We start from the raw sequence: 57,671 nt of genomic DNA, 5'->3' as shown, positions 1-57,671 counted from the left end.
ACTGATATGCAAACGCATTCCACTTTTCTTCCGCCTGAGCGCACATTAATGGGGCCTGGTCCTTCAGACGTAAACCCTCGTATTCTTAACGCTATTGCTAGGCCAACTGTTGGTCATCTAGATCCGCTATTTATCGAGCTTATGGATGCTACCAAACAGCTGCTTCAATACGCATTTAAAACTGAAAACGCATTAACAATGCCTATTTCAGCCCCGGGATCCGCCGGGATGGAAGCCTGCTTTGTTAACCTTGTGGAGCCAGGTGATAAAGTATTGGTGTGCATCAACGGCGTGTTCGGCAACCGTATGGTTGAAAATGTTGAACGATGTGGCGGTCAAGCTATCGTGATTAAAAACGATTGGGGCAAGCAAACCGATTTGAACGCGGTAGAAGATGCACTTAAAAAAGAGGCCGATATTAAAGTGCTGGCTTTCGTACATGCAGAAACCTCAACCGGTGTGAGAAACGATGCAAAACGGTTATGTGAACTTGCAAAACAATACGACTGTTTATCGATAGTCGATGCCGTAACCTCTTTAGGCGGTATTGAGCTAGACGTAGACGGGTGGGGCATTGATGCCATTTATTCGGGGTCACAAAAGTGCTTAAGCTGTGTACCAGGAATTTCACCCGTATCGTTCAGCGACCGTGCAGTGCATGTTATTCAAAACCGCAAAACCAAAGTGCAAAGCTGGTTTTTAGACATGAACTTAATTGTGGGGTATTGGGGGAAAGGGGCTAAGCGTGCTTATCACCATACTGCACCGGTAAACAGTATGTATGCATTTTATGAAGCCCTACTTATTTTAAAAGAAGAAGGCTTAGAAAACGCATGGCAACGCCATCAAACTGGGCATAACGAGCTGGTGGCTGGACTCGAAGGCTTAGGTCTTTCACTTGCCGTAGATGCTGAATATCGCCTACCTCAACTCAATGTAGTGAACATTCCAGACGGTGTTAATGACGCTGAAGTTCGCGCAAGACTACTTAACGATTTCAATTTAGAAATTGGTGCTGGTTTGGGTGAGTTTGCTGGTAAAGTATGGCGCATTGGATTAATGGGCTATGCGTGTAAACCACGCAATATCGATCATTGCCTTACATCGTTACAAAAAGTACTAAAATAAAAAATACAGATTAGGGCATAAGTTTACGACACATCAAAAGTGGGCCATCGGGCCCACTTTTTATTATCGCCATTGGGTAAGCCTATAAAGCAAAAAAAGTTAAACGCTTTTTATTAAAACTGACGTATCAGTTAACTCGCCTGTTTTATGAATGATTTAGTTGCGGTTCATAATACGTTCACTTACCGTTACTTATGATTTGCCTGAACTAATGATAATAAACACGGAGTTTTTAATGAATTCAATCAGTAAACTAGCGATGCCTCTTAAACGTACTGCCGCAGGCAAGCGCTTATCACCGATGATATTATTAACGGGCATTGTTGCCACAATGCTTAGTACGGCATCAATGGCTCAGCCTCAGCAACAACTTATCCATGTTCAAGGCACAGGCGCAATGTCAGTCACGCCTAATGCATATTCAGTTACCTTTGTTATTGAAGAACAAGGCGAAACTGTTGGTAAGCTTAACACGACCCTTGCTTCCGATTTACGCGCTATTGTTAGCTTTCTGCTAGAGCAGGGTATTGAGCGCAATAACATTCAATCTATGCAAGTTCGTTTAACCCCACGCTATGTGAACAGTCCTAATGGTCGAGTACAAGAAGGATTTACGTTAAGTCGCGAAATATCAGTGACTGATTCTAATATCGAAAACTATGATAAAGTGTTAGACGGTGTACTAGGTCGTGGCGTTGATCGCATTCAACAGTTCTCGTTTGTTAGTACAACGCAAACCAACGCATACCAAACTGCATTAGTTGCAGCGGTGAAGGATGCAAAGGCAAGAGCGGCACTTTTGGCGAAGGAATTAGGCGTTGAAGTGGGCGAAGTAGTTGCAATCTCTGAATCTGGTGGCAATATGCCCGTTCCAGTTATGCGTGCAGATGCGTTTGCCAAAGAAATGTCGGTTTCTTTACCAGGGCAAGAAACGGTTGAAGCGCGCATAAACGTTAGTTTCACTATCATTCAATAGCAGGGTAACCGTTTGAAAGAAGAACAATACGCCCAGTTAATAAGCCAGGCGAAAAGCCTGGTTGCTGGTGAGCACGATGTCATTGCCAACATGGCAAATATCAGTGCACTACTTTTTAACCATCTCGATAAGGTAAATTGGGCTGGTTTTTATTTTTATAAAGAAGCGCAGTTAGTGTTGGGTCCTTTTCAAGGACAACCCGCTTGCATCCGTATTCCTATGGGGAAGGGGGTGTGTGGTACTGCCGCTGAAACCCGCACTGTACAGCGTATCGCAGATGTTCACGCCTTCTCTGGCCACATTGCCTGTGATGCCGCTTCAAACTCCGAAATCGTCATTCCTCTTGTAGTAAATGGCGAACTAATTGGTGTTTTAGATATCGATAGCCCAGAATTTTCTCGTTTCGACGAGCAAGATGAGCTTGGGTTGTGTAAAATAGCCGATATACTTATTGAATCTCAGCAATCGTTATGAAATACAACGTTGACATCCATGTAGTACTATCTACTTATGAAGATATGGAAGACAATCACGATGACCCTGATGAAGCGTCAGAACGATTGAATTTCGTACTTCACGCAATTTATGATAGAGCCGATGAAGATATTGAAACCCATCGGCTTGAACAATTATTGCAACACGGTTGGGAGTCTTGGCAACAAGATAAACATTTATTAGAAATTGATGATGACGAATTACTCGATTGGGTTGACCACGCGCTGGCAACTTGGGATGATGAGAGTAATGAAGAAATCTCTTGAATAATTTAGAAAGTTTAATGGAATCACCAGAAAAGTTTACTAGCAGTAAGGAAGTTATCGCTTTCCTTTCCGAGACCTTCCCTAAATGCTTTAGTATTGAAGGCGAAGCCCTACCACTTAAGATCGGCATCTTTCAAGATTTAGCCCAGCGTTTAGAAAGCGAAGAACGAGTGAGTAAAACATTACTCCGCTCTACACTTCGTCACTATACAAATAGCTGGCGTTATCTCTACAGCATCAAAGAAGGCGCTAACCGTGTCGACTTAGATGGTGTTGAAGGGGAAACCATTGAGAAAGAGCATGCCGATCATGCACAGAAGCAGCTAGAAGAAAGCAAAGCGAAAGCCGCTGAAAAGCGCAAAGCTAAGCAAGCTCAGCAGCCTCAAAAGAAAGAAAAACGTCAATTTGCACGTCCGAGATCTTCTGGTTCTACACCTGCAGGCAGCAACAAAGAAGGCCAGCAGGGAACTAAACCGAAAATTCAGAGACCAACTAAGACACCACCGGCTAAATTGACTGATGCCGATATGCAACAAGGTACAAACGTAACGGTTAAATTAGGTAAAACACCTATGCCAGCCGTTATTACCGAAATTGCTAAAGACGGTATTCATGTTCAGTTAGACTCAGGTATGGTGGTAAAAGTAAATGCAGATGCTTTACGTTTGGCACGCTCCAAGAGGTCGTAAATATGAAAGATATCCTTCGAATTTCCATTGCTAGTGCATTTCTTACCGTTGGGGTAGGCGCTGGTGCAGTCACCACAACCCCAGATGTTGAAGAGCTACCCGTTCTTCAACAAGAGACACAGCATAGTGTTGCTGCTAAACGCGTAAGTGCGTTATTTACTCGCGCTCACTATAAAGAAATTTCGTTGGATGATGTGTTATCAGCACGAATCTATCAGCGCTTCATTGAATCTTTAGATCACAACAAGCAAGTCCTTTTATTGTCTGATGTGGTGGGTTTCGAAAAATATCGAAATGCTTTTGATGATGCGTTGAGTAAAGGTAACCTTTCTGTTGCGTACGACATGTACAATGTAAGCGCACAACGCCGTATTGAGCGTTATGAGTTTGCGCTGGCTATGCTGGAGGAAGGGCCTTTTGATTTTGAAAAAGCTGACGACAAATTTTATTACGACCGCGAAGAAGCCGAATGGCCTACTAGCAAAGATGAATTAGATGAGATTTGGCGTCAACGTGTTAAGTATGATGCGTTAAATCTTATTCTTGCTGACAAAACGTGGGAAGAAGCTAAAGAGCTTCTTGAAAAACGCTATACACGTTCTATTAAGCGAACTAAGCAAACTAAAAGCGAAGATGTATTTCAAATTGCTATGAATGCATTTGCGCGCACCATCGAAGCTCACACTAGTTATCTTTCACCACGTAATGCTGATCGATTCCAAATGGAAATGAATTTGGAATTTGAAGGTATTGGTGCGGTACTTCAAAGCGAGGAAGACTACACCGTTATTAAAAGCGTCGTGCCTGGTGGCCCTGCTGATGAATCGGGCGCATTAAAGCCGGAAGATAAAATTGTTGGTGTGGCTCAAGAAGATGAAGAGTTTGTTGATGTTGTCGGCTGGCGCTTAGATGAAGTTGTAGAGCTTATCAAAGGGCCTAAAGGCAGCGCGGTACGCTTGCAAGTTCAAAAAGGCGCGACAGATGCAAAAACGATGTCTGTTGTCAGTCTTACTCGTGACAAAATTAAGCTTGAAGACCGAGCTGCTCAGTCTGAGGTTTACACGCCTGAAACTGGACCACATGCAAATCAGCCTTTAGGTGTTATTACGATTCCTAGCTTCTACAACAACCTACACGCTGATGTTGAAAAGGAAATAAACAGCCTTAAAGCGCAGAACGTTAAAGGTATTATTGTAGATTTGCGCGGAAATGGTGGTGGTTCTTTAACAGAAGCAACATTACTTACCGGCCTTTTCATCGAAAAAGGACCCGTGGTACAAATCCGTTACGGCCAAACTAAGGTGAGCGTGAATCGCGATACCGATGGAAAAGTTTCTTACGATGGCCCATTAACGGTTTTAGTAGACCGCTACAGTGCGTCGGCGTCAGAGATCTTCGCCGCAGCAATGCAAGATTATAACCGCGCGTTAATTATTGGAGAACAAACCTTCGGTAAAGGGACTGTTCAACAACACCGTGGTTTAGGTAAAATTTATGACTTGTACGACAACCCACTAGGTAGCGTGCAGTTCACTATCGCTAAGTTCTACCGTATTGACGGTGGAAGTACGCAGCACAAAGGGGTAGTGCCAGATATTCTTTATCCTTCAGCAATAGAACCGGCTGATTGGGGCGAGAGCCAACAGGATAACGCATTACCTTGGGACAGCATTAACCGCGCAAATTACACAACGTTTGCTGACGGACAGGCTGCATTAGACGTATTAACTGCGAAACATAATAAACGTATCATGCAAGACCCTGAGTTTTCTTATATTCACGACGATATTGTTGAGTACAAAGAAAACAAAGATAAGAACTTTATTTCATTGGTAAAATCTGAACGTGAGTCAGATAAAAAAGAAGCTGAAGAAAAAGCACTCGAAAGAGCCAATGAACGTTTACAGCGTATGGGTAAAGAATTAGTCAAAACACTTGATGACCTACCTGAAGATATGGAAGAGTTAGATCCGTTCTTAGATGAAGCTGCCAATATTACTTTTGATATGATTGAAACAGGCAGATACGCAATAACACACTAAAGGTTGATGACAGAGGGCTGGTCAATGGCCAGCCCTTTTTTTGTGTCTGATATACCTATACAACAATAATAAATAAAGGGAAATCACATGGCTATCAGAGGCGAGTTTTCTTCTCGAATCGGGTTCGTGCTCGCAGCAGCGGGTTCAGCAGTTGGGCTCGGTAATATTTGGGGTTTCCCCACCAAAGTGGCAACGAATGGCGGTGCTGCTTTTGTTCTTGTTTATTTACTTCTCGCATTTGTTCTTGCATATCCCGTTCTCATGGCCGAACTCATCATTGGGCGCAGCTCTCGTTCTAACATGGTGGACGCGCTAGGCAATATTTCTGGAAACTTCATTGGTCGTGCAACCGGAATTTGGGGCTGTATTACGGTCTCACTTATCCTTGCGTTTTACGCCATTGTGGGCGGTTGGATGTTGGTTTATTTTGCTGATTCTGCCGTCAATATGGTGGGACTACAGTCTGCAAGTGACTGGCTGCTTACATCTTCAGTTACGCGTAACGTTATTTTCTGCTTTATTTTCATGGCGTTAACAGCTTTTATCGTTGTAGGTGGTGTAAAGTCAGGTATTGAGAAATGGTCGGTAAGATTGATGCCCACATTGGTACTGCTCATCCTTGCCCTTATCGTTTATGTCAGTTTGCAGCCTGGTGCCTCTGATGGCTGGAGCGCTTATTTGGTGCCTGATTTTACACGTATTCTTGACCCCGACTTATTAATTGATGCCATGGGCCAAGCCTTTTTCTCCATGTCATTGGGTGTGGGAACTATGCTGGTTTACGGTTCATACCTAAGCAAAAAAGAAAACTTGCCCACCATTGGTGCTTCAGTTGCATTAGTAGACATCGGCGTTGCTGTTATTGCCGGTATGCTAATTATTCCCGCCATGTACGTAGCGCTGCATAATGGTGTAGAAATCTTTACGCCAGAGGGTGCGCTAATTCAAGGTGACTCGCTTATATTCAAAGTGTTGCCTGCCTTATTTGATACAATTGGCGGTGTAGGTGTATTTGTTGCATTTACTTTCTTTGCGTTAATGGCGATAGCCGCCGTTACCTCTTCAATATCAATGCTTGAAGTACCTGTGGCGTACATGGTGGAAAGCAGGGGCTTAGTGCGTAAAAAAGCGGTAGTGTTAATGGCAGCCATTATTTTTGTACTTAGCTGCATCATTATTCTTAATTTTAATGCACTGTTCGGGTTCGTTATTGCCCTCACCACTGAGTACAGCCAGCCACTACTTGGTTTAGTGTTATGTATATTTGCCGGATGGGTGTGGCGCAGAGATGCCATACTTGCTGAACTTAAAGAAGGCGACGCAAACGCAGAGCAGAGTTTGTTTTGGAAGATTTGGCCTTGGTATGTACGCTTCGTTTGCCCGGTTATTATTGCGCTAATGTTTTACCGCTCAGTTTTTTGATTTAAGGCTTAAGAATAATAAAAATGACAACGACTAAAGAATTAAAAGAACCTTCATTATTTGACGCGATGATCCCCATTGTAGCCTTAGTGCTAATGATGGGCAGTGCGGTTTATTTATTTGCCGATAATTCATCATATGGCCCTAACCAAATTGCCTTATTATTGGCCATGGGGCTTGCTGCCATTATTGGCATGAAAAACGGTTACAGCTGGAAGACCATTGAAAAAGGTATCGTCGATGGTATCTCAATGTCGCTCGGTGCGTGTTTAATTTTATTGGCAGTAGGTTCGCTTATTGGTACTTGGATGTTGGCTGGTACCGTACCCACACTTATTTATTTCGGTTTAGAATTATTAAACCCTTCATTCTTTTATGCCGCTGCATGCTTAATTTGCGCTGTGGTTGCCATGAGTATTGGTAGTTCTTGGACTACCGCGGCCACCGTGGGGGTAGCGCTTATGGGCGTTGCTGCAGGTATGGATATGTCTGCGGCCATTACTGCCGGTGCCGTGGTATCTGGCGCTTACTTCGGCGATAAAATTTCTCCGCTTTCTGAAACAACCAATTTAGCGCCTGCCGTGGCAGGTACAGATTTGTTTGAACACATTCGTTACATGCTTTGGACTACCATACCTAGCTTTATTCTGGCGCTTATCTTATTTGTGGTATTGGGCTTTAGTGAAACCGGTGATGCCAAAGCAGATCGCATCGAACAAATGCAGTTGTTATTGAATGAGTCTTTCGATTTAAGCTGGTATTTACTGGTTCCCCTTGTTGTATTACTAACCCTTGCGGTTAAAAAAGTGCCTGCGTTTCCTGCTGTGTCTATTGGCGCATTATTAGGTGCAGTATGGGCTGTGTTGTTTCAAAGCGATGTAGTTGCTAGCATGGCTAGCCCTAACGATAGCGCTAGTATCGGAGCGTTAAAAGTTGTTTGGACGGCCTTGTTTGATGGCGTGAGCTTTTCAACCCCTGATGAAAACTTGAATAGCTTGCTTTCACGAGGCGGTATGTCGTCTATGCTCAATACGATTTGGTTAATTATTTGCGCCATGTCGTTTGGTGCCGTACTTGAAAGAGTAGGGTTATTGAAACGTGCAGTGTCCGCTATTTTATTAGGGGCTAAGTCGGCCGGTGATATGGTAAGCAGAACTATTCTTACCTGTTTTGCGACTAACTTGGTAACGGCCGATCAGTATATCTCTATCGTGATGCCTGGGCGCATGTACAAAGAAGAGTACGAAAAACGCGGTTTACACCAGTTAAATCTATCTCGAAGTCTGGAAGATGGTGGAACCTTAACGTCGCCACTTATTCCTTGGAACACCTGTGGTGCCTACATGCACAGTGTGCTGTTGGTTAACCCATTCGACTATGTTTTCTATGCGTTCTTTAACGTAATAAACCCAATTCTTGCTATTATCTACGCCTACTTAGGAATTAAAATTCTTCGCCTAACACCTCCAGATTATGCAAAGCAACCTGGCGAAGCTAACCAATAATAGTTGCGTAGACTTTCTGTTTTAGGAGACTCTATGTCAGTTACAGCTAAACGTCGGGCGGATTATCTTCCGCCCGCTTTTTCTATCCCGTTAGTCGACCTGACTATTTCCTTACACCCAACAAAAACCGTGGTCAAAAGTAAACTTAGCGTTAAGCGTACGCTTGTTACCGATACGGGTAAAAACTCAGTGGAAAGCGCTGATGCAAATAGCGGCCACAAAAGACAGCCACTTGTTTTAGACGGCCAGAAATTATCGTTAGTTTCTATACATATTAACGGTAAACCTTTCACCAACTTTACACAAAATGACGAAACGCTTTCGCTAGATGTCGATGCGGATGATTTTGAGTTAGAAATTGAAAATCATGTCGACCCAGAAAACAACAAAGCACTCGAAGGTTTGTACCTTTCCGGCGGTGCATACTGCACGCAGTGTGAAGCAGAAGGTTTCAGGCGTATAACTTATTTTCTAGACAGACCTGATGTCTTGTCAGTGTATACGGTGAAGGTAATAGGGGATAAATCGTTTCCCATGTTGTTATCTAACGGTAACCCTGTAGCACGTGGCGAAAATCCTGATGGTACGCATTTCGTTACGTGGCACGACCCTCATCCGAAACCTTGTTATTTATTCGCGTTAGTAGCAGGCGATTTTGATTTATTGACCGATACCTATACCACCACAAGCGGTAAAGAGGTGGCGCTAGAGCTTTATGTTGATAAAGGTAAGAAATCTCAAGGTACCTTCGCGTTAGATTCATTGAAGCGAGCCATGAAATGGGATGAAGACGTGTTCGGGCTCGAATACGACCTCGACATCTACATGATTGTGGCCGTTGATTTCTTTAATATGGGCGCAATGGAAAACAAAGGCCTGAACGTATTTAACAGTAAATTTGTATTGGCCGACCAAGACTCAGCCACTGACGATGATTTTTTTAATGTAGAAGCTGTTATCGCTCACGAGTATTTCCATAACTGGACTGGTAACCGGGTAACGTGTAGAGACTGGTTCCAGCTTAGTTTAAAAGAAGGGCTAACCGTATTTCGCGATCAGCAATTCAGTGCTGACATGACATCGCCGTTAAGCAACCGTATTAAACACGTGCGTGTGATGCGCGAGCATCAATTTGCAGAAGACGCCAGCGCGATGAGCCATCCTATTCGCCCTGAAGAAGTTATTGAGATGAATAACTTTTATACGGTGACCGTGTACGATAAAGGCGCAGAAGTTATTCGCATGTTCCATACCCTTTTAGGGCCCCAAGGTTTTAGAAAAGGAATGGACGAATACTTCCGTCGTCATGACGGCCAAGCAGTGACGTGTGATGATTTTGTTTCAGCCATGCAATCGGCTACCGAGTTAGATCTTACTCAGTTTTCTCGCTGGTATAGTCAATCTGGTACACCGCAAGTATCCCTTGCTCACAATGTAATCAAACACGATACGGGATATGTACATACTTTCACCGTAACGCAAAATACGCCTAGTACAGCAGATCAAAACGAAAAGCTTCCTCTGTATATTCCTGTAGGTTTTGAAGTTATCGATGAAGACGGTAATCGGTACCGTGATGACAGTGGTATTATTCAGAACGATCTTTTGATACTAGATGCGCCTGAAATCACGATTACCATCACGTGTGATACGAAGAAGTTGACTCCGGTACTTCTTGGTAACTTTTCTGCTCCTGTAAAAGTACACAATGAGCTCGACACCGCTTCATTACTCACTATATTTACCCATTCCCAAGATGCGTTTAATCGTTGGGATGCCATGCAATCTTTGTATAACCGCTGTATTAGTGAGTTATATGAAAACGCTACTGCTACGATAGACAGTGGCATTTGGGCGGGTATTCGCTCTGCAATAGACAGTGAAATAAGTAACATTGAGCTTTTAAGTGAATGCTTAGTGATACCTTCATTTGAAACCTTGTGTCAGTCTCGAAGCGATATTAATGTGCAGCCACTCATAGAGGCACGAAATGCGTTTTGCCGTCAGTTTTCTACCCAGTTAGAAGACGTGCTCCTTAGCGCGTTTAACGGTATCGCCACACAGGCCTATAGCTATAAGCAAGATGCCGTTAATGCTCGTCGCTGTAAAAATGTACTGCTGTCTCATTTAGCACGCTTACCACAGCACAAGGACTTGGTGATATCGCAGTTCGATAACACGGACAACATGACTGACACCCTAGGTGCTCTAAAAGCCGCCCAGTCACTATCATCTGAAGCGTTTGAAAGCTTGATGGCTAAGTTTGAAGAAAAATGGCGTCATAACCCCTTAGTGCTAGATAAGTGGTTTGCCTTGCATGCAACCCAGCCACGTGAAGACATATTGGCTACCATTACCATGTTAAGCGAGCACCCTCAATTTAGTATGGGTAATCCTAATCGCGTACGTTCACTAATAGGCAGTTTCGCATTCTATAACAGCGAACGTTTCCATAGTTTAGATGGGGAAGGGTATAAGTTTGTCACCGACTATCTTATCAAGCTAGATGCTATTAACCCGCAAGTGGCAGCACGGATAGTAACCCCCCTGATACAATGGCAAGGTTTTGCAGAACCCCATCAAGTGTTGATGAAAGCACAGCTAGGTCGATTGTTAAACCACAAAGGCTTAAGCAAAGATGTGTTTGAGAAAGTGAGCAAAAGTTTGGCGTATGACAACCATTCAAGCCACTGATACCGTTTATTACTTTTCAGTCAACGTGCCTTACATTCAATGTGAGGCACTGTACTCTGGTGCTGTGCCTACCGTTGTTATGGTGGCCGAAAATGGCACTAGCGTACAAGTCCCCTCTACCAGAATAAAACAGTTCATTACCTCCCAAGGTGTTGTCGGTCGTTTTCGCATGGTTGTAGACGCCAACAACAAAATTAAAGCCTTCGAAAGGTTACGCTAGCACTTCCAATCTTTACCTGTGGTCGTTTTTTGCGCGTAAATTCTTACGATCCCGCCAATTACTTACACCTTTCGGATAAGTTGCTTTTATAGTCCCCACAAAGCAATAACTATTTGATACGATTAATGTTGTAAATTTTGTTAACTGGTACGATTACTTCTTGCGAAAGTGGCAAAATGATGTAATCATTTTGTTAATCGTTATGGTTGATCACGATGTCACGCAGCCTTGTGCGTCGACTAGGGAGTATAAAAATATGATAAATAGGCCTCGCGCTTTTAAGATGTCACCTGTTGCTGTAGGTGTGCTAACCCTATTGGGTGCTGCCGCACTTCCTGCTAATGCCGCTAATTGGCAAGTAGGAGACGTTAGCATTTCTCTTGATTCTACAATCACTGCTGCCACGAGTATTCGTACTGAATCTAGAGATTACAGTCTTATCGGAAACAGTAATCACGCACAGTTTGATTGGTCAGGTTACCATGCTGCATTCAATCCACTTTATCCTAGTAGCGACGTTTGGGCGTTAGCTGACGGCGGTTATTCGACCAATGGCGACTTAGGAAATCTATCTCACGACCCAGGTGATGCATTTGCAACACAAATTTCAGGAAACCATGAGCTAGATATTAACTTTGGCGATTTTGGTTTCTTCGCACGTGGTTTCTGGTTTTACGACTTTGAACAAATGGATGGTGACCGTCCTAATTCAAATGCCATTACCGGTGTTCAATATGATCACTGCCAAGATCCAGAAGCAGAAGATTTATTGTGTAATGATGTGCGTCTTTATGATGCCTTCTTCTATGGAGATTGGTGGATTGGTGACAAACCTCTAACACTTCGAGTCGGACGCCAAGTTATCAGCTGGGGTGAAAGTACCTTTATTCAACATGGTATCAACACAACAAACCCAGTAGACGTTACTCGTGCTCGTGCACCAGGTGCGGAACTTAAAGAAGTATTTATTCCAGTGGGCATGGTTTACGCCTCATTGGGACTAAGCGATACATTAAGTGTATCTGGTTACTATCAATATGAATGGGAACGCAGTTGGTTGCCTGTATCTGGTAGTTACTTCGCGGGTAATGACTTTGCAGGTGAGGGCGGTCAACGTCAAAACATCCAGCTAGGTTTCAGTGGTAACCCTGATATCGATTTAGATCACTTGTTAACTGCACTTAATGGCTACGGTGATTTGTTACGTGCTGGCGGTAATTCTGCTGATATTGCCTCTGCCTACTTAGCATACCCTACTAAAGTGGCTATTCGTGGCTATTCAGATGAGGCGCATAAAGATGCCGACGACCAAGGTCAATACGGTTTACGTGTTACGTGGTTTGCTGAGGCATTGAACGAATCTGAAATCAGTTTCTACCACATTAACTACCATAGCCAACGTCCACTTATCTCTGGTGTAACGTCTGACTTTACCGCCGAAGGTATTGCGTCAGACTTAGCCTTCATTGCAACTAACGAAGTGACGCGCGATAACCTTACTGAGCTGGGTGCATTCACCCAATCTGAGTTTTATTATCCAGAAGACATTAAGTTATACGGGGTGAGTTTTAACACCAACGTTGGCACTACCGCGCTAGCCGGTGAATTTGCTTACCGTGTTGATGAACCGCTGCAAATTGACGATGTTGAGCTACTCTATATGGGTATGCCTGAACAATTGGCTAATGCAGGCCTTCGCCCAGATTTAGAAGGTATATCGCAATTAAACAATATTGGCCGAGCGGTAGGACCAGGTGAAACAACTGAAGGCTTCTTGTTCTCAGACACTTGGCAGATGCAATTAACCGCTTCACATGTGTATGGCCCTAAGTTTGGCGCAGATAACTTCGTGCTTTTAGGTGAGCTAGGTTATGTGAACATTGTTGATATGCCAGACCCAGACGTGATTCGTTTGAATGCTCCGGGTACAGCGCGTACACCTTCACTTGAACCGACAGCCGATGGAAATAGCCGTGAAGGGCTTCACGTTGGTCTTTCCGACGGTCCAGAAACTAACCCGTTTGCCACTGATGACGCATGGGGTTATCGACTACTGGCCGTTGCTGATTGGAACGATATTATGGCGGGCGTTAACCTTCGAGCCCGTGCTACGTTCTCTCACGATGTAGAGGGTACAACACCAGACCCTCTTTATGTTTTCACTGAAGATGTTAAATCTGCGGCACTGGCGCTAACGTTCGACTACTTAAGCAAGTGGTCAGCAACAGCTTCATATAGTGCATTCTGGGGTGGTATTGGTACCACTAATGCATTGTCAGACAGAGATTTTATTTCGTTTAACATCAAGTATTCAATCTAAAGAGTGATGTATATGATTAGAAAAATAGGAATTATTGCCGCAGCGCTTTCAATAGCGCTAACAGGTGCAAGTGTTCACGCTAAGGTTTCTGAAGAAGATGCCAAGAAGTTAGGCGGTGAACTAACGCCTATGGGCGCTATACAAGCAGCGAATGCTGACGGAAGCATTCCCGCATGGACGGGTGGTATTACATCAGCACCTGAAGGCTATTCGGTAGGCGATCACCATCCGAACCCGTATCCAGGCGATAAAGTGTTGTTTGAGATAACAGCATCGAATTATAAAGAATATGCTGATTTCCTTTCTGAAGGTCAGAAAAAGTTGTTCGAAGCGTACCCTGATACTTACCGCATGCCGGTGTATCAAACCCGCCGTTCAGCATCTAACCCGCAAGCTATTTATGATGCGACTAAGGTTAATGCGACTAGCGCAGAATTACTTGATGACGGAAACGGCATAAAAGGCGCTGTGTTAGGTATTCCTTTCCCCATGCCTAAAACCGGTATGGAAGCGATTTGGAACCACATTTTGCGCTATCGCGGTGCGGCAGTTGAACGTAATGGTGGACAAGCTGCGGTAACCACTTCAGGTGATTACAACGTCATCGGTTTTGATGAACAGTTAATGATTAAGTATGCTGAAGAAGGGGCTACACCTGAAAAGCTAACTGAAGACAATATCTTGTTCATGTTCAAGCAAAAAGTGACTAAGCCAGCACGTTTGGCAGGTACTGCTTTGCTAGTACACGAAACCGTAGACCAAGTTAAAGAGCCACGTAAAGCCTGGACTTATAATACTGGTCAGCGCCGTGTACGCTTAGCCCCTAACATTGCTTATGATACGCCAGGAACAGCGGCAGATGGTTTACGTACCACTGACGATTTCGATATGTTTAATGGTTCTCCTAACCGCTATAACTGGAAACTCGTTGGCAAGAAAGAGATGTTCGTAGCCTATAATAACTATGCTCTGCATTCAGATAATGTAAGTTACGATGAAATTCTTCATGCTAACCACGTTAACCCTGATTTAACGCGCTGGGAAAAACACCGTGTTTGGGTGGTTGAAGCTACGTTGAAAGAGGGCTTCCGTCACATTTATCAAAAACGCGTATTCTTCATTGATGAAGATAGCTGGCAAATTCAAGTTGCTGATATGTATGATAATCGTGGCGAGTTGTACCGTGTTGGTGTAGCTTATGGAGTGAACTACTATGAAGTACCTACACAGTGGTCAACCCTAGATGCCTATTACGACTTAAACTCTCGCCGTTACTTGGCCATTGGTCTAGATAACGAAGAACAAATGTATGACTTCTCGATTCGTCCAAGAGACGTAGAGTTTACGCCTCAGGCGTTACGACGAGAAGGTAAACGCTAAGCGTTTTGTGTTAAGAAGGTTGGCAATGCCAACCGTTTTTGTTTTCAGACAATTAAATTTTAGGGAGAATGGTTAATCATGAAAAAAACCATTGCAGCGTGCATAACTGCAGCACTCGCAGCAAATTACTCCGTAACTGCTTCAGCAGAAGATGCCTATATTGCACCCTTAGTTGAACAGTCAGTTTTGCTAGATATTGACGCTGATAAATTTGTCGTTGTTGTCGGAGAACGCGGTCATATTCTTATTTCAGAAGATGGAACGGCTTTTAATCAAGTTGCTGTGCCTACCCAAGCTACACTCACTGCGACAACCGTGGTGGGCAATCATATTTGGGCGGTAGGCCATGATGCCACTATTATTCATTCTTCAGACAAGGGCCAAAGCTGGGAAATTCAGAATGTTCAGCCCGAGCTTCAACGTCCATTTTTAGATGTACTATTTTTCGATGAAAGTCATGGCATTGCTGCTGGCGCGTACGGGCTTTTTTACCGTACTACAGACGGCGGGAAAAGCTGGGAAACTGAGCGTCATGCTAGTTTACTAGACCCATACGATCGTGAATATTTGGAAAGCGTTAGAGAAGAAGACGAAGCCTTCTATCAGCAAGAATTAGAATCTATTTTACCTCATTTGAATCGTGTAACACGCGATGGCGAAAAGCTATACCTTGCTGGAGAAGCGGGTTTATTAGCTAGCAGCGACGATAAGGGGAAAAATTGGGAACGCTTTGACGTTGACTACACAGGCTCATTTTTTGATATTAGAGCCCTTGATGAATCAACGCTACTGGCTGTAGGTCTTCGCGGCAATATTTTTGTCATGCGTGAACAAGGTGAATGGGAATACGTAAATTCTTGTTCAACCAGTACATTAAACTCAATTTTACTGTCCGATAACGACACGGTTGTTGCTATGGGTAACAACGGTATGATGGTGTCAGCCACTCGTCCGCTACCTGTCAGTGATCACGACCCATACGCTAATCCTGCAAACTGTAAGCCTGCAAAAGGTATTACAGTGACGCAGGTTGAAGATAAAGCTGCCATGTTAAATGCCGTTAGCTTTAATGGCCACACCATAGCTGTTACCGCGAATGGTATAAAAACGCTAAATACAAAGTAGGGTGGTTTCGCTTTTATGACCCATTTCATTGAACATCTTGTTTTCTCTAACCGTAAATTAGTGGTAGCCCTTTTTGCTATCGCGACGGTTTTTTTAGGCTTTCAAGCATCGCAAATGCGACTTGATGCTGGTTTTGAAAAAAATATTCCGCTTAATCATGAGTACATGAAAACCTATATTGAACATCGCCAAGACTTCGGTGGTGCGAACAATATCTTAGTTTCTGTTTGTGATAAGAACGACGATATATTCAATCAGAACTTTTTCGATACGTTAAAGAATGTACACGACCAACTATTTTTCATAAATGGTGTGAACCGTTCTCTCGTTATTTCATTGTTTTCTCCTTCTACCCGCTTTACTGAAATTGTAGAGGGCGGATTTGCTGGCGGGCCGGTTATTCCAGCAGACTTTAATTCAGCAAACCCAGCTGCATTAGATTTAGTGGCTGCGAATATTGAAAAAGCCAATATTGTTGGTCGTCAAGTAGCCAGCGACTACAGCTGTGCCATGGTGACCGCGCAGTTACTGGATATCGACCCACAAACGGGTGAGCCGTTAAATACACTTGCGTTAGCGGCTGAGCTTGAAGAGCAACTTCGCGGTCAATATGAAAACGAAAATATTTCTATTCATATTATCGGGTTTGCCAAGATGATTGGTGATGTGGCCGACGGCGCTAAAGACGTACTATTGTTTTTCGCCATCGCTATCGCGATAACGGCCGTCATGGTGTACTTCTTCTCTCGCAGTGTCATGCTTACTATATTGCCACTACTGTGTTCAGTGATTGCCGTTATATGGCAGCTTGGTCTATTGACTTCGTTAGGCTTTGGTATGGACCCTATGTCTATTCTGGTGCCGTTCTTAGTTTTCGCTATTGGTGTAAGTCATGGCGTACAAATGATTAACGCGGTAGAAAAGCGTGCGGTAACAGGTATAGGGGCAAAACGCGCGTCTATGGCCGCGTTCAGAAGCTTGTTGGTACCAGGTGGTATAGCATTACTTTCTGACACCGTCGGGTTCATGACCTTATTGGTTATCGATATAGGTATCATCCGTGAGCTGGCTATTACAGCAAGTATGGGTGTTGCCGTTATTATTTTAACCAACCTAATGCTGTTACCGGTGCTCATGAGCTTCTTAAAACTTGATAAGAAGTACGTTGATAAGTTTGCAGGCAAAGAAAATAGTAACTCTCGCTTTTGGGCTATTATTTCTGCGTGTTCACGGAAAAAACCAGCAGCCATTATTCTTATTGTTACCGCCATATTGTTCGGTTTTGGGCATTACCAAGCACAAAACATGAAGATAGGTGATTTGCATGCCGGCGCACCAGCGCTTCATGAGTCTTCACGTTATAACCAAGATACCTTCTTGATTACTGACAAGTATGAAGTCACGGTGGATTACATCTCTATTCTGGTAGAAACCACGCCTGAAGCTTGTACGTCTCACGGCGTAATGAAAGCGATGGATGATTTCCAGTGGAAGATGGAGAACGTTCCAGGTGTACAATCTGCTGTATCATTAGCTTCAGTGGCTAAGATAGTGAACGCGGGTTACAACGAAGGGAATGTTAAATGGCAGGTATTACCTCGCAATCAACAAACCTTGGTGCAAGCTATTTCCCGTGTGCCTACCTCATCGGGCCTATTGAATGGTGATTGTTCTGTCATGCCGATTATTCTGTTTATGGAAGATCACAAGGCAGAAACCATTTCTCGTGTGGTAGATGCAGTAAAAGACTTCCGTAGTGAATATGAGACTGATGATATGTCGTTTAGTCTAGCGTCAGGCCCAGTAGGGGTGATGGCGGCGACGAACGAAGCAGTAGAGGCTGCACAAGATCCAATGATGGTTTATGTCTTTGGTGCCGTTATTGCCCTATGCTTAATTAGCTTCCGCTCTATACGTGCAACATTAGTAGTGGTTATTCCGCTGTATGTTGTCTCAGTATTAGCACAAGCGCTAATGACGTATTTGCAAATAGGCCTTACGGTATCAACCTTGCCGGTTATTGCACTAGGCGTAGGTATCGGTGTTGATTATGGTATTTATATCTTGTCGACCAAGAGCCTTATGCTTAAACAAGGTGCCACAGTGCAAGAAGCTTATTTGGCTGCACTTAAAGAGCGTGGTAGTGCGGTGTTATTCACCGGTATTACACTGGCAATAGGTGTGAGTACTTGGGTATTCTCTTCACTTAAATTCCAAATGGATATGGGTATTTTGTTGACCTTTATGTTCGTGGTGAATATGTTAGGAGCAATTATCGTACTTCCAGCGCTAGCGAGATTCTTGTGGTGGAATCGAAACGACCCCGGTGCATAATATTTTTGCATAGCTAATCATAAAAAAGGGCCGTAAGGCCCTTTTTTGTATGCGTTTTTTGCATAGTTATCTATGCTGTTAATATTAGGTTAAAAAGGGGCTTTCAATACCTCTCAGTTTTAGCGAAAATAGCCGCGCAACTTAGCACTTACGACATTTATAAGGTTAACTAATGACAGTCACCTCACAGCGACACTCAGTACTGCTAGATAATGTATTTGCACTCATTGAAAAAAAGGTGGATGCCCAGCAGAAGTCACTCGTGCAGCAATTCGGACGCCTGTTGTATAAAAATATCTCAAGTGATGACTTAGAAGATCGCAATGACAGCGATTTATATGGCGCCACTTTAAGCTTATGGAATGGGCTTGCTAAATTTGATAATTCAGCACCCTACATTCGTGTTTTCAACCCAGAAATCGAAAAACATGGCTGGCACTCAAGCCATACCATTGTTGAAATAATTGTTAGAGACATGCCGTTTCTTGTCGATTCGGTTCGTATGTCACTCAACCGGTTAAATATAACCGCACATTTGTTTTTGCATAGCCCAATTAGAATAAAACGAAATGATAAAAACCAAGTGGTGGAATTTGCTGAGCCTGGCAAGGCAGTGGAAAATACCAGAAAAGAAACCGTAATATTTATTGAGGTTGACCATCAAAGTGCGAAAAAAGACATTGATGAATTAACGAAAGAATTACATTCAGTGGTAGACGAAGTGTCGTTGGCGGTTAAAGACTGGCAAGAAATGACCACTAAGTTAGAAACCGTGGTTAAAGACAGTACGAAACTAAACTGGCCTGGGTCTGCTGATGAAAAGAAACAAACTAAAGCTTATTTGCAATGGTTAAGCGATCACAACTTTACCATGATGGGCTATCGTTATTACGAAGTGAAGGCTATAGAAGGCGACCATCGCTGGATACCCTCTAACGATACAAGTTTAGGGTTATTGAAAAACTCAATTAACGACAGAGAACGTCTTTTGTCGAAACTGCCAGCCAGTGCAAGAGCAGAAGCACTAAGCCAAAGTCCGTTGATTTTGACCAAAACCAACTCTCGTTCACGTGTACATCGTCCCGCGTTTATGGATTATGTCGGCGTAAAAGCGTTTAACAAAGACGGGCAAGTTGTGGGTGAACACCGTTTCCTTGGCCTCTATTCTGCGTCTTTCTATAACCAAAGTGTGACGCAGCTTCCTATGCTGAGAGAGAAAATTCAGCGTATTTGCGATTTATCTGGGTATGAACCAGGGACGCATGCGTTCAAAGCCTTTGTGAATATTGTTGAAACTTATCCACGTGATGAACTATTGCAAACACCCGCGGAAGAGTTAGCTCACATTGTAATGGGTATTTTCCAAATGCAGGAGCGGGGCATTTCACGCTTATTCATTCGCAAAGATGTGTTTGGCCGTTTCTTCTCTTGTATGGTGTTTGTGCCACGTGAACGCTACAACACACAATTAAGAATTGACACTCAGGCGTTATTAAAAGCGTCGTTAGGCGCAAAAGAAGAAGTTGAATTTACCACTTTCTTTTCAGAATCTGTGTATGCAAGAACCCATTACATTGCCAGAGTGAACGACAACAATGCGGAATTTGATGTGAAGGAAATTGAAAATAATATCATTGAGCTAACCAAGACCTGGAGTGACAGGCTTGCTTCATCAATTAGTGCCGCTCACGGAGAAGCCCAAGGTAAAGCCCTTGAGCGCAAATATGGCAATGCGTTTTCACGTAGCTATATGGAACAGAACTTACCGGGTGATGCCCTTGTTGATATTGGTAAAATTGAACAGTTAGATGATGATCATACTCTCGACATGCTGTTTTATCGTCCTCAAGAAGAGCAGTCTGACAGCCAGATAGTGAAGCTTAAGTTGTTCCATCGTGCTGAACCTATTCATCTTTCCGACGTATTGCCCATGCTTGAAAACTTTGGTTTGCGTGTTATCGATGAAAGCCCGTATAAAATTACCTGTCCAGATGGTTTAAGAAACTGGGTGATGGATTTCACCATGTTACATAAAAGTGGCCAACACTTTGACATGGAGCGTGCTCAAACGCTGTTTCAAGATGCTTTTGCGAAAGTATGGAATAACGATTTAGAAGATGATGCATTCAACCGCTTAATATTGGGTGCTAATTTAACGGGCCGTAAAGTCACTATTTTACGTGCATACGCAAAATACATGCGTCAAACCGGCAGTTCATTCAGTCGTGATTACATTGCGAACACCTTGGCGAATTACCCTGATATTGCCCGCCTGTTGGTGGAGTTTTTCGACCAGCGCATTAATCCGAAGAAGAAACGCAGTGCGAAGAAAGAAGAAGCGTTACTTGATAACATTAAAACCCAGTTAGACAGCGTGAGTAACTTAGATGACGACAGAATTATTCGTCGTTATTTAGATATGATGTCGGCAACCCTTCGCACCAACTTCTATCAGCCCGATGAAGCAGGCAATGAAAAATCTTATGTGTCATTTAAGATGCTGCCTGAAATGATCCCTGATATGCCATTGCCACTGCCTAAATTTGAAATTTTTGTATATAGCCCGCGTTTAGAGGGTGTGCATTTACGTGGCGGAAAAGTAGCCCGTGGTGGACTTCGTTGGTCTGATCGCCAAGAAGATTTCCGTACAGAAATCTTGGGCTTAGTAAAAGCCCAGCAAGTAAAAAATACGGTTATCGTGCCCGTAGGTGCTAAAGGGGGTTTTGTTTGTAAGAAACTACCTGTTGGCGAAGGCAGAGAAGCTATACAAGCAGAAGGCCAAGCGTGTTATCGCACCTTTATTACTAGTTTGCTTGATATCACTGACAATATTGTTAACGGTGAAATAGTACCGCCTAAAGATGTGGTGCGACTAGATGAAGATGACCCGTATCTGGTTGTGGCGGCCGATAAAGGCACCGCGACTTTCTCTGATATCGCTAATGGTATTGCTGATGAATTTGGCTTTTGGTTAGGTGATGCTTTTGCTTCAGGTGGCAGTGTCGGTTATGACCATAAGAAAATGGGTATCACTGCACGTGGTGGATGGGAGTCTGTTAAGCGTCACTTCCGTGAAATTGGTATCGATTGCCAAACCACAGAGTTCACTGCGGTGGGTGTGGGTGATATGGCGGGAGATGTATTTGGTAACGGCATGCTTTTATCTAAGCACACCAAGTTAATATCGGCGTTTAACCATTTACACATTTTCTTCGATCCCGACCCAGATGCAGCTGCAAGTTATAAAGAACGTGCTAGGTTGTTCGAAAACCCACGGTTAAGTTGGGAAGATTACGATTCCACATTGATTTCAAAAGGTGGCGGTATCTTCAGCCGTTCCGCGAAATCGATAAAGCTAACCCCAGAAATGAAAAAGTGGTTAGGTACCCGACAAATGTCGATGACACCAAACGAACTTATCCATAACATTTTAAAAATGCCCGTGGATTTGCTTTGGAATGGTGGCATCGGGACTTACGTTAAAAGCTCAAAAGAGTCTCATGCCGAAGTGGGCGACAGAGCCAATGACGATTTACGTTTAAACGGCAAAGACGTACAAGCCAAGATTGTAGGCGAGGGCGGTAACTTAGGCTTAACACAGTTAGGTAGAATTGAGTATGCAGCGTCCGGTGGCCGCGTAAACACTGACTTTATTGATAACGTAGGGGGTGTAGATTGCTCCGATAACGAAGTTAATATCAAAATCTTGCTTAACAGTGTGGTTAACGACGGTGAACTTACGGTTAAACAGCGCAACAACTTACTGCACGATATGACCGACGACGTATCCCGTATTGTGATTAAAGATTGTTACCGCCAAACTCAATCTATCTCGATTACTGAGATGTCAGGCGTCAGCCTATTGAAAGAACAGCTTCGCTTTATTCACGGCTTAGAGCGTGAAGGGCAACTTAACAGAGAGCTTGAGTTCATTCCTAGTGATGATGAAATTTCGGATAGAGTGGCATCAGATCGTGGTCTTACTCGACCTGAACTTAGTGTCTTAATCGCCTATGGAAAAATGGTGTTAAAAGATGCACTGAATATTCCTGAAATCACTGATAACCCTTATCACGGTAAATTGCTGCTTCAAGCTTTTCCTGAAGTATTACGTGAAAAATTCAGTACACATATGCAGCAGCATCCACTTAGAAGCGAGATTATTGCCACTAAATTAACCAACAATATGGTTAACGATATGGGCCTTAATTTTATGTTCCGTATTCAGGAAGAAACCGGCGCGAGCGTTGATGACGTTGCTAATGCTTACGCTATCGTGCACGGTATTTTTGATATGGAAACGCTATGGAGCCGTATTGAAGACCTAGATAACGTTATTTCTGCTAAGCTACAGCTTAAGATGCTAGATGAAGCTCGCCGCATTATGCGCCGCGCCGCACGCTGGTACATTAGGCATGGCAATAAAGCCTTGTCTATTGAAGAGGCCATTGCGAGCTATCGTGAAACCTTCAATAACTTATCTAAGAATCTACAGAATTATTTAGTAGAAGCCGAGTACTCACTGCTAGAAGAGAAAACAAGTACCTATGTGTCGCAAGATGTACCGAAGGATATTGCGTACCAAGTGGCCAGCTTCTCTAATATGTTCTCAAGTTTCGATTTAGCACACGTGGTTGCAGCTGAAAAACGTAACGTTGATGTTGTTGCGCGCTTATACTTCCAGCTAGGGTCTAAACTTGAATTGCATTGGTTCTTAGATCAAATTAACAATCAAGCAGTCAGCAACCATTGGCAAGCACTAGCCCGCGCGTCTTACCGTGAAGAATTGGATTGGCAGCAGCGTTCAATTACCGCTAATCTTCTTCAAATAAACCCAGAGGCTAGCGATGCAGACAAAATATTGGAAGATTGGATGCAGAGCAATCAAGTGCTGTTGAAGCGCTGGTATCATATGATGTCAGAGTTTAAGACCAGCACGACCCACGAATTTGCGAAATTTTCTGTCGCATTACGTGAATTGATGCTTTTAAGCGTGAAGTCTAGCCATTAGAATACACGCTATCAAAAATGACGAAGCCCTGTGAAACAGGGCTTTTTTATACCAAATACAAGCGAAAAAAAACACCTATGCAATCATTAGTGCAAAAACTGTTGCTTCAATGCGAACCTGAAAAAAGCCATGACTTTACTATCAACTGGTTAAATAAAACGCAACACACGCCGTTGAAGTGGGCTTACAGCACCACGACAATCAAAAAGCCAGTGACGATTGCAGGTATAACCTTTGATAATCCTGTGGGTTTGGCGGCAGGCCTAGACAAAAACGGTGATTGCATAGATGCATTTGCTGAAATGGGGTTTGGTTTCGTAGAAATTGGGACGGTTACACCACGCCCGCAAGCGGGTAACCCTAAACCTCGATTATTCCGCATTCCTGAAAAACAGGCCATCATTAACCGTATGGGTTTTAACAACAAAGGCGTTGATCACTTAGTGTCTCAAGTGAAAAAAGCCCAGTTTAAAGGCCCCATTGGTATCAACATTGGTAAAAATAAAGATACTGATGATGCGAAAGCACTTGATGATTACCTTATTTGTTTGAACAAGGTTTACCCCTACGCCAGTTATGTGACTATCAACATTTCTTCACCCAATACCCCTGGGCTTAGAAACCTCCAGTATGGCGAAGCGCTAGATGCGTTACTGGTAGGCCTTAAAGCTGCGCAAGAAACCCTAACTCAAACTCACGGTAAATACGTACCGCTATTTATAAAAATTGCACCGGATTTATCAGATGGCGAAATACAAAGTATTGCTCAATCGTTACTGTCTAGCAAAATGGATGGCGTTATCGCTACCAATACCACACTGTCCCGTGAAGCTGTTCAAGGGTTGAAGCATGCTGATGAAATGGGTGGGCTGAGCGGTTCTGTCTTAACCGACATGAGCTTAAACGTAACAAAAAAGCTATCAAGTGCCCTTGATAGAGCAATCCCTATCATAGGTGTGGGCGGTATCGATTCTCCTGAGACCGCAAAAGCACGTTTAGATGCAGGAGCATCGTTAGTTCAGGTATACTCTGCGTTCATCTATCAGGGGCCCGACCTCGTTAAACGCATTGTAAAAGCGCTATAATTAGCGAAAGCGACACATTACAGTTTTATACACTCAAGCGTGTGTCAATAAACACACGCTCTATCAGGTAATTGAATGAATACTATTCTGGCAACAACCAGCCGCGGTCTTGACGAACTCCTTAAGCAAGAAATACTCAATTTATGCCCAGGTGCAGAAATTAAACAGTCTCCGGGCATGTTGCAGTTTGAAGGAAGCAAAGAAGACGCTTATAAACTTTGTCTTTGGTCCCGTTTAGCTAACCGCGTTATTTGGATCTTAGGCACAGGAAAGGCAGGTAATGCTGAAGAGTTGTATAAGACAGCCATGGATATTGATTGGCAGATGCATATGGAATCTCGCCACACGTTGTCAGTGCAATTTATTGGGACCAACTACGAAATTAAGAACACGCAATTCGGCGCAGTTAGAATTAAAGATGCCATTGTTGACCAATTCGTAGAAGAAGGCCAAGCTCGACCTTCGGTTGAACGCAAAATGCCAGATTTTCCTGTTTATGCCAGACTTCAACGAGACAATGTGATTATTGGCCTTGATATGGCCGGTGCAAGTTTGCACCAACGTTCATATCGTCAAGAAACCGGTGATGCTCCACTTAAAGAACATATTGCCTGTGCCATGCTAATGCGCAGTGGTTGGACCGAAAACATGGACAAGCCCCTTGCTGACATGATGTGCGGTTCGGGTACTATTGCCATAGAAGCGGCCTTCATGGCACGTAATATTGCTCCTGGCATAAAGCGTGAGTATTGGGGCTTTAGCAAATGGCTAAGCCACGATGCCGCATACTGGGATTCGTTGGTAAATGATGCCATTGCGAACCAAACAGAAAGTAAGAGCGAAATCTTCGCTGCCGATTACAACCGCAGAATGATTGCCATTGCCAAAGATAACGCCGATTATGCAGGCGTTTTTAACGATATTAAATTCAGTAATCAAGATGCCACTAAGTCGTCACCGCCGGTTGCGACCCCAGGTTATATGGTGTCTAACCCACCTTACGGTGAACGTTTAGGTGAACTAACGGCTCTTATTCCGCTTTTCAGCGAATGGGGTAAGCGCTTTAAAGAAGCATGGAAAGGCTGGCACGTTTCACTGCTTAGTAGCAACCGTGACTTATTGCGTGTTTTAAAATTACGAGCAACCAAAGACTACGGGATGAATAACGGTAAGCTAGAGTGCCGTTTAGTGAACTATGTGTTAAGCGAAGAAAACACGGTTCAATTTTCTGAAGATGCGTCGAATCATGAATTTGCTAATCGCTTAAAGAAAAACCTTAAGAAAATGAAAGGTTGGATCAACAAAGTTGATACCAACTGTTACCGTATTTACGATGCCGACTTGCCCGATTACAACGTGGCAATTGATAGGTATGGCGATTGGTTGGTAGTACAAGAATACGCGCCGCCTAAAACAGTGTCGGAAGACAAAGCTCGTAAACGCTTGCAAGAAGTGTTGCTTTATTTGCCTGGCGTGACCGGTGTTTCGCCTAAGCAAATTGTACTTAAAGTACGCAGCCAGCAAAAGGGAACTAAGCAGTACGAAAAAATTAACCAGTCTGGCACCATGATGGAAGTTTACGAAAACGGTGCGCGCCTATTGGTGAACTTGACTGACTACTTAGATACGGGGCTATTTCTAGATCATAGAAACACCCGTCAAAAAGTTATGCAGCTTTCAAAGGGTAAAGACGTGCTTAACCTGTTTGCTTATACCGGCAGTGTATCTGTGTTTGCAGCTAAAGGTGGCGCGAAATCAGTGACAACCGTTGATATGTCTAACACCTATTTAGACTGGGCGAAAAAGAATGTAGCGCTTAACAAGTTAAATGGGCCACATGCTTTTGTTCAAGCTGATTGCACGTCATGGTTAGGCGATCATAAGGGTAAATACGACTTAATCTTTATCGACCCACCTTCGTTCTCGAATTCTAAACGTATGCAAAGCACGTGGGATGTACAGCGTGACCACGTTACTATGCTAACAAATGCTAGAAGCTGTCTAAATGAAGGCGGCACGTTAATTTTCTCTAACAACAAACGTGGCTTCAAGTTAGATGAAGAGGCGTTGCAGGAGCTTGGTTTTAGTATTGAAAATATTACCCAAGAAACCATTCCAGAAGACTTTTCCCGCCGTGCAAACATCCATAAGTGCTGGATCCTTTCGTTATCAAAGGAAGCGTTACCAAAAGAAGCGTTATCAAGAGAAGCTTTATGAAAATAGTGTTTTACACGGGGCCTCAGTGTAGCTTGTGTGATTTAGCCGACATTGAGTTGGCTAATACGCAGCAGTTTTCTTCGTTAAACGTCGAGAAAGTAAATATTCGTAATAGCACCGACTTGTATCATTTATACGGTGCTCGTATTCCTGTATTAAAACGGGAAGACAATGGCGCAGAAATAGGCTGGCCATTTGATACCAACGCATTGGAGACATTCTTACAGTGAGTATTTTGCAGTTAAAGAACATCACTGTCATCTACGGTAACCCCCCTTTATTAGATGGTGTTGAACTGATCGTTCAACCCAAAGAGCGTGTGTGTTTAGTAGGCCGAAATGGCAGTGGTAAATCCACCTTAATGAAGGTGATTTCAGGTGATGTGATAGCCGATGACGGACAGCGCATCATAGAAAGCGACACGATAATTGCTCGATTAGAGCAAGATCCGCCTCAAACCACCGACGTTACGCTTTTTGATTACGTTGCTGAAGGCTTAGCAGATGTAGGCGACACCATTAAGGCTTATCATCATCAGACTAAGTTAGTGGCTGATGACCCTAGTGAAGCTAACTTAAATCGTTTGCAAACTTTGCAGGAAACCTTGGAAGCCCGTGATGCATGGCAATTTGAGCAACAAATAGAACAAACGCTCACCATGCTTAAATTAGAGCCTGATATTTCATTGTCTACTTTATCAGGTGGCTGGCGACGTAAAGCGGCACTTGCACGCGCATTGGTTCGTTCACCTGATTTGCTGTTGCTTGACGAACCCACCAACCACTTAGATATCGAAATGATTCGCTGGTTGGAAAGTAGTTTATCTAATTACAACGGCGCCATTGTATTTGTAAGTCACGATAGGGCATTTATCCGAAATATGGCAACCCGTATTGTTGATTTAGACCGTGGTGGATTAACCAGTTACCCAGGCAACTACGAAACCTACTTAGAGAAAAAACAGCAAGATCTTGAAGTAGAAGCTGCGCATAACGCCGAGTTTGATAAGAAACTGGCGCAAGAAGAGGTGTGGATACGCCAAGGCATAAAAGCCCGTCGTACCCGCAACGAAGGCCGTGTACGTGCATTGAAAAAGCTGCGTGACGAACGTAAAGCCAGACGTGCAGTGCAAGGTAACGCGGTGGTAAGTCAGCACCAGGGCACGCGCTCGGGCAAAATGGTGTTTGAAGTGACCGACTTAGATTACGCCATTGGCGGTAATCAAATTGTGAAGGGACTAAACCTTAATGTACTACGTGGCGATAAACTTGCACTTGTTGGACCCAACGGTAGCGGTAAAAGTACGCTGATTAAGTTGTTATTAGGTGAAATAACACCCGATAACGGCAATTGTAAGCAAGGCACTAATCTTGAAGTCGCCTATTTTGACCAACACCGCCATGGGTTAGATTTGGAACAAACCGTGATTGACGCGGTAGGTGATGGTAAACGTGACCTTATGGTTAACGGGCATCCAAGGCATGTTATTAGTTATCTGCAAGATTATTTGTTCTCACCTGAGCGAGTAAATGCGCCTGTGAAGTCACTGTCTGGCGGTGAGAAAAACAGGCTAATGTTGGCCAAACTTATGCTCAAGCCTAGTAACTTACTAGTGCTCGATGAGCCTACTAACGATCTTGATGTTGAAACGCTTGAGATGTTAGAAACCCTTTTAAATGAGTATGCTGGCACTGTTTTGCTGGTAAGTCATGATAGGGAATTCGTCGACAATGTTGCTAACAGTTGTGTCGTATTTGAAGGCGAAGGCTTTTTACGGGAGTTCATTGGTGGCTTCACAGATGTAGAGAGCTGGTATAAAGATCAGAATGCTAAACGTCAACAAGTCATTAAAGACGAAAAAGCCAAAGTAAAGAATGAAACTAATTTAAGTTCGAATAGTCCTAGTGCTAAGTCTTCTCCCCGTAAGACGAAAAAGTTATCATATAAAGATCAACGAGAACTTGAATCGCTGCCTGCAGATATTGAGCAGTATGAAAATGAATTAGCGGAAATGCAGTTGTTAGTTAACGACCCTGAATTCTTTAAAAAAGGGAACGATGAAACTGCAAAAACCTTAGCTCTGTTAGCAGAGAAAGAACAAGCCTTATCCCAGAAATATGCGCGCTGGGATGAATTAGAAAGTATGCTGGAAGATAATCAGCAGTAAATAGGATTTTAGATGAAACGAACTCAGCTTGCCGTCGCCGTTCTGTTGGCAACAGGTAGTGTTTCGGCAATGGCCGAAACCTACACCGTGACACCACTTCCTTTGCAGGATGTTGGTCAAAATACCTTCGCCCGTTCAATTGATAATACCGGTAAAATGTTATCAATGGTGCAGTTGGAATTTAACCCACCTGTTGATGTAGAACAGTTAGAAGAAGACACTAGTTTCTTTACCTCGTTTTCAGGGGCTCTTGAAAATGAAGATGATGCTTTGCAGGGTGTCTTCACTGACGCCGACTACACTTTAGTTGTTAACTACCTTTTATCTAATCAAACCGCTTCTACGGGCCAAAAGTTAGCGAGCTATAGAACCTACTTAACTGATACCACTGACATTAGTTTGGTGCCAGGCTTAGACGAAGTTACCGACAAGTTCGACGATTACACACAGTCTGTAGAGGCTGGCGGTCGCGATAGTGTAAGCGGTAATTTTATCGTTGGTGACTCTCCGGGTATAGTAGTCCTCGATGAGTATGAAAACGAAGATGGCGACACGATAAACTACACCTACTCAGAACTGGCTCAACAAGCTTTTGTTCAGACAACTAATGGAACTAAAATCATTCCACCGGTAGACGATACTCTTGGTGGATTTGCCTCTGCTCGCGCAGTAAATCAAAACCTCCAAGTAGCAGGTTTCAGCTCAGTGAGCTTCCTGGATACCGTCGACGATGCAATAGAAACGTGTGAAGAAGATGAAACCCGTGGCGATTTGCCAGAAGGGCGTTGCTTCTATAGCATTTACAATGGCGAATTCAACGTTCCGCGTATATCCAGTTATTTTGTGACAAACTCTACCAGCTTTATGTCGAGCTTTATGCTGTCTTCAGAAGTGAACGCCACTGTTTGGCAACTTGATGTTAATGGTGAAGTCATCAGTACCGACACGTTCCCGTTATTATTTACCCCTGAAGAAGACGATACTAGTCACTATTTCTCTTACGCCTATGATATTAATGAGCAAGGTATTGCGGTAGGTGAAGCGTTAACGGGTGATGCGGTTACTATTACACGCCCGAACTCTTCTGGCTTAAACGAAAGTGAACGTGTCGCTACCGTATTTAGAGATGGTGAAACCGAAGAGTTGCTTCCTCGAGAAGAAAATTTACTTAGCCAAGCGATGGCGATTAACGATAACAACTGGGTAGCAGGTGCAGTGTTACGTGAGTCGAGTGATATCGCGCGTTCTCGTTTGTTCGCATACAACTTAGATACCACTGAGCAATTGTACCCAGATGGTTTCTTTGCGACTGCCGGCGTACAAGCAAATGCCATCAATAATAATAATATTATTGTAGGTAAATCAGACTACGATGCGACATCCGATACGGTTCGTGAAACGCACGCGTTCATGTTCGATATTGAAACCGAAGAATTTCTAGATTTAAACGATTTAACGCCGTGTGACAGTGAATACACATTGCTAGAAGCTATCGATATTAACGATAATGATGAGATTATCGCTAATGCGCGTATTCGTTCAACCAGTAAATATAGTACAGGTGTTGATATAATTAACACAGAAGGTGAAACCGTAGAAATTGATGCTATTGTTGCTGTGAAATTATCACCGACTGGTGGCACGATTGACGATTGTAGTATTGATGACGACGGCGAAGAAGTTGATGATAGCTTCGAGCGTAGTGGCGCTTCTACGGGCTTATTTGGCTTAATGGCGCTAAGTTTACTGGCCATTTTCCGTCGCAAATTGAAGAAATAATCAATTCGCTCTACTTTTAGTTATTTTTCAAAGGCCGCTCGTTAATAGCGGCCTTTTTTATTGCTAAAAGATTTAAAAATTGAAATATATATGCCCAAAAAGTGTAATATAAAATTCATCTATGTTTCATAACATTACCAAATGTCAATGCACTCTTTACAATAATTATGTTGAACCATTTTGCACATTGCACTATCACAGTAGTGTGCACAATGACTTTTCCGCCACTATCAATTGAAAAACGATGTATTGGGCCCGAGAGAGAATTTGTAGCACATCCTACAAAGTTAAAGAGGCTAATCAATGAAAAGACAAAAAAGAGATAAACTGACACGCGCCCATTCAAAAGGGTATCAAGCTGGTATTAGCGGTCGTTCAAAGGATATCTGTCCTTTTCAACAGAATGACGCTCGGTCGGAATGGTTAGGAGGCTGGCGCGAGGCGGTAGAAGACAGGCACGTAGGTCTTAGTGTCAAATAACGTCTTCTCTCTTAGAAAGTGATTAAGCAATGAAAAAGCCCCAGTAATGGGGCTTTTATCGTTTTGACGCTGTTATTAGCTAGAAGTTAGATGTGTCTTGGAACAAACCTACTTTAAGATCTTTCGCAACGTAGATTTCTCTACCATCTACTTCAACAGAACCATCCGCCATTCCCATGAAAAGTTTACGTTTGATAACACGCTTCATGGTGATTTTGTAAGTAACTTTTTTGGCAGTAGGCAGTATTTGGCCTGTGAATTTCACTTCGCCCACGCCAAGAGCACGCCCTTTACCTGGCCCATCGCACCAGCCTAAGAAAAATCCGACCAGCTGCCACATAGCATCTAAACCCAAGCAACCAGGCATTACAGGGTCACCTGGGAAGTGACAATCGAAAAACCAAAGATCTGGCGTAATGTCTAACTCAGCAATTATTTCGCCTTTACCATGTTCACCGCCATCTTCAGTAATAGAAACGACACGATCCATCATTAGCATGTTAGGGGCGGGTAGTTGGCTGTTACCTGGGCCGAACATTTCGCCGCGGCTGCATGCTAATAAATCTTCTTTGTTAAAACTATTTTTTCTGTCTGACATTCCCAACTCGTTGTTTTTTAAATTCGCGGTGCTAATTTAGCGAACACTTGTAAGCTAAACAACTCCGAACAGTCATTTTTCTAAATAAAAACGCGTGTTAAACTCGAATTACCAACGAGCTAGTGATTACTATGACAGAAAATACGAAAAACAGCACAATAAAAGAAAAAGCAAAAGCAAATGCTGATAAGCAACGCCGCTTTCGAGAACGTCAACGAGATGCAGGGAAAAAGCTTGTGAGAGGCTATGTTTCTCCAGAAGCTAAGCTTTGCTACGACGAAATTAGAGAGAAAACAGGGTGGAGTGATAGTGAAGCCGTGTCTAACTCAGTACGTTTGATGTATGCCGCTTACAAATGTGGCCAAATTAAATTGCTTAATGAGTGGTTACGTAAAAACAACCGATAACCCGTTTTTACTGCTCTTGACTGGGTTACACGTAACCAAAATGGCTGAATTTGCTTCCCGCAGGCTACGCATAACTTGAAAAAGAGGCTAGCTAGTGGGTATGTTTACGTAACAAATAAAGGTGTTAATCTAGCCATTTCGCACAGAAGTCACCTTTCGGGTCGTAAATTTCGGTTTGTTTCTGCAAGTTAAATTGCCGGTTCTCTCGGGGGTCTGTACCTACGCCAGCCAGGTACAACCAGTTTCCCCAATTGCTAGCCACATCATAATCTAACAATTGACTCTCGAACCAAGCCGCACCATAGCGCCAATCTTGCCTGAGTTCATTCACAAAGCAACTTGCCACCAATTGTCGACCTCGGTTAGACATATAACCCGTAGACGCCAGTTGACGCATACACGCATCAACAATAGGGTATCCCGTTTGTCCGTTACACCAACCAACAAATACTTCATGGTTGTGGCTGGTATTAGGCGTTTTTGATTTTATGCCATCAAACTGGAACCACTTTGGTCCAAACTTCTGTTGAAGCCAATAAAAATACTCACGCCAAAGCAATTCAAAATAAATCCAATAGGTTGAATCATTTTTAACGACATTTTGTTCGTACTGTTTAACTTCTTGAATTACATACCGCGCCGATAGCGCACCCGTGGCTAACCACGGCGACAGTTTTGTACTGTCGCGCCAATTATCTAATGCGTTTCGCGTTTCTTTATAGCTCGCTGCCACTTTCCATTCGAATAAATAACTGTTTAAGTGAGAGAGTGCAGCGTCTTCGCCTCCAACGAATGAGCCTTCTGTTTGATTACGTGGAGGTCGACGGTTAAGCGTATATTGGCATTCAGCGTCAATATCTGGCGTGAAAGGGGTAGGCAATGCGGTTAACGTTGCAACAGGTTCACAGGGTTTTATTGCAGATTCAATTTTACGCTTAAAAGGGGTAAAGACATCCGGCATGACTTCAAGATTAAAAGGAAGGTCATTTTGATTGAAAAGCGAGCTAGATTCGCCTGTCACTATTTCGATATTAGGAAAAAAACGAGAAACCGCTTCTACTTCTCTGCGCTCGTTATAGCCTCCGTGTTCAGTAACACCAATGTGCGTATAAGCATTAGATGAGAGCAAAGACACGAGTAGTTCAGGAGTTTGGCCCTTTAAGGTCAAAATAGAGTGACCCAAAGCGCTCGCTTTTTCGTTTAATGCTTCTATTGTATCTATAAGAAAGTTAAAACGATGCTCACCAACGGGTTGAATACCGTAAGAGTTTGGTACAAACCAGCTGTCGTCTATTATAAAGAGAAGCGTTAATTCGTCTACTTGCTGACAAAGCGATGATAGCACCACTTGGTCGTGAAAACGTAAGTCGTGGCGAAACCAAAACAAGCCTCTTGTAGGTCTTGCTGAATCACGTATCACATGATTATCCAGTAACATAGGGTTCCCTCCCTTATACATTTTTTTGGGGTAGATGGATCCTGCTTTCTGCGATTATCGTATCATATGTATGCGTAAGTGTTTATATAATGTTCAATTAAAGGGCTAACCGTGACAGTGCCAGTGTCAATAATGTGGTTCAGACAGGACCTTAGAGTAAAAGATAACCCCGCGTTAAATGCAGCCTGTGATGAAGGAAAAATAATCCCGATTTACATTTACGATGATAATGCGAACGATGCAAAAGCATTAGGAGGCGCCAGTAACTGGTGGTTACATCACTCGTTGAATTCATTGAACGAGAAATTGAATAATCACCTAAAAGTATTTAAAGGCGATCCTAAAACGCTTATCCCTGCATTAATGGAAGCCTATGAAGCGAAGGGAATCTATTGGAATCGCTGCTATGAGCCTTGGCAAATTAATCGAGATAAAGCGATTAAAAAGCAGCTTTTAGACAATGACTTTGAGGCGCACAGCAGTAACGGTAGTTTGCTGTGGGAGCCGATGAAGGTGCACAAAAAAGACGGGACGCCTTACCGAGTTTTCACCCCATATTATAGAAAAGGTTGTTTGAACGTTGAGCCTCCACGCTATCCTCAAGCACCGCCAGCACGAATTACATACGCCGATGTTGATGATAGTAAAAATACTAAGGCTAACGGGTCTTGTAGTATAGACGATCTCAACTTACTTCCTTCGCTAGATTGGGACAGTGATTTTAAAAATCACTGGAAACCAGGTGAAGACGGTGCCGCTGACAATTTACAAGATTTTATCGAGCACTCTGCCCGCAAATATAAAGATGCCCGTGATATTCCGTCAATGAATGGAACCTCTCATCTATCACCTCATCTGCATTTTGGCGAAGTGTCGCCTAATCAAGTCTGGTATGCCATTAAAGACAGGTTTGAAACCAGTGAAGATAAAAGCATAGATACTTATCTAAGTGAGTTGGGCTGGCGCGAGTTTAGCTATTACTTGCTTTACCATTTTCCAACCATACCGACCAAAAACTTTAATGATAAATTTGATAAGTTCAATTGGCGCACTGATGCGAAATCTCTTAAAGCATGGCAAAAAGGGCAAACCGGTATCCCTATTGTTGACGCGGGTATGCGAGAACTGTGGCAAACCGGGTATATGCACAACCGTGTTCGTATGATTGTAGGTTCTTTCTTGGTTAAAAATCTTCTTATTAGTTGGCAAGAAGGCGAACGTTGGTTCTGGGACTGCCTAGTAGACGCTGATTTAGCCAGCAATACCGCTGGTTGGCAGTGGGTAGCAGGCACAGGCGCTGACGCAGCACCGTATTTCAGAATTTTTAACCCGTTATTACAGGGAGAAAAATTTGATAAACAAGGAAAATACGTCAGGAAGTACTGCCCTGAACTTGCCGACCTTCCTGATAAATACATACATAAGCCTTGGGATGCGCCGCCGGTCATCGCTAAAGATGCAGGCGTACATTTAGGGGATACTTATCCTAAACCTATCGTAGATTTAAAAGTATCGAGACAGCGTGCTTTAGATGCCTTTCAGGCTTTAAAAGAGTAGGGTACCCATGGCGTCTTTAATACTTATTTTAGGTGATCAGCTTACTCACAACCTGTCTGTTTTAGAAAACGCAACAAAAGCGCAAGATACCGTGCTTATGGCAGAAGTACGTGAGGAAGCTACTTACGTAAAGCATCACAAAAAGAAAATTGTTTTCCTCTTTAGTGCCATGCGACATTTCGCAAAAGCGTTGAAAGAAGATAATTTTAACGTCAACTATATTGATTATAACGATGAGTCAAACCAAGGCAGTTTGCTCGAACAAGTTAAATATACGCTAGCGAGCGGCGACTTTGATAATGTCAAAGTGACATCACCTGGCGAATATCGTTTACTGAAAAGCATGCAGCAATGGGAGCAATCCTTAGGTGTGCCTGTCAGCATAATCAATGACGCTCGTTTTCTCGCCAGCCCCAAAGAATTTAGTGATTGGGCCCATGACAGAAAGCAGTTGCGCATGGAGTTTTTCTACCGAGAGATGCGTAGAAAGCATGGCATCTTGATGGAAGATAAAAACCCTATTGGCGGGAAATGGAATTACGACGCTCAAAACCGAGAGCCCATGCCTGCAGGTACAAATGTGCCTTCACACACGCAATTTGAAATAGATGCGATTACTCAAGATGTAATTCATTTGGTGGAGAACGAGTTCAGCGATCACTTTGGTGATATTAGCCCATTTCACTTTGCCGTTACCCGTGACGATGCGTTAACGGTGCTAAGCGACTTCATAGAAGAACGGTTACCCCATTTTGGCCAATACCAAGATGCCATGGTTGAAGGTAAGCCATGGTTATATCATTCTCATATCGCGTTTTATTTAAATTGTGGTTTGCTAAGCCCTAGAGAAGCCATTGATGCTGCGGAATCGGCTTACTACGCAGGCACTGCGCCGCTTAACTCGGTTGAAGGTTTTATCCGCCAAATACTGGGGTGGCGGGAATTTGTTAGAGGGTTTTATTGGCACTTTATGCCAGGCCTTAAAAGCGATAATTATTTCAATAATAATCGCTCACTTCCCGATTTCTTTTGGGATGGCCAAACCAATATGAACTGCATGCGCCAATGCATAAAGGAAACACAAGCAAACGCGTATGCTCATCATATACAGCGATTAATGGTGCTGGGGAATTTCTGTCTTTTAACGGGGTTGTCACCCGAAGAAGTTCAACAATGGTACTTGCTGGTTTATGCAGATGCGTATGAATGGGTAGAACTACCAAATGTAGCAGGCATGATCTTATACAGTGATGGCGGTCAACTCGCGAGCAAACCTTATGTCGCCAGTGGTAGCTATATTAATAAAATGTCGAACTACTGCAAAAACTGCGGTTATCAAGTTAGTAAAAAAACAGGTCCTAAGGCTTGCCCGTTCAATTACTTATACTGGCATTTTATCGATAAGCATAAAGAAAAGCTAAGCGGTAATCCAAGAATGGCAATGATGTATAAAACTCATGGCCGCATGAAAGATGAAAATATAAACGCAATGAAAGACAGCGTGACAATTTTTTTAACTAAATTATCTGAAAATGAAGAAGTCTGATTTACCAAGCAAAATGTGCCCCGTGTGCAACAGACTATTCACTTGGCGTAAGAAATGGGAGAAGAATTGGGATAACGTAGTGTATTGTTCTAAACGTTGTGCCGGAAACAAACGTATGAAATAGAAACTTCTTACTATAATTATAATAAAAGAAAGGACACGAATTAATGGATGCGCCTATTTCAGTAGATAGATTTCGTTTTTTACTTTTTAGCTTCAAGGAAAAACTGTGGGTAAAGCCTTTATCACTATGCGTATTGTCTATCGCTGCGGTGTTCGCCTCAAAACTGGCAGACGGCACCGCACTCGCTGAACATCTACCTAAAGTCGATCAATCCTCAGTAGAAACACTGCTATCCATTATGGCATCGAGCATGCTGGTCATAGCGACTTTCTCGGCAGGCACTATGGTAAGTGCCTATGCATCTGCTAGCAGGTCATCGACGCCACGTTCGGTAAGTTTAATCATCTCAGATGATGCCTCACAAAATGCGCTGTCTACTTTTGTAGGCGCGTTTATCTTTAGCGTCGTCGCCATAACCGCATCAATTAACAATTTCTTCGAAGACGCTGGAATATTTCTTCTTTTTTGTCTTACCTGTCTCGTCTTTGTGATTGTCATTCTTACGTTTATCCGGTGGGTAGACAGTGTCGCGAGACTCGGCCGTGTGGGCTCTACGGTACAAAAAGTTGAAGATGCCGCCATGCGTGCTATTAACCATCGATTATCGACGCCCAGGCTCGGCGGTAAGCCGCAGCCGAACAGTGTGAAAGAGCAGGGCGGTGATCCCTCAAAATACCAAACACTAACAACTGATAGTATTGGCTATGTACAAATGGTTGATATGGCAAAAGTACAAGCGTGGGCTGAAGAACGAGACACTCAAGTTCATATCGCCATGCTACCCGGACAATTTTGCACACCGGATAAACCGCTGTGCTACATCGAGAGCTTTAAACCGAAAAACTCCGAGGATGACAGCAGCAGTAAAGCCAGCGATAAATCAGCACTGCTTTCAGCATTTCAAATTGGCAGCGAACGGTCATTTGAAGCCGATCCTAGATATGGATTGGTCGTGCTATCAGAAATAGCATCCCGCGCGCTTTCACCTTCAGTAAACGACCCAGGTACCGCCATCAGTATTCTTGGCAGTTATGCTCGGCTGTTTATTCAGTGGGCGCACAAAGAAAAATGCGATGACATTGGTGATATTAAATACGATAAAGTAACCGTACCTGACATGAGTACGGCCGATATGTTTGATGACGCATTCACAGGTTTAGCACGAGATGGTGCATCCATGATTGAAGTCTCTATAAGAATACAAAAGACGTTAGATGCCATTGCAAAAACAAGCAATGATGATATTTGTAAAGCTGCAACTAAACATGCTAAAGAAGCTTATGAACGCAGTATGAAAGCGTTAATTCATGACGGCGATAAAGAAATGTTAAGTGCAGTAGTGAATAGCTTAAACAATAAAAGAAGCTAAGCCATAGATTCTTTTATTTACTGAATTTAGGAATTCAGCAATGTTCTATTAAAACCAAATAATAGATTTCAATACGCGGATTATATGTAGATTGAAGGTAGCGTTTAGTGAGCACAATTGAAAGTGATGACATAAAACAACATGTAGAAAATGTTATAGCGTTTCCTACATGTTTAGCAGAAGTAAGAAAAGTTATTGCAACGTATATTACTGGCAAGCTAGTTGGCTGTTCGCAACATTTAATAGATACTGCAATAGAAAACAGCGTTAGTCATTACAAACAATTTGTACACAACGCGAATATTACCGAAAGTGTTGAAGTATCTTTATCAGAAGAAGATGTGACTTTATTAAATAAAAACCTGACTAAAATACAAAGAGAAAACCGCAAGCAGTTGTTAAGAATGTTAGAACGCATAATTATATTAGAAATAGAAAATGCGGCTTTGAAAAACTAACCCAAATATTGTAATTAATAGCAAAATTATTACAGATTTCATCAATGCTATTGACGCCAATAGCCCATTGTTTATTGAGAAAGATTGCAAATAGCTTGTTTACCAGAGATATTTTTCAGTATAATTTTAAAAATTGTTTAAATATTTGGTTTCATTATTGGAGGTTTTTATTTTGTTTGACAAGTTATTGGATGCATTTCCCGCAAACCAAAGTTTCTTTCAATTAGCTATAGTTAAGAAAACATGTGTGTGTGTGATTTTTCTATTTATCGTTTTATTGCTTACCATAAGCATAGTTAGTTCATTCCAATACGATTTATACTTAGACTTTACATATAATGGATTCAACAATTTATTTTTAATGTTTAAATTTCCCTTGGCTATCCTAGCAACACTTATCCCTCTTCTTGCTCTATATGCAACAAATCACCGTTCAGAACAAACTAAAAAAAGTATAAATTTGCTCTCTGCCCAAAACGACTTTACAAACTATCATCGTCATATTGAGCTATTTGAAAAGCATATAGAAAATATCATAAATGACGATGTCATAATAAGATCTAGAGAGTTACACCACAAAGTTTTTCCAAAGAGTGAGTCTGGAATTCCAACGTTTACGGTAGACAACTCATTTGAAGATGTTTTAGATGCAAATTTTGGGTTAATCTATAGTTTAATTACTCAGTTGTCTTCGACCGACAAAGGTCAAATAGTCGAAGTATTCATACAAATCGCACAGGTTCTCCATAACACCGAAAAAGAACTTTGCTGTCGTCTGATAAAACCTACAACTAACCTTGAGTTAGAGTTTGAACGTAATAGTGCAAATTTATATGGCGACGGTGATTTAAAGGGGGCGCTATTAGCGTTACAAAAACTTGCTGATATCAGCGTACATATTTTAAGTTTTTCAGATACAAAACAGCAAAACAAAATTATAAGTGATTTTAAGGAAATAGATCCTAGTGAAGCTCCCCCTGAGTTTAATTACGCAAATTTATCAAATAGCCACAAGGATATACCATGCTACTTTTATGAAGAGGCTAATAACTTAATTCGGAAGAGAAGTAAAAAAAACACGGCATGAAATTTATTTAGTGAATCGGAGCAGGTGCTTAAAATTTATCCTTTAGGAATATAAAATAAATAACTTAAGACCGAAATTAGTATGAGAATAGGGGCCGTATTGTAAGAATTTAATTGAGCAGTAATAAAATGCATACCGAATAATCATGATGCAATAGTACTTAATATAAAAAATATTCCAAATTTAAGGTGTCGCTACGTAAATTCTGGAGATACCCAAGGCCCCGAATTCAGATAATAAGTGCATCACTCATGGTTAAACGGTGACAAGAGATCAACTGCCTGTTGGTGGTACTCTGTAGTCGCCAAACAATCATGAGTATTATCATGAGTTACAAGCAGTTGATCGAAGGCCAACGATACCAGATCGAGGCCTACTTACACGAGGGTTTCAGCTACCGGGATATTAATAAGCGGCTTAAAGTGAGCCACAGCAGGATTGGTCGTGAAGTACGGCGTAACAGAATTCGGAAGAATCACTACTTGCCTGAAGTTGCGCAGGCTAAGACGATGAAACGACGATGTCAGGCAGCGAAATATGGAATACCCGTCCTGACGATGAATCTTGTTAAGTTTGGGTTGAGTCAGAAATGGAGTCCCGAGCAGATTGCAGGTGTAGGAAAAATTCTTGGCCACCCAGTCAGTCATGAGTGGGTTTACGGCTAAGTACAGCAAGACAAGTTGCGTGGCGGCAAGCTGTATAAGCAATTACGGCATGCGTACCAAACTTAGCTGTTGGTCAGTGGTCAAAGTGACTGGTTTATTCATAGTTATAACGCGCTCAAAAATAGTTCACAAATTGTACTTCCAATTAGGTATAATTAAAGAATATTTTCAATGTTGTGAAACGTGGACGATATACCAACGAGCGCTAGTCGTTGTAGAAGAAAATATAATAAAAGGGCTGTATTGCCCAAGCCTCGCGCGCAAACAGACAACGGCAAAATCGTTATGCGAAACGAAGCATTAAAGTTTATAGAAAACATGATAACAGTCGATCCTACAGTTGTTTATTTATTAATAGCCTACTTCTTTGTGAATAGGGTTTGTAAGACGATTGAGATTTATTTTAAAACTAGTAAATAAGCAAAAAAGCCCTCATTTGAGGGCTTTTTTATGCCCAGCCGGCATGAAGTGAACGGAAGCGTTCTTCTAGGTATAAATGCAGAATCTTCTTCACCCAACGGCCTGACTCCGTTCAATAAAGAGTCATGGCCACCCTGCTAAACCGGACGAATACAACGCGAGAGCAGGGGAAACGATGGCCTATTCTTTAATGCCGTATTTCTCTAAATTCAAGCCCGCTTTTTCATTGCTGCAGCCTGTGGATGTGGGTCATTCTTGTAAGTGTCTTGTACCTGCTGAATAAACAACGCGTGGTTATCAAGCAAGCGCGATAAAACTGCAACGGTTTTAATGTCCATGCCTGTGAGTATATCCTTCGCATAAATTAATTCTTCTAAATTCATTTTCTGTCACTCGCTGTGTTTATTGAAAATATCATTAGCTGTGCAGCCTAAGCAAGTGATGATCTTATTAAGCGTAGACGCCTTTGGATCTGTATCGCCGTTCACAACTCTTGAAACCTGCGTTAATTGCATCGCTGATGCGCTTGCAAACTGTGATTGGATTAGCCCTTTGTAACCTTAACGCCCTAACATTTTCGCCTATAAAAATACTTTAACACTCTTATTTCACGTGTACGTAGAATCATACACCACGCTTTTAAACCATAAAGCTTGACTTGCTTTACATGTGTATTTGTATTTCACATATAAGTGTATTGACAGGTTTTGCAGAGTGAAAAATTACAGCGAGCTGGGAAGTCTAGTAATACCCGACTTTTGTCTCAAAATGAGAACCGTACAGGTAAATATCCAATGATTGATTGGGTTCGTGCCTCTTTGCCAATTGTTCACGCTCCATTAAATGCTGGAGAAGTTTTTAGCATGGACGAACATGGTGAAATTGAATGGCGCAGCCCAAAAAGAAATCATGCTGTTGGCAGTTATGACAAGCGAATATCTATTAAGAGTGAAGGCGCAGACGGGCAGGGCAACGCAACCCATTTATGGGTAAGCGGCAACCCTTCTAAATTCCTTCAAGGTCACAATCACAATGTATTTGGCTCTGACGATCTGCTTACGCTTGTTTATGACACGTTCAACATTATTGCAGACCAGTTCAAGCTTCAACCAACATTACCAGAGCGAGTTGCTATCCGTAGCGGTAATTATAACCTTGGAATGACCGACATAAATTACTCGTTCAACTTACCATCACGCAGTGATGTTCTAGCATTTATCCGCGCCATGGAGTTTAAAGCTAAGACACGTCACGGCAGACCAACCACCAAGGGAGGAACGCTTTACTTCGGAAAAACCTCTGAGCGCTGGGCAATTAAACTGTATTGCAAAGCCGAAGAAATCAGAACTAAAACCGGACAGTTACCTGAGCAATTAACTAATATCGGCATCGAAAATTGGGCAGAAAACAAGTTGCGTATCGAGCTGCGTTTACACCGCAAAGAACTAGAAAAGCTCGATATTACGCAAGCGAAAGACTTAACACCCAATCGAGTTCGCCAGTTGTTCAACCTGTACTTAGGTAAAATAGAAATGACTGACCAAATAAGATTAACTGATGAAATCACGGCAAAGCTGCCTAATAAATTAATAGCAACTTAAACATTATGGACTGAGGGCCATGACCTAAGAAGTATGATGTCGAAAGCCACATATTACCGGCAACGAAAATCGTTAATGGAATATGGGATCAATATCGATTTAAGGCCATGCGAACCTGCGAAATCAAATGTAGTTCCGTTGTTTAGAATATTAGAAGCCAAACCAGCTGAGGTTCCGGACTGGGCGTATTCAAAGAATCTGATTCACCAATCGAGAAAAGCACAATGAATTTAAACAAAGCAATGGACTATGCCAGGCATGCCGATTTCAATAAAGAATCCATTGTTTGCCTGTGTAAATGGCAAAACAATTACTGTGTATTTAGCTTAGATTATTTACAGGAAGAATCAGAAAACTGGTTCGGTATTGAATACCTAGGAAGTAAATTACTGGATGCTTATAGTGTTAAAGGTGAAAGCTATGGTGGTGAAGTAATACAAGAATTAACTGACGATATTATAGAGCATATTAGTCCTGATAATCTGAACTTCCAAATCTATCAAACGAAGGTTGATACATCTTTAATTGTGCCAGCAATTTACCATCAGTTGTTGCCAGACTTTATTCTAGATTACGAGCGAGTTGACGATATATCTTTTTACCGTCATCAAGTTGACCGGACACTGAATCTAATTAATAGACCTGCAAATTAATAGAAAACTAAGGCTGCGCTACGCGCATACGGTGACCGTATGCGCGCAAAGCGGCCTCAGATTTTAATCTCACGCACGTTATAAAAACACACCTCATAACCACGCAATAGCTGCAAACGCAAAAAAGTGTGTAAGTCATCACGCACGACAAAGCTACCGAGAAGGCTGGCATCAACTACCCTAAACCCTCATATACTTAATTGCGCATAATGTATATTATGTTAAATAGGGTATTGATATCTAGGCTGAACTACCGTATAGGTCACTAGATTACGACATAAAGAGCTAACCCATTGATAATAATAAATTATCTAGATAGAAACATTGCGCATCTTGTTCAAAGTCGCATTAAACCTGCTTTTACCTACTGGGTTAAATTCGTAAATACCCATAAAGTTAATATGGGCCCAAGCAATGACTGAGCCAGTTGAAATTGACTCTATTACTTTTGCGCGTTGTTCTTCAGAATCGAGTGTTAAGCAGTAGTCAGAGAGGAAAAGGTAGTTCCATAGGATTATCATATTGCGAAGTAAAGTATTGCTAGCCATCACCAACTGAACTTCATCGTGCAAACCAACCTGAAGCTTGCCATTTCTGCCAAAAAGTACTTTATCAGCAAGTTTTTGCCCCAGCTCAACTCTATTGAGCTGCTTTTGAATATTTTGTCTTAGTTCTTCGTCGTCTACATAATTGAGAATAAAGTGGGTTTTTAGCAACCTACCGAATTCTTTAAATGCCTTATACAAAGTATTATCACGCTCACTGCTGGATAGCATTTTGAGCATCTGAGATGAACTACAGCGTTTTAATTTCATCGATGCCATCAATCTTAAAATGTCGTCCCAATTATCCAATATAAGTTTTTTATTGATTTGGGACTTAGGGGCAAGTGGTGAATCAGAATACTTCTGTGTTGATTTGGAATGATAAGCATAAAGCGTTTGGTGATGAACGTTTTTAATGCGAGGGGCAAATGAAACATCCATGAGATAAAGACCGGCAAATACCGCCTCTGTATACCCATGGGTGTCTGTGCTGTGAATATGTTCCTCAATGTCGTCTTGCATCAGTGTGTGTTTAGAAGATACCAATCCTTCTAGCACATAAGGCGCTTCACGATCTGATGATGTCAAAACGTTAACATGAAAGAAAGACTGTTTTTCGTCCAAGAAGCTATTTACGCTTATGCCTTGTTCTTTTCCGTAGTATTTGTATGAGTAATTTGCCAACAACGAATTGACGTTTACGACAACCTTCTTACCGTCGCTACTTGTGTGCAGCCTGCCATTATTTTCGTTATAGATTGTCGGCAGCGAGAGAGATTGAATAGTCTTAACCAGACAGTCATTCGCTCGTTGTAAATTGGCAATCGATACCCAAGAATTTTCAGTATCTTTCAATGCTTTTTCAGAAAATAGCTTACTGGCTCTGGCCAGCTCAGTGTGCCCAAGGTTCGTTCCCAAACTTAACACCGTGGCAAAAAGTAAACGAATATCAATCTCTGTATTACCGCCGCGAGGAAGCCGATTGCGAAAGCAGCTTGAAAAATTTGTATGTCGGTCAATTTCGAACATGACATCTTGAAGTGTGACTGAACGCGATGACCCTAGTAAGGTTGGGATGTATTTAGCAATGGAGAATTCTGGATCAGGGTATCGAATACGCCAGGTTCCGTCGTCTTTGACAGAGAAATGGGGGTTTTCATCTTGAGCAATACGACGAGTCACGTCTTCAAATCGCTGGGTCACACTCATACCTATACCATCGAGTACCGAACGACCATCAAAAAATTTATCCAGGGAAGCAGCCGCCAATAATCGCTTCTTATGATTACGCCACTCTTCGACTCCAATCATGTAGCTGGGCGTTTGCTTGTAGCGGTACGAATATTCTAGGGTGAGTGATTTGTCTTTGAGTCCTTTTGCTACTGCATTGAAAAGAAATACACGATACTTATTAAGCGGGTTTATATCGTCTTCCTCAAACAGAAGATTAGCTTCGGTTTTCGTTAGAAACGCAGTAGGAGAATCTTCGTCAATCGCTTTGGGCTGCGAAAGGTAAAAGTCAATTGCATCTAGCAGCGCTTGATTTTTACTCTGTTTGTAAAAACTCATCGCTTTAATAAGTGAACCAAGTAAACGTTGAAGTTTAAGACTGTTTTCAAAAAGCGAGCTGTAGTAATCAGCGTGTGTTGCTTGTTTGATTATGCTGTTTCCTACACGCTCAATATGCTTATCAAATTCCGGATTTTGCGCACTAAAAAAAGCGCTTATCAACTGTTGGGAACGTTCGTTACGCTCTTCAAATGATAGATTTGGATCTTTGGTAATTGAAAACACCAGCTCTAAGACGCGTTTGGCGTCTTTCGCACTGTTGAGCACGGTTCTATTTGCTTCTAATGTGCTTAACCGTTGTTCATCACGTTTGCTACGTTCATCACCTTTTGCGCGATTCGTAAATTGTTTAACGACTTTGAGAAGAGCATCAGCGGCAAAGTCATTACGCTTGTGAACCTGATCATAAATAAAAGAAAGATAATAAAGCGATTGTTTATTGTCATTTTTCAGGCGCCTGATTTCGTCATTATTTCCCAAATATATAGCATCAGAAAAATGTGTGATGGCTTCATCTGTCAAGTTAACCTTTTTATACACTCTGGCTAACTCACTAAATTGCTCACTAAACAGTTTTAAAATAGAAGCGTTCTGATTGAGGCTTCGTTGCCCAAGCCCTTGGTCAATCCTTTTCAACTCGCCTATGGTGTGTAGATGTGAATGTTGTGGAAAAAATTGAATTAATGCGTTTTTCTTTTTTGCGGATAATGATGTCTCGACTCGCTCAAGCATACGTGTTTCATAAGATTGAAATCCGATAGAGATAATGTCCACGAACTGGTTGTATGAAGGGATCTCCACACGTCGCATCCAACAAAATGACACCAATGCAAATAAGATGTCTTCTTTATTCATGCGAATAGAGACCAAACTGTCTGTGTGTAAGGCTAACAGTGCTGCGGTCTCATTGCTGTAGGCCTGCCAGTTATACTGAGCGAGGATTTGTTTCCTATGACGAGTTGCCATTTCTGGGGTGTATTTGTCCATATCGACAGCGTGATTGAGCGCCAGTACACGCGAAGCTCTTTTAATATCAGCAGCAAAGAAACGACTCGATTCAAAAAACCGTCCTTTTGCTTGAAAATAAGCCTTTGAAACGAGAAAGCCCACTTTCGCCACATCCGATTGCATTTTACGTAAGATTTTTTTGTTTCTAAATCCAGAGTAAAATAGCCAAGCGTTGCTTCTTTGGTCAATTTTGGTACGCTATTAAAGGCTTGTTTTCTTGCAGCAGAGAGCACCTTCATTTGTGCCATGTTCATTCCTTTTCGATATTAATATCGACTTTTTAATAACATTATCGATAAATTTGTGCAGTGTACACTGTACAAAATAAAGTATTTTGGAATCAATTTTCTCTTTTTAATAACCGTATCTTCTAACAAAACTGTCATCATTAATGTAATGTACAGTTAAACGATTGTCAGAATCATATTAATTACGTCATGTCGCCTACAGATGAACTTTACGCACCGCTCGTGACCGCATACGACCATTTTAATGCATGCTTATTTGATAATGCGTTGCCTCCCGTGATTTTCACCTTACAACGAAAAAAGAATGTCATGGGGTTCTTCGCGGCTAAGAGATGGGGTAACGCACAAGGTAAACTGTGTAGTGAAATCAGCATCAATCCCGCCTATTTTGCCTCATCAAGAATGATTGAAATCTTTCAAACGCTCGTGCATGAAATGGTCCATGCATGGCAGTTTCATTTTGGACAGCCTAGCGAGGGCCATTACCACAATAGACAATGGGCACAAAAGATGATGGATGTCGGTTTGATGCCCTCGGATACAGGCGAGCCCGGAGGTGCGATCGTAGGACGTCATATGAGTGACTTTATCATGAAACAAGGTCTTTTTATGAAGGCGGCGAATGCCTTGACGCAAGATATAGATTTCAGACTAAACTGGGTAGATAGATTGGCGCTGCCCAAGCTTCATGAGCCTGTGATTGTCGACACACCCACGTTGGCGCAGGATGCATTAGTTGAACACTGTGCTCATGCAAGTGATGTATTAAATGCCAACGTTGTGTCATTGGATGATGAGGCAGCATCTGGAGCATTACCGTCTACGAATGACGATTTCAACGCTATGCCAGACACATTTTACCTTCCAGAAGTCGCTAAACGTCAAACGCGCAGTAAACATGTGTGTCCTGGATGTGATACAAAGATCTACGGCAAAGCCACACTTAATGTCATTTGTGGAGATTGCGAATTACCTTTTGAGCGAGAATAAATCAAGCAATAAGGTACGCGTTGTTTAATCCAATCAAGCTAATTTCCGTTGTTTCGTTTGGACTGTTTTTTATTTTTTCCGATTTATGTGAAACGGAGTACCTCTTTTTCAAATTTTCCGTATGATGTTAGCGCGATCAACGCTTTAGAGGTCGCTCCGGTATTTGTTGTACTCTGCGACTCTGTAAGGTTTGAGCCTTCTGTGACTTGACTTGTTAGACGTGTTTCAGGATCAGGCTTTAGTGTGTCGTCGGATGGGCTTACTGAAGTTATTAAACTGTCGCCTTTTTTCTTCCGCCAGACCACCGAAACATGTTCGGGAATTTCTGCTTTGAGGAACGCGGCAAACTCACTTAACTCTGGGTGCGCAGGCACAATCAAGGTTGCTTGTGGATGAGTATCTTTTGGGCGCTTCCTTAAGATCCGGCCAAGCACCTGTCTAAAGTGCAGTTCAGTGCAGATCCGACTAAGATGACAGCATACTTGTAGTCTTGGAATATCGGTTCCCTCACTGACCATACCAACTGAAATTAACCAAGGCGCAGCTGAGTTTCTAAATTGTTGAATGACTGCATGGCTTTTATCTGTGTCACTCGTAACGAGCCATGGCTCTTGCTGCGTAATGTTTCTTAACATTCGTTGTATTTGTGTGGCATGTTTTATACTTGAAGCCACAATCAACCCGCCTACATCACTGCAATCTTGTCTCAGTGTGACTAATCTCTCATTCGCGTAGTGCAGGATGTTCGAGAGAAACAATGATTCCTCTAGGACGTGTTGATAGGCCAGGTTTTCATCTTTAAGGAGTTGCTTCAGACTGTTATGCGTGCGCGTGGTGTGGTCTGGCTCAATCACTCGCCATTTCGAACTGTCGATCAAATGCACTGAAGGTGTGCGGCACACACCTTCTTTAACCGCATCATTTAGCCCATAACTAAACTGCATATTGGGACGTAGGTTTTGATCGTAAAGCAATGAGGTGACATAGTTTTCATCCGTTCGCCATGGCGTGCCGGATAAGGATAATGTATATGGCGGTGTATTGTGTTGCATCAACGCCATCAGTGATGCGCCCCAATAGGTTGCATTGTGTCTATCATGACCACCACAATGATGAATTTCATCGAGTACGATGATCAGGCGTTGTTGCAACAGCCTGCCAATCATCCCGGGTGCCATTGATGACAAGCCTTGGTAGGTCAGTGTTAATCCAATGGAGCCCAAGAATCCGTCCATAGGTTGCTCCAACACCTTTTCAAACGTTGACTTAAGTCCATTTCTTACCGTAACAGAGGGTGCAATGCACAATACAAAATCCACTAAACCTGCGTTGAGCATGGCTTTAACCGTCACTGCGGCAAATACGGACTTACCAGCACCTGGCGTAGCTAAACAACCAAATTGCCGATGACCACTGTGATAGTGTTTCATGGCAGCGTCAAGGCATTGGGCTTGCCAATGTCTAAGTTTCATGAAGTAGCAGAGAGTAATAATTCGAGTGCTTTTATTTTTCCAAGCGTTCGTACATTTTGATCTTTAAATTCATTTAATTTTTTATCAATGCGCAGGGCCATGTCTGGGAATTCGGATTTTAAACTTTCCAGTTCCTCGGTTGCCCCTAAGCTGATCAAAATATCATGTTGTCGTGCATGGAGCCGTTTTTGTATTTCAGTAAGATTTTTTTCCAACGTGTCTTGATTGTTGATGTTGTGACTTGCCGATGAATCGACTATCGAATGTAATTTATTCGTTTGGCGGTAGTGCGCCGCTTTGTCCTCATTTTCTGTGACATCAACTAATAAACCATGCTTTATAAACGTCCGCATAAAACTGTGTATCCAACGTCTCACGTCATTTTTGTTTTGTTTGCCTGGATATAATGTCATGTAACAATCACGGATGTCGGTGACGCGAAAACGCGGGCTATCGAGAGAGACAATGGCCTGAATAAGGCCAGGGTGTGGCGTAAATTGCCGCATAATATACCTTTTTACTGCAAAGGGAATTTTAAAAATGCGGATTATAGTCCGTGGTTTATTAAGCCGCAAGTAGAGATATTACTGACTTTTAAGCAGGTCAGTTTATGTCACAGTTATCCGTCGCGTTAGGGCGCGTCATTCGAACATCGCGCAAATCTGCAGGATTGTCGCAAGAAGCGTTAGCGCTACAGGCGAAAGTAGACAGAAGTTATGTGGGCCGAATTGAGCGTGGTGAAGCCAATATCACGATCGAATTACTGTATCAGTTAGCCGATGTTATCGGTGTCACGCCGGACGCGTTGTTGCCCAGCCAAGATAGTATTGATGAATAAACTGGATCCGTTATGTTGGTTGTTGGAATGTAGGGTGCAGTGTCTCTAAATATGCCATGGCGGTACGTGTGTCTTTCCATCCTACGTGTGTCATCAGATCGCTTAAGCTCCAACGCTGCTCTGCCGCCCAATAAGCGAAACCGCGGCGAAGAGAGTGGCTGCTAAATGTCTGCGCGTTATTGATACCGGCTTTCTCAAATCGTTGTCTGAGTATACGACTGATACTCCGCGGGTTTAAGGCATGTTCAGCAATGACACCCCAGCGATCGATTTTTCTAAATACAGGTCCCTCGTGGTCGCCCAACATCTCTCGCCAGGCATCTAACGCAGCACATGGGCATAGCGTATTTAATGCCGGTAGTCGGTGACGTTTACCTGCGTATTGCCGGTCGCCTTTTGACTGTGACAGGTAAAGCGATAGACCATGATTAGGTGATTCCTCGATACCCTGGAGTAGTAGACGCGTGAGTTCATCACTTCGAAACCCTCGCCAAAATCCGACCCAAATTAAAGCCCGGTCGCGCGCGGCCCGCAATGAGACACCTCGTGAGTCACTGCGACATTCGGCATTGAGATGGCTGTCTAACTGTTCAAGCATGGACATCGCCAAGGGCGTGGCTTTCTTCACCGGGGCAGGGTGCAACGCCCGTATACCTTTAAGCACCTTTTTCACTTGGATGACTTTGGTGGGATCAACAAATCCTTGGCTTTGATGCCACTGGGACAGGGCAGCCAATCGGGTTTTGAGTGTGTTGTAGGCAAGGGTATTCGCATAGTGTGCCAAATATCGACATAGCGCCTCGCTTGTAGTGGGCAGCATACCGCCCCAATCCACTTCAAAATGCTCGACCGCACCTTGGTAAGTGCGTCTCGTATTATCACGTGTGGCGGCCTGAATATAGTCATCTACCGAATGTGTTTGTACGTTTCGCGGGAGGGTAGACATAGGGCGATTTTGACACCTCAATTTTTAGCGATAAGGATAGTATGTATCAATGTAATGGTTAATCAAGGGCTTCAGCGTATACAGGTGAAATAACCCACGATTATCGCTTGTTTTGATTTCCCTATTTTGATTTCGAATGCTTCCAACATTATACTGTATATACATATTACGTAATACAGTACATTATCATGGCGCGAACCGGCGTGACGCTGACAAACGTTAAACAAGCCACAGAGGCCATCATTGCGCGCGGTGACAGTGTGTCGATCGACGCTGTGCGCGCAGAGCTCGGGCATACGGGCTCAAAGAGCACTATTCATAAGCATTTGAAACGCTTAACCGAAGGGGGCGCAAATGCGCCGGTAGAAGTCTTACTGTCTGAAGAATTACAGCAGCTTGTAAGCCACGTTGCGGCGCGATTAAAAAAGGAGACGCATGCCACGTTGGTTGAACGTGAAAGTAGGTTTAAAAAGTCACTTGACGAGCAGGCGGCTTGCGCAGTCGCACTATCGGAGCAAAACGATACGTTGCAGGCTCAGATTGCGCGAGCTAACAATGACATCGCTGAATTGACTCAATATGTGACTGACATCACAGCGGCGCGCGATACAGCACTTCGCGAGTGTGATCGTTACGAACAACGGCTCGCATCAATGACACAGGAAATCCAGTTACTGACAACGCATAATCAATCATTAGAGGACAAGCACGTGGATGCGCGTGCGGCGCTTGAGCATTATCGTGCGTCTGTCGCGTCTCAGCGTGAGCGCGAAACCCATCATTTTGAAAGTACGATCGCACAACTCAATCATCAACAACACGCGTTGACGCAAGAGCTGGCCGGCTTAACCGGCACCAACCAAGAGCAAAAACTTACACTGGCGCGATTGGAGGTTACATTGTCTCAGGCGCTTAACGATCACAAAGCATTGGCAGAGCAGAACCGCTTTTTGGAAGAGGCACTCGCGCAATCCCGCAGTAACAATCAGCGTCTTGAACAAACCGTCGAGAGGTTAGAGCACGCATCCGATCTGCTTCGCGATGATCTGTCCTCTTCGACTGACGCTCTGAATACACAAACGATTGCACTTAATGAAACTCGCCAGCAATTAGTGGCAGCTGACGCGACGGTAAACACACAAGCGCATCTGATCGCAGAATACATGCACCAAACAAACAAAACGGTGAAAAAAACGAAGAAGTTAAGCGTAAACGATGATACGCCGCAATGATAATGCTGTTGATGCGTAAACGACACAAGATGTTATGTAGCGAACGATAAACATACCACCTTATCAAATGAACAATGTCTCACCAGGTGAGCACATCGACCGTCTGCTTTTCTTATGACATTGCTGTGCTCAAGATCCAATCCCTACCGTTGTTCATGACGCTATCGGTGCTGGGGCGCTGCGCAGCATAGCCTGTGCGTCCCATGGCATTGTCATGATTTGCCGGCTGAAGATCAGGCATTTCTTACACTCTTAGTACCTTTCAAAATTGTAATTATCATGTAATTCCACCGCCATGTAGGTCATGGCGGATTTTGTCAGTATTGGCCAGTGTCTGCGCGTATTTTGCGCAGCACGGTAGTCTCTTAGCCCTCCTACATCTGTAACAACCGGTTTGGGTTCTCAAGAGATTTTTCAAACAACACGACATAGACATAAAATCAGGGAAACACATGACTAACACTAAATCAAAGGCGACAAGGTTGGGGTTTGCAAAGACTCTTTTGTCTGCTTCTATCGCAGTGGCTATTTCACCCACGCTGGTTGCACAAGAGCAGGCCGGCACCACTGAGGCGGATGTAGAAAAAATGCAGTCGTCGGTACGCGTTCAGCGCCACGCTCGATAGGGGATTCAGCGGTACCTGTTGACATTATCAGCGCAGAAGAATTTAAAAGTACCGGGTCCACCGACATCACGACAATGATGCAAGCCGCCGTGCCATCCTTTAATGTTAACGACCAACCAATTAATGATGCTTCAACCCTAGTACGTCCCGCGAATTTAAGAGGGCTCGCGCCGGATCACACCTTGATACTGGTGAATGGAAAACGGCGTCATCGCTCAGCGGTTATTACGTTTTTAGGTGGTCAAATATCCGACGGTGCGCAAGGGCCTGATATATCCGTCATACCGTCTGTTGCACTTAAACAAGTTGAAGTATTACGGGACGGTGCGGCAGCACAATATGGCTCTGACGCAATTGCCGGCGTGATCAACTTTGCGCTTAAAGATGACGCTGAAGGAGGCCTAGTGGAATTTAATAAAGGTCAATATTATGAAGGGGACGGCGCAACGACGATGGTCGCGGGCAATGTTGGGTTGCCATTGACTGATCAAGGGTTTGTCAATCTCTCTCTAGAATATCGAACGGCCGATCCCACGTCACGAAGCGTACAACGCGATGATGCGGCGGCGCTGATAAACAATGGCAACACGTTCGTTGAAGATCCGGCGCAAGTATGGGGGAGTCCTGAAATAAAAGGGGATCTTAAGTTTTTTGCCAATGCAGGTTTGGAGCTTGATCAAAACAGTGAAGCGTATTTATTTGGTAACTATGCGAGACGAGAAGTGGAGGGCGGGTTTTACTTTCGAAACCCACACAACCGCGGTGGTGTCAATGATGGCGGAACCAATGACAGTGGTGAGCAATTATTACTGGTAGCCGACTTGACGCCAGATCTATCGGGCAACTGTCCGACCGATATAGCCGTCGGCTCAAACGTGCTAGAAAACCCTGTTTATATCAACCAAGTTGCAAACAATCCTGATTGTTTTGCATTCAACGAACTCTTTCCTGGTGGATTTACCCCAAAATTTGGGGGGATCGTTACTGATGCTTCATTGGTTGTTGGTACTCGTGGAGAATTGGATAACGAGCTAAATTACGATGTCAGTGGTGCTTATGGTACTAATGAAATCGATTATGCCATTAGCAACACCATAAATCCGTCATTAGGACCGGATACACCAACATCGTTTAATCCCGGGCGCTACATTCAAACAGAAGCGAGCTTCAATATCGACATCAATAAGTATATTGATATTGGCGGGAATGAACCGTTGTTCTTAGCCGGGGGCATTGAGTATCGATATGAAGCGTTTGAAGCCATCGCTGGGGATCCAAAGTCCTACGAAGTAGGCCCTTTAGCCGCACAGGGATTTGGTATCGGTTCAAACGGCTTTCCTGGGTTAGCCGCTCGGTTCCAAGGCAAGAATAGTCGTAACAGCGCAGCGCTGTATATTGATTCGGAGTATTTCTTTAGCGACGATTTTATGGTGGGGGCAGCTATTCGGTACGAGGACTTTAGTGATTTTGGTGACACAACCAAAGGCAAGTTGTCTGCGCGCTATCAACTGAATGAAACCGTCGCAATACGCGGCGCCATCGCAACTGGATTCAAAGCGCCGACCATAGGACAATCGAATGTACGAAACGTCACTACCGCGTTCAGTGCAACGGGATTGGTTGATAGAGCCACGCTGCCGCCGTCGGATCCGATTTCCATTCAAAAGGGGGCAACGCCCCTCCAACCTGAGGAATCTACGAGCTACAGTGTAGGATGGGTAGGAGAATTTGAAAATGGGTTATTTGTTACCATCGATTACTTCAATATTGAAGTTGAAGATAGGATCAGCACAACGTCGGGGATCACCCTCACGCAAGCGGATATCAATGCGCTTCTCGCCCAAGGCGTCACTGACGCATCGAGTTTTAGTGAAGTGAGTTTCTTCACAAATGACTTTACAACGTCAACACAAGGTATTGATGTCGTCGCTAATTATTCAATGGAAATGTTGGGAGGAGATACGGTTTTCTCGTTTGCGGGGAACTGGACCGATACAGAAGTTGATGATGTTAAAACGTTCGATGTGAATGGTGAGCAAGTCCAAAACATTTCACCCACTCGCATTCGAATGATTGAGGATAATTTGCCTGAATACCGCTTCAGCCTGACTGGCAATCATACGAATGGCGATTGGCGGATATTAACGCGCCTTAATTATTTTAGTGACATTTTTGAAGATCACATCGATGCCGGTTTACCCATAGAGGAAGTGGGTGCGGAATACACGGTCGATTTTGAAGTTGGTTATCATATTAATGAATCATTTATTATGACACTAGGCGCTCGAAATGCGTTTGACAACCTCCCTGATGAAAATGTGCTTTATGATACCGAAGTGGCGGGTTCAAAGTACCCAACGACGTCACCCATTGGCATTAACGGCGGTTTCTATTATTTAAAAGGCGTGTATACCTTTTAGTCCAACTGGCGTCTCGAACTAACACTTGCGTGTGTTCGAGGCGTCAGCTGCGCAATGGAAAGATGACCGTGAACGTGGTTGCCTGCTCATCTGATCCCACTTGTATATGTGCACCGTTAACTTCAAGAACAGATCTCGCAATGGTTAATCCTAATCCAGCGCCTTGCCCGTCACGTTTTCGAGATGGATCCGCGCGGTAGAAACGATCGAAAAGGCGAGAAAGTTGAATGTCAGGGATCTTATTACCTGGGTTTGAAATCGATATCAATGCTTCGTTATCCTGTATTTGAGTAGATACGGTTACTTCTGCATTATCGGGAGTGTACCGAATGGCATTAGATAACAAGTTGCTCAGTGCTTGTCGAAACATCGATTTGTCGCACATTAACGTTATTTTGTGACCAATAAGTTGAATGCTGATGTGCTTCTCTTCGGCCAAGAGCTCAAAGTATTCGATTAATTCACCGATTTCTTTCTGACAGTCTATCCGCTCAGCGTTGGGTTTGATCAAGCCATGCTCCGTTTGTGCTAGTAACAACATGTCACTGACCATTTTCGACATTCGCTCGTACTCTTCTAAGTTAGAATATAAGATGTCAGTGTATTCATTCGTCGAGCGTGGTTGATTGAGTATGACTTGGGTCTGTGTAGTCAGGTTGGTGATAGGCGTTCTTAGTTCATGAGCTATGTCAGCGGAAAAATGGGACAGCTGCTCAAACCCGCTTTCAAGTCTCTCAATCATCGCATTAAAGGACTCCACCAGATTAGCAAGCTCCACTGGGACTTCGGTGGGTTCCAACCTGATATCCAATTTATCCGCGGTGATGGAACCGATTTTGCGACTGAGACGTCGTAAGGGGGAGTGACCACGATAAACAGCAAACCGCGCGGCTAAGATCGTAATAGCCCCAGACAATACAATGATCCCCCACAATGTTGTCTCGAAGTCTTCCATATAGTTCATATGAAATTCCATGTTCGAGGCAACGATGACTTGATAATGTGTTTGGATGTTGCCGTCTTCAATACGCACGGTTATTTCCGTTGCCCGTAACATATGTTCGCCGTCGAAAAAGAGGCTTAACATGGATGGCGTTATTTGTTCTATTTCATACGTATCCCCAGGGTATTTTTCTAGCACCGCACTCTCACTGCTAAAAATAACTTCGTTGTCTTTATTTTTAACTAAATAATAGACACCGTGATGCCCAGAGACAGCTTGGAATAATATGCTAGACGGTGCAACCCCTTCACTATACGCTGTATTAAGCTTGCGTTTCACGGCTAGAAACACCTCATTCAGCTCATCTGCATCCTGCTCTTCAAAATGCTGAGCAATCGATTGCTGCACAATAAGACTTATAAACGTTAGGCACACAAAGATAGTGAGCCCAACAAGTATAGTGACCCGAAAGGCGAGAGAGCTTGGTCGCTTTGATAGATCCTTAAGATTCATTACTGCACATTTTATATCCCATCCCTCGCACAGTCTGAATGAGCTTTGGTGAAAAGTCATCATCGATTTTTGCTCGAAGACGGCGAATGGCGACATCAATCACATTGGTATCGCTATCAAAATTCATATCCCATACTTGCGAAGCAATAAGAGAACGCGGCAATACCTCGCCTTGGCGTCTCACCATTAATTCTAATAAGGTGAACTCTTTAGTTGTCAGGTTTATTGTGCGCCCACTTCGCGTGGCAATACGCGAAGGAATGTCGAGCTCCAAATCGGCTATGTGTAAAATATTATTGGGCACGGACGTGCCGCGGCGGATCAACGTGCGCACACGCGCTAGCAGCTCAGCAAATGCAAACGGCTTCACTAAGTAATCATCTGCGCCGAGCTCTAAACCTTTAACACGGTCATTCACATGATCACGAGCAGTAAGAAAAAGAACCGGTGTATGATTGTTAGACTCTCGTAACGATGACAATATTTTCCAACCATCGATATCAGGCAGCATGACGTCTAAGATGATCAACTCATATTCACCGAGCATGGCTTTGTGATGGCCATCGAGGCCGGTCCGAACTAACTCAACAACAAAGCCCGATTCGGCAAGGCCTTGTTTGATGTAGTCTCCAGTTTTTGTTTCGTCTTCAACGACTAATATTTTCATGCGATGTTCCGCCCGTTTTACTTATGATAAGCCCGCTTACAATATTAATGTACGTAACGAAACCGTGAAACGAAACTCATACTATCATACTATATAGATCGCTTCGTAATTTCGCCGACGTCCAGATACTTTAATGTTGAGTGCACTAAATATGTTAGTCCTTAGGTAGCTGATTATGCAACGAAATCCTTGCTTTTAATCCATTATAATCGGTCTAATTGTTGTAACCGTTCAGCAGGGCCCTATTGACAGGCTGCTTTGAAGTCGCCGAGTAGAGGATAGGACGTTTTGTTTAACGTCGCTTCGAGAATGGCGCGGAGCCAATTAAGTGGATTCAGCTTTTGTTTCCGGCAGGTTTCTACAATGGTGAGTATACGTTGTCTCTTATCTGCATCT

Annotated in this window: 44 protein-coding genes and 3 pseudogenes; 36 read left to right on the top strand and 11 right to left on the bottom strand. The window is 43.1% G+C overall.

What is annotated here, in order from left to right:
* Window positions 1–6: 6 nt before the first annotated feature.
* The 21 genes from C7Y69_RS07445 to rmf all read left to right on the top strand — a co-directional run bounded on the left by C7Y69_RS07445 (window position 7) and on the right by rmf (window position 31,335).
* Window positions 7–1,128 (top strand): pyridoxal-phosphate-dependent aminotransferase family protein, encoded by a 1,122-nt coding sequence (locus C7Y69_RS07445; protein ID WP_013784066.1) that lies wholly within the window; start codon window positions 7–9, stop codon window positions 1,126–1,128.
* Between the two features lie 235 nt (window positions 1,129–1,363).
* Window positions 1,364–2,104, top strand: coding sequence for an SIMPL domain-containing protein (locus C7Y69_RS07440; protein WP_126872278.1), 741 nt, complete (start codon window positions 1,364–1,366; stop codon window positions 2,102–2,104).
* A 12-nt stretch (window positions 2,105–2,116) separates the two neighbouring features.
* Window positions 2,117–2,578, top strand: coding sequence for a GAF domain-containing protein (locus tag C7Y69_RS07435; protein ID WP_057791774.1), 462 nt, complete (start codon window positions 2,117–2,119; stop codon window positions 2,576–2,578).
* Entirely contained in the window at window positions 2,575–2,865 is a 291-nt protein-coding gene (locus C7Y69_RS07430; RefSeq protein WP_013784069.1) for a hypothetical protein, read from the top strand. Before C7Y69_RS07435 ends, C7Y69_RS07430 begins: the two co-directional genes overlap by 4 nt.
* Before the next feature lie 17 nt (window positions 2,866–2,882).
* Window positions 2,883–3,554 (top strand): RNA chaperone ProQ, encoded by a 672-nt coding sequence (proQ, locus tag C7Y69_RS07425; protein ID WP_126872277.1) that lies wholly within the window; start codon window positions 2,883–2,885, stop codon window positions 3,552–3,554.
* A 2-nt stretch (window positions 3,555–3,556) separates the two neighbouring features.
* Window positions 3,557–5,596, top strand: coding sequence for a carboxy terminal-processing peptidase (gene prc / locus C7Y69_RS07420; protein WP_126872276.1), 2,040 nt, complete (start codon window positions 3,557–3,559; stop codon window positions 5,594–5,596).
* A gap of 87 nt (window positions 5,597–5,683) precedes the next feature.
* The gene (locus C7Y69_RS07415; protein WP_126872275.1) at window positions 5,684–7,018 is read left to right on the top strand and encodes a sodium-dependent transporter; all 1,335 of its coding nucleotides are present in this window, start codon (window positions 5,684–5,686) and stop codon (window positions 7,016–7,018) included.
* Between the two features lie 23 nt (window positions 7,019–7,041).
* Window positions 7,042–8,523 carry a Na+/H+ antiporter NhaC gene (gene nhaC, locus C7Y69_RS07410; protein ID WP_126872274.1) on the top strand — a complete coding sequence of 494 codons (1,482 nt, stop codon included), beginning with the start codon at window positions 7,042–7,044 and terminating at the stop codon, window positions 8,521–8,523.
* Between the two features lie 33 nt (window positions 8,524–8,556).
* Window positions 8,557–11,217 carry an aminopeptidase N gene (pepN, locus tag C7Y69_RS07405; RefSeq protein WP_126872273.1) on the top strand — a complete coding sequence of 887 codons (2,661 nt, stop codon included), beginning with the start codon at window positions 8,557–8,559 and terminating at the stop codon, window positions 11,215–11,217.
* Window positions 11,195–11,437: a DUF2835 family protein gene (locus tag C7Y69_RS07400; protein ID WP_013784075.1), complete on the top strand. Its 243-nt coding sequence runs from the start codon at window positions 11,195–11,197 to the stop codon at window positions 11,435–11,437. Before pepN ends, C7Y69_RS07400 begins: the two co-directional genes overlap by 23 nt.
* A 256-nt stretch (window positions 11,438–11,693) precedes the next feature.
* On the top strand, window positions 11,694–13,757 hold the full coding sequence (locus C7Y69_RS07395) for a DUF1302 domain-containing protein (RefSeq protein ID WP_013784076.1): 2,064 nt from the start codon (window positions 11,694–11,696) through the stop codon (window positions 13,755–13,757).
* Window positions 13,758–13,769: 12 nt separating this feature from the next.
* Window positions 13,770–15,137, top strand: coding sequence for a DUF1329 domain-containing protein (locus C7Y69_RS07390; protein WP_126872272.1), 1,368 nt, complete (start codon window positions 13,770–13,772; stop codon window positions 15,135–15,137).
* Between the two features lie 78 nt (window positions 15,138–15,215).
* The gene (locus C7Y69_RS07385) at window positions 15,216–16,262 is read left to right on the top strand and encodes a WD40/YVTN/BNR-like repeat-containing protein (RefSeq protein ID WP_126872271.1); all 1,047 of its coding nucleotides are present in this window, start codon (window positions 15,216–15,218) and stop codon (window positions 16,260–16,262) included.
* Window positions 16,263–16,277: 15 nt separating this feature from the next.
* A complete protein-coding gene (locus C7Y69_RS07380) occupies window positions 16,278–18,596 on the top strand; it encodes an efflux RND transporter permease subunit (protein ID WP_013784079.1) in 2,319 nt (772 codons plus the stop codon).
* Between the two features lie 172 nt (window positions 18,597–18,768).
* Window positions 18,769–23,607, top strand: coding sequence for an NAD-glutamate dehydrogenase (locus C7Y69_RS07375; protein ID WP_126872270.1), 4,839 nt, complete (start codon window positions 18,769–18,771; stop codon window positions 23,605–23,607).
* Between the two features lie 77 nt (window positions 23,608–23,684).
* Window positions 23,685–24,692, top strand: a complete 1,008-nt coding sequence (pyrD, locus tag C7Y69_RS07370; RefSeq protein ID WP_041452863.1) for a quinone-dependent dihydroorotate dehydrogenase — start codon at window positions 23,685–23,687, stop codon at window positions 24,690–24,692.
* Between the two features lie 75 nt (window positions 24,693–24,767).
* A complete protein-coding gene (gene rlmKL, locus C7Y69_RS07365; RefSeq protein WP_126872269.1) occupies window positions 24,768–26,909 on the top strand; it encodes a bifunctional 23S rRNA (guanine(2069)-N(7))-methyltransferase RlmK/23S rRNA (guanine(2445)-N(2))-methyltransferase RlmL in 2,142 nt (713 codons plus the stop codon).
* Window positions 26,906–27,139, top strand: coding sequence for a glutaredoxin family protein (locus tag C7Y69_RS07360; RefSeq protein ID WP_013784083.1), 234 nt, complete (start codon window positions 26,906–26,908; stop codon window positions 27,137–27,139). Before rlmKL ends, C7Y69_RS07360 begins: the two co-directional genes overlap by 4 nt.
* Window positions 27,136–29,076 carry an ABC transporter ATP-binding protein gene (locus tag C7Y69_RS07355; protein WP_126872268.1) on the top strand — a complete coding sequence of 647 codons (1,941 nt, stop codon included), beginning with the start codon at window positions 27,136–27,138 and terminating at the stop codon, window positions 29,074–29,076. The genes C7Y69_RS07360 and C7Y69_RS07355 overlap by 4 nt, the downstream gene beginning before the upstream one ends.
* Before the next feature lie 12 nt (window positions 29,077–29,088).
* Complete coding sequence (locus tag C7Y69_RS07350) at window positions 29,089–30,855, top strand: DUF3466 family protein (RefSeq protein WP_126872267.1); 1,767 nt, start codon at window positions 29,089–29,091, stop codon at window positions 30,853–30,855.
* Window positions 30,856–31,158: 303 nt separating this feature from the next.
* On the top strand, window positions 31,159–31,335 hold the full coding sequence (gene rmf, locus C7Y69_RS07345; protein ID WP_013784086.1) for a ribosome modulation factor: 177 nt from the start codon (window positions 31,159–31,161) through the stop codon (window positions 31,333–31,335).
* 79 nt (window positions 31,336–31,414) lie between these two features.
* On the opposite strand, the gene fabA is transcribed toward rmf, so the two are convergent.
* On the bottom strand, window positions 31,415–31,933 hold the full coding sequence (gene fabA, locus C7Y69_RS07340) for a bifunctional 3-hydroxydecanoyl-ACP dehydratase/trans-2-decenoyl-ACP isomerase (RefSeq protein WP_057791803.1): 519 nt from the start codon (window positions 31,931–31,933) through the stop codon (window positions 31,415–31,417).
* Window positions 31,934–32,064: 131 nt separating this feature from the next.
* On the opposite strand from fabA, the gene C7Y69_RS07335 reads away from it, so the two are divergent.
* Window positions 32,065–32,340, top strand: a complete 276-nt coding sequence (locus C7Y69_RS07335; RefSeq protein ID WP_013784088.1) for a hypothetical protein — start codon at window positions 32,065–32,067, stop codon at window positions 32,338–32,340.
* A gap of 124 nt (window positions 32,341–32,464) precedes the next feature.
* On the opposite strand, the gene C7Y69_RS07330 is transcribed toward C7Y69_RS07335, so the two are convergent.
* Window positions 32,465–33,778 carry a DASH family cryptochrome gene (locus tag C7Y69_RS07330; RefSeq protein ID WP_126872266.1) on the bottom strand — a complete coding sequence of 438 codons (1,314 nt, stop codon included), beginning with the start codon at window positions 33,776–33,778 and terminating at the stop codon, window positions 32,465–32,467.
* Window positions 33,779–33,889: 111 nt separating this feature from the next.
* Here C7Y69_RS07330 and C7Y69_RS07325 point away from each other — a divergent pair, with 111 nt between their 5' ends.
* The 7 genes from C7Y69_RS07325 (at window position 33,890) to C7Y69_RS07295 (ending at window position 40,584) form a co-directional block, all read left to right on the top strand.
* The gene (locus C7Y69_RS07325) at window positions 33,890–35,335 is read left to right on the top strand and encodes a cryptochrome/photolyase family protein (RefSeq protein WP_126872265.1); all 1,446 of its coding nucleotides are present in this window, start codon (window positions 33,890–33,892) and stop codon (window positions 35,333–35,335) included.
* 7 nt (window positions 35,336–35,342) lie between these two features.
* Window positions 35,343–36,881 (top strand): cryptochrome/photolyase family protein, encoded by a 1,539-nt coding sequence (locus C7Y69_RS07320; RefSeq protein ID WP_126872264.1) that lies wholly within the window; start codon window positions 35,343–35,345, stop codon window positions 36,879–36,881.
* Window positions 36,868–37,005, top strand: coding sequence for a DUF2256 domain-containing protein (locus C7Y69_RS07315; RefSeq protein ID WP_013784092.1), 138 nt, complete (start codon window positions 36,868–36,870; stop codon window positions 37,003–37,005). The genes C7Y69_RS07320 and C7Y69_RS07315 overlap by 14 nt, the downstream gene beginning before the upstream one ends.
* 43 nt (window positions 37,006–37,048) lie before the next feature.
* Entirely contained in the window at window positions 37,049–38,374 is a 1,326-nt protein-coding gene (locus C7Y69_RS07310; RefSeq protein ID WP_013784093.1) for a DUF2254 domain-containing protein, read from the top strand.
* 107 nt (window positions 38,375–38,481) lie between these two features.
* On the top strand, window positions 38,482–38,832 hold the full coding sequence (locus tag C7Y69_RS07305; protein ID WP_013784094.1) for a hypothetical protein: 351 nt from the start codon (window positions 38,482–38,484) through the stop codon (window positions 38,830–38,832).
* A 172-nt stretch (window positions 38,833–39,004) separates the two neighbouring features.
* Window positions 39,005–39,919, top strand: a complete 915-nt coding sequence (locus C7Y69_RS07300) for a hypothetical protein (RefSeq protein ID WP_013784095.1) — start codon at window positions 39,005–39,007, stop codon at window positions 39,917–39,919.
* Window positions 39,920–40,245: 326 nt separating this feature from the next.
* Window positions 40,246–40,584 carry a helix-turn-helix domain-containing protein gene (locus C7Y69_RS07295; RefSeq protein ID WP_013784096.1) on the top strand — a complete coding sequence of 113 codons (339 nt, stop codon included), beginning with the start codon at window positions 40,246–40,248 and terminating at the stop codon, window positions 40,582–40,584.
* A gap of 629 nt (window positions 40,585–41,213) precedes the next feature.
* Here C7Y69_RS07295 and C7Y69_RS21535 read toward each other — a convergent pair.
* Window positions 41,214–41,387 (bottom strand): hypothetical protein, encoded by a 174-nt coding sequence (locus C7Y69_RS21535; RefSeq protein WP_013784097.1) that lies wholly within the window; start codon window positions 41,385–41,387, stop codon window positions 41,214–41,216.
* Between the two features lie 6 nt (window positions 41,388–41,393).
* Window positions 41,394–41,549 carry a hypothetical protein gene (locus tag C7Y69_RS22060; RefSeq protein ID WP_409513421.1) on the bottom strand — a complete coding sequence of 52 codons (156 nt, stop codon included), beginning with the start codon at window positions 41,547–41,549 and terminating at the stop codon, window positions 41,394–41,396.
* 249 nt (window positions 41,550–41,798) lie between these two features.
* Between C7Y69_RS22060 and C7Y69_RS07285 the strand changes: the two are divergent.
* Together C7Y69_RS07285 and C7Y69_RS07275 are read left to right on the top strand one after the other, a co-directional pair.
* A pseudogene (locus tag C7Y69_RS07285) lies at window positions 41,799–42,833 on the top strand (phage/plasmid replication protein, II/X family).
* The gene (locus C7Y69_RS07275) at window positions 42,830–43,258 is read left to right on the top strand and encodes a hypothetical protein (protein WP_013784100.1); all 429 of its coding nucleotides are present in this window, start codon (window positions 42,830–42,832) and stop codon (window positions 43,256–43,258) included. Before C7Y69_RS07285 ends, C7Y69_RS07275 begins: the two are co-directional and overlap by 4 nt.
* A gap of 311 nt (window positions 43,259–43,569) precedes the next feature.
* Here C7Y69_RS07275 and C7Y69_RS07270 read toward each other — a convergent pair whose 3' ends face one another.
* Window positions 43,570–46,515: a Tn3 family transposase gene (locus C7Y69_RS07270; RefSeq protein ID WP_260563459.1), complete on the bottom strand. Its 2,946-nt coding sequence runs from the start codon at window positions 46,513–46,515 to the stop codon at window positions 43,570–43,572.
* A gap of 302 nt (window positions 46,516–46,817) precedes the next feature.
* On the opposite strand from C7Y69_RS07270, the pseudogene C7Y69_RS22055 reads away from it, so the two are divergent.
* A pseudogene (locus tag C7Y69_RS22055) lies at window positions 46,818–47,141 on the top strand (SprT-like domain-containing protein); the annotation flags it as partial.
* 63 nt (window positions 47,142–47,204) lie between these two features.
* The gene (locus tag C7Y69_RS21815) at window positions 47,205–47,618 is read left to right on the top strand and encodes a hypothetical protein (protein WP_260563440.1); all 414 of its coding nucleotides are present in this window, start codon (window positions 47,205–47,207) and stop codon (window positions 47,616–47,618) included.
* 83 nt (window positions 47,619–47,701) lie between these two features.
* On the opposite strand, the gene C7Y69_RS07260 is transcribed toward C7Y69_RS21815, so the two are convergent.
* Both C7Y69_RS07260 and C7Y69_RS07255 read right to left on the bottom strand, forming a co-directional pair.
* The gene (locus C7Y69_RS07260; protein ID WP_049588576.1) at window positions 47,702–49,090 is read right to left on the bottom strand and encodes a DEAD/DEAH box helicase; all 1,389 of its coding nucleotides are present in this window, start codon (window positions 49,088–49,090) and stop codon (window positions 47,702–47,704) included.
* Window positions 49,087–49,596 (bottom strand): hypothetical protein, encoded by a 510-nt coding sequence (locus C7Y69_RS07255; RefSeq protein WP_049588577.1) that lies wholly within the window; start codon window positions 49,594–49,596, stop codon window positions 49,087–49,089. Before C7Y69_RS07255 ends, C7Y69_RS07260 begins: the two co-directional genes overlap by 4 nt.
* A gap of 104 nt (window positions 49,597–49,700) precedes the next feature.
* On the opposite strand from C7Y69_RS07255, the gene C7Y69_RS07250 reads away from it, so the two are divergent.
* A complete protein-coding gene (locus tag C7Y69_RS07250; RefSeq protein WP_049588578.1) occupies window positions 49,701–49,928 on the top strand; it encodes a helix-turn-helix domain-containing protein in 228 nt (75 codons plus the stop codon).
* A gap of 10 nt (window positions 49,929–49,938) precedes the next feature.
* Here C7Y69_RS07250 and C7Y69_RS07245 read toward each other — a convergent pair whose 3' ends face one another.
* The gene (locus C7Y69_RS07245) at window positions 49,939–50,874 is read right to left on the bottom strand and encodes a site-specific integrase (RefSeq protein ID WP_126872262.1); all 936 of its coding nucleotides are present in this window, start codon (window positions 50,872–50,874) and stop codon (window positions 49,939–49,941) included.
* Between the two features lie 188 nt (window positions 50,875–51,062).
* Here C7Y69_RS07245 and C7Y69_RS07240 point away from each other — a divergent pair, with 188 nt between their 5' ends.
* Entirely contained in the window at window positions 51,063–52,106 is a 1,044-nt protein-coding gene (locus tag C7Y69_RS07240) for a DNA-binding protein (protein ID WP_126872261.1), read from the top strand.
* A 112-nt stretch (window positions 52,107–52,218) separates the two neighbouring features.
* Here the strand turns inward: C7Y69_RS07240 and C7Y69_RS21810 are convergent, their stop codons facing one another.
* The gene (locus C7Y69_RS21810; RefSeq protein ID WP_260563439.1) at window positions 52,219–52,347 is read right to left on the bottom strand and encodes a hypothetical protein; all 129 of its coding nucleotides are present in this window, start codon (window positions 52,345–52,347) and stop codon (window positions 52,219–52,221) included.
* 211 nt (window positions 52,348–52,558) lie between these two features.
* Here C7Y69_RS21810 and C7Y69_RS07235 point away from each other — a divergent pair.
* Window positions 52,559–55,152, top strand: a pseudogene (locus C7Y69_RS07235) (TonB-dependent receptor plug domain-containing protein).
* A 43-nt stretch (window positions 55,153–55,195) separates the two neighbouring features.
* On the opposite strand, the gene C7Y69_RS07230 reads toward C7Y69_RS07235, so the two are convergent.
* Complete coding sequence (locus C7Y69_RS07230) at window positions 55,196–56,608, bottom strand: heavy metal sensor histidine kinase (RefSeq protein ID WP_126872260.1); 1,413 nt, start codon at window positions 56,606–56,608, stop codon at window positions 55,196–55,198.
* Window positions 56,598–57,275 (bottom strand): heavy metal response regulator transcription factor, encoded by a 678-nt coding sequence (locus C7Y69_RS07225; protein ID WP_071978925.1) that lies wholly within the window; start codon window positions 57,273–57,275, stop codon window positions 56,598–56,600. Before C7Y69_RS07225 ends, C7Y69_RS07230 begins: the two co-directional genes overlap by 11 nt.
* Between the last annotated feature and the right edge of the window lie 396 nt (window positions 57,276–57,671).

The sequence above is a fragment of the Alteromonas sp. KS69 genome (assembly GCF_003989595.1).
Classification (GTDB): domain Bacteria; phylum Pseudomonadota; class Gammaproteobacteria; order Enterobacterales; family Alteromonadaceae; genus Alteromonas; species Alteromonas naphthalenivorans.
The sequence above is the reverse complement of the archived record's forward strand: the minus strand, read 5'-3'. Positions and strand labels throughout refer to the sequence as shown.

Excerpts from the sequence above, each read along its gene's own strand:
- C7Y69_RS07445 (WP_013784066.1), top strand. The coding sequence starts at position 7 with ATGCAAACGCATTCCACTTTTCTTCCGCCTGAGCGCACATTAATGGGG.
- C7Y69_RS07440 (WP_126872278.1), top strand. The coding sequence starts at position 1,364 with ATGAATTCAATCAGTAAACTAGCGATGCCTCTTAAACGTACTGCCGCA.
- C7Y69_RS07430 (WP_013784069.1), top strand. The coding sequence starts at position 2,575 with ATGAAATACAACGTTGACATCCATGTAGTACTATCTACTTATGAAGAT.
- proQ (WP_126872277.1), top strand. The coding sequence starts at position 2,883 with ATGGAATCACCAGAAAAGTTTACTAGCAGTAAGGAAGTTATCGCTTTC.
- prc (WP_126872276.1), top strand. The coding sequence starts at position 3,557 with ATGAAAGATATCCTTCGAATTTCCATTGCTAGTGCATTTCTTACCGTT.
- C7Y69_RS07415 (WP_126872275.1), top strand. The coding sequence starts at position 5,684 with ATGGCTATCAGAGGCGAGTTTTCTTCTCGAATCGGGTTCGTGCTCGCA.
- nhaC (WP_126872274.1), top strand. The coding sequence starts at position 7,042 with ATGACAACGACTAAAGAATTAAAAGAACCTTCATTATTTGACGCGATG.
- pepN (WP_126872273.1), top strand. The coding sequence starts at position 8,557 with ATGTCAGTTACAGCTAAACGTCGGGCGGATTATCTTCCGCCCGCTTTT.
- C7Y69_RS07400 (WP_013784075.1), top strand. The coding sequence starts at position 11,195 with ATGACAACCATTCAAGCCACTGATACCGTTTATTACTTTTCAGTCAAC.
- C7Y69_RS07395 (WP_013784076.1), top strand. The coding sequence starts at position 11,694 with ATGATAAATAGGCCTCGCGCTTTTAAGATGTCACCTGTTGCTGTAGGT.
- C7Y69_RS07390 (WP_126872272.1), top strand. The coding sequence starts at position 13,770 with ATGATTAGAAAAATAGGAATTATTGCCGCAGCGCTTTCAATAGCGCTA.
- C7Y69_RS07385 (WP_126872271.1), top strand. The coding sequence starts at position 15,216 with ATGAAAAAAACCATTGCAGCGTGCATAACTGCAGCACTCGCAGCAAAT.
- C7Y69_RS07380 (WP_013784079.1), top strand. The coding sequence starts at position 16,278 with ATGACCCATTTCATTGAACATCTTGTTTTCTCTAACCGTAAATTAGTG.
- C7Y69_RS07375 (WP_126872270.1), top strand. The coding sequence starts at position 18,769 with ATGACAGTCACCTCACAGCGACACTCAGTACTGCTAGATAATGTATTT.
- pyrD (WP_041452863.1), top strand. The coding sequence starts at position 23,685 with ATGCAATCATTAGTGCAAAAACTGTTGCTTCAATGCGAACCTGAAAAA.
- rlmKL (WP_126872269.1), top strand. The coding sequence starts at position 24,768 with ATGAATACTATTCTGGCAACAACCAGCCGCGGTCTTGACGAACTCCTT.
- C7Y69_RS07360 (WP_013784083.1), top strand. The coding sequence starts at position 26,906 with ATGAAAATAGTGTTTTACACGGGGCCTCAGTGTAGCTTGTGTGATTTA.
- C7Y69_RS07350 (WP_126872267.1), top strand. The coding sequence starts at position 29,089 with ATGAAACGAACTCAGCTTGCCGTCGCCGTTCTGTTGGCAACAGGTAGT.
- rmf (WP_013784086.1), top strand. The coding sequence starts at position 31,159 with ATGAAAAGACAAAAAAGAGATAAACTGACACGCGCCCATTCAAAAGGG.
- fabA (WP_057791803.1), bottom strand. The coding sequence starts at position 31,933 with ATGTCAGACAGAAAAAATAGTTTTAACAAAGAAGATTTATTAGCATGC.
- C7Y69_RS07335 (WP_013784088.1), top strand. The coding sequence starts at position 32,065 with ATGACAGAAAATACGAAAAACAGCACAATAAAAGAAAAAGCAAAAGCA.
- C7Y69_RS07330 (WP_126872266.1), bottom strand. The coding sequence starts at position 33,778 with ATGTTACTGGATAATCATGTGATACGTGATTCAGCAAGACCTACAAGA.
- C7Y69_RS07320 (WP_126872264.1), top strand. The coding sequence starts at position 35,343 with ATGGCGTCTTTAATACTTATTTTAGGTGATCAGCTTACTCACAACCTG.
- C7Y69_RS07315 (WP_013784092.1), top strand. The coding sequence starts at position 36,868 with ATGAAGAAGTCTGATTTACCAAGCAAAATGTGCCCCGTGTGCAACAGA.
- C7Y69_RS07310 (WP_013784093.1), top strand. The coding sequence starts at position 37,049 with ATGGATGCGCCTATTTCAGTAGATAGATTTCGTTTTTTACTTTTTAGC.
- C7Y69_RS07295 (WP_013784096.1), top strand. The coding sequence starts at position 40,246 with ATGAGTTACAAGCAGTTGATCGAAGGCCAACGATACCAGATCGAGGCC.
- C7Y69_RS21535 (WP_013784097.1), bottom strand. The coding sequence starts at position 41,387 with ATGAATTTAGAAGAATTAATTTATGCGAAGGATATACTCACAGGCATG.
- C7Y69_RS07275 (WP_013784100.1), top strand. The coding sequence starts at position 42,830 with ATGAATTTAAACAAAGCAATGGACTATGCCAGGCATGCCGATTTCAAT.
- C7Y69_RS21815 (WP_260563440.1), top strand. The coding sequence starts at position 47,205 with ATGAGTGACTTTATCATGAAACAAGGTCTTTTTATGAAGGCGGCGAAT.
- C7Y69_RS07260 (WP_049588576.1), bottom strand. The coding sequence starts at position 49,090 with ATGAAACTTAGACATTGGCAAGCCCAATGCCTTGACGCTGCCATGAAA.
- C7Y69_RS07255 (WP_049588577.1), bottom strand. The coding sequence starts at position 49,596 with ATGCGGCAATTTACGCCACACCCTGGCCTTATTCAGGCCATTGTCTCT.
- C7Y69_RS07250 (WP_049588578.1), top strand. The coding sequence starts at position 49,701 with ATGTCACAGTTATCCGTCGCGTTAGGGCGCGTCATTCGAACATCGCGC.
- C7Y69_RS07245 (WP_126872262.1), bottom strand. The coding sequence starts at position 50,874 with ATGTCTACCCTCCCGCGAAACGTACAAACACATTCGGTAGATGACTAT.
- C7Y69_RS07240 (WP_126872261.1), top strand. The coding sequence starts at position 51,063 with ATGGCGCGAACCGGCGTGACGCTGACAAACGTTAAACAAGCCACAGAG.
- C7Y69_RS21810 (WP_260563439.1), bottom strand. The coding sequence starts at position 52,347 with ATGCCTGATCTTCAGCCGGCAAATCATGACAATGCCATGGGACGCACA.
- C7Y69_RS07230 (WP_126872260.1), bottom strand. The coding sequence starts at position 56,608 with ATGAATCTTAAGGATCTATCAAAGCGACCAAGCTCTCTCGCCTTTCGG.
- C7Y69_RS07225 (WP_071978925.1), bottom strand. The coding sequence starts at position 57,275 with ATGAAAATATTAGTCGTTGAAGACGAAACAAAAACTGGAGACTACATC.